The organism is Pseudoalteromonas sp. BSi20495 (assembly GCF_000241185.1).
Lineage (GTDB): Bacteria > Pseudomonadota > Gammaproteobacteria > Enterobacterales > Alteromonadaceae > Pseudoalteromonas > Pseudoalteromonas fuliginea.
In genome coordinates this window covers 1-57671 of sequence record NZ_BADY01000015.1, presented here as the reverse complement: position 1 = coordinate 57671, position 57671 = coordinate 1, and the positions used below count along the sequence as shown (strand labels likewise).

Here is a 57671-nt window from a genome sequence, read left to right as displayed (position 1 = left end):
ATTCAACGTGGTTTAGATATAAAGAGTGTTGAGAAGTTTAGGCTTCAGTTAGGTTGGGATATTCAATCCTTTGCTAAAGCAATTGGTACAAATATTAGAACTTTGGAACGTCATAAAAAAGAGTACACACGTTTAAATGCAACTTTGAGTGAAAATACCTTTGAGTTAGCTCATCTAGCATCAGCTTGTATTGATTACTTTGAAAATATTGAACGATGGAATAAATGGCTAAATACGTACTCCTTACAATTTAGCTCTAAAACACCTTTAACATTTGTAAATACAATTGCTGGTAGAAGGTTAATTAGGAACGTTATAAATAGCCTTAAATACGGTTATAACGCTTAAATAAACCCCAACATTTGCTGGGGTCTCTCTATTTAGCCTCTGCCTTTTCGGCAGTTAAAAGTCACAAGTTGTGGTTGTTTACTTCCTGGCCTAATTTCAGCTGCCTACTCGGCAGTTCACTCATGATCCATGCTGTTCTATAATTACCAACTATCTCCAGCTGCCTACTCGGCAGTTCACGAATTTTTCAAAGAATGCCACGTCATCTGTTAATCTCCAGCTGCCTACTCGGCAGTTCACTATAAAAAATAGTTTAAATTCCTATAAATACTAAACTGTTAAATGAATTTAAATGATTTCCCCTTATTTTTAATCAATCAGATAACTCATTGAAAATTTAAAGAGTGTTTTAAAACTATTAAAAAAGGGTATTTAAAGAAGGAACCGTACCTTGAAATGTTTGATTTGTAGCAAAGCCATAATTATTAAATTGATTTCTTACCGCATTAGTATTTTCAATTTTTTGTATGTGAAGTATAAAATTTTCCCCGTTTCCTTTGCTTGATACGGGTATTGAATGAAAGTGGCCTATGTCTTTTGCCTCAAATTTATATTCAGGATTATAAACCTCACCTCTGGCTTCAGCTCTTTTTTTAGCGCGTTTTAATCGCCTTTGCTTTTCGCCAACAAATGCTTTGGCTACTGATTGGTTGCGAACAAACATGACTTCGCTTTGATTTACTGGCACTTCGAGTATTTTTGATAAGCCAAATAACTTATCATGAGCCATCATCTCAAAATAACTTTGCTGAGATAGATTGATTAATTGCTTTTTATCTGTTGATACAAACGCTATTTGATTGCCTATCGTTTGCTCATTCCATTTAGGAAAGCACACACCAATATTACTTATTTCACGTGAGCTCATAAACCCATGCAAAATACCGATACAACGCCCAGCAAGAAGGCTTACATCACAATTTTTGGGTAAATAAGTAATGGTAAAATAATAGCGCTTCAAGCTTTACTCCTTTGGAACAAGCCACCTTTGATCAGCACTGCCGCAATAAAGTGAACTGCGTCTGATTCCTCACTCTGCTCTAAACCATGCTTTTCCATGTACTTAATATGCAAAGCAATACGCGGGAGTAATGAATAAAAGTCTGAATGGGTCTTAGGTGTTCTGTGTGCAACTAATATTTGCTTATCTGCGCCATATTCATGAGTGCGTAAAGGTTTGTAGCCTCCCTCATACCAATCATCGATAGTTTGAATAGCAGCGCCTACTTTTTGTGAATTCAAACTTGCTGCTTTTTTATCGCCTACTTGAGTATATGCAAGTTGTTTAGATGACATGCCTTGTTCAACATTATCTACAAACTTTTGACTTGGGTGAACTTCTTGGCTAAATGCATTTTTAATTTTGGCGGTTATATCTAAATAACAATAATTTTGAGGGTTACTAAGCCCTTCTTGAATAGCTTCTGACAACGTTAATAAAGCCGTTTGATTATTTTGCCAATTGCCCTGCCACTTTAATTTTTGTGCACTTTCAACAATAATTGGATCTGAATTTTCTGTGAGGATTTCAATATCAACATTCGGTGATTGACGATTGCGCCAAAGCCAGTTGCCCATCAGTATATTTTTAGCATAGCGCGTTGCAACTTCATTAAGGCCATTGTTCTTTTTATAGGTTTCGAAAAACCGTCTTAACCAATAAATAACTTTAGGGTCATCACATACATGTGGCTCATTACTATTAGCTTCAACCCTGAGTGAAAAACGACAAAATAGCTCATTTACAGTTGGAGGCACATAGCACACATCAATAGTTTGGGGGTTTCCAAACGCTAGATCTTGTGGCGCTAAATTTTTAGCCACATCTTGCTTTTGATACGCATCGCCAAACCCTGACTTTTGCCCAACTAATTTATTTTGCTCTATTTGTAGCGGTTCAAAATCAGACTCCGGTGTTTTATAAAAAAAAACCGCTTTACTGGGTGAGAGTGAGCGCGTGTAACTTAAGTGCCGAGGTAATTGCATTATTCATACTCAAACTTAGACTTTTTCATAAGCATAGACTCTTTTTGAACATCCATAACCCAAAATGCGTCATGAAAGAACTGCTTAGCCCCTGCGTACTTAACTGATGTATTACTAACACACTCTAACAACCCAATTACGGGCTCAGCATAACAATGGGATTCATGTAATGCTGCCTCTCGCTTAACGGGTTTTTCAAGCGCAGCAAAGCCAATTGCAGCGGGTCTTAAATCAAAGTTACCGTTAAGGGCATCAATCAATTGTTCAAAACTTTTGACTACTTTTTTTGAAGGGTACAACCAACTGCCATTTAACGATTTTACCTTTATATTTTTAAACAGCTCACTTGGTTTAGTATGTAAATGACACCAGTCTATATTTTGATATAACGAAGGAGGATGCATAGTCCCGCCCGCAAACACAGATGGTAGTGCAGGCTTAATAAGCTGACTATTTAACTTATTAAGCACCTCTTTATTTGGTACAAAAAGCCTAAATATTAAATCGAGTGTTATATCGCATTTAGGTTTATCGATAATACCTGAACTTATTACATGACTACGGCCAGCAACTTGTTTTAACTTACTTGGCTCAGGTAATGGTTTACCTGTATATAATTGATAGTTTTCAATGTAAATAGCACTGCCAATACACTTAATTGAAGGGTCTATAAAGTTTTTTAGCTTACGCTCAAAGTTATGAGCAAGCCCATTTAAAGCAGTAAGTGACGGCATCCCTTGAATATACGGGTTAGCCATTGCCTCAGCATCAAACACTCGCATATCTTGGCAATGTACATACACTATCTGCTCATCATTTAATGTTTCTTGTTCTGCCGTACAATGAGTAAATACATAGTTTAACTGCGTTTTAAACATCCCCATTAAATTAGGGTGATATGCAAAGCGTTTAAGTTTACTTAATGAACTAAGGCTTTCATTTAGTACGTTACTAAATTGGCTAATACAGTTAGTAACACTCTGATCTAAGTAATGCTTTGCCCACTCAGGATAAACTTGGTTTTGCGCGTTATTTTTAGCTTCCAGAATGTTATCCAGCCACAACTGCAAGCTAGCTCGTACTTGCCTAATAGCCGCTACTCGCGCTAATTGTTTTTGCCTTAACGTATTAAACTGTTTAATGCCTACCAACACCAAAAGCGCCTGTTGAAATTGACTGTTTAATAGCGCACGAATTTTAAATATTTTCTCAATATCATTATTGGCTACTTTGGAGCGGTTAGTAGCCTTAGAATATGTTTTAGGAAAGTAACGAAGCACTCTAATATTACCACCTACTGAGCTTGCTAAATCGCCAACATTGGCAGGCCTTGAGTGCTCAACTAAAGCAAAATTTAACTTACGATCTGTTGTTAATTGCTGAATTTTAGCTAGCATTGCGTGGCTTACTACAGGCGTAACCGCAAGGTAGCTTTGCTGAAATGGCATTTGTAATTGTGGTGAAAAAGAGCTTACTTCTAATGGGAGCTCTGCCACTGGCAAAAGCTGCTTTATTTTACCCGCGATGTCTAAAACCGCCTTTTTAGTAAACCCGTACCCTCTTATTAAATTGATCCAAACAAGCTCTTCAGTTATTAGTAACTTTGCTAAACAAGTCACTTCGCCCTGCCAATTAAACGAGGTTAAAAATAGCTTTGCATGATTAATTTCAGCACTATTGTGCGACCAGCCAAAACTTAAAGGTAATGACCGGCTACAAATACCCGCAATATCTTCACTTACAACTTCACTAATTAAACGTTGATGGCTTACTCGTATATCGGGGTATTTTAAATTATGAGTATGGAACCATTTAGCTTCGTTAATGCACTTAGTCAGTAACACTTCATCGCGTAATACACTTTTAGCGGTTCTTGTACTTGTTAGATCATCAATTTCACTGCGCTTATAAACTAGGTTAATGAGCACAACAAGTGCTTGTTCTTCAAAACCATCTACCGCAACATGAGGCATGTATGGAGCAAACAACTTTCTAAGTGTTGTGGTTTTTTCTTTTAATGATTCAATTGCAAATGCATTTTGTAAGTTCATAAGTTACCACGGCGCTATAAATTGGTTTTTTGTTTGAGGCTTTTCAGCTGCAAATGCTTGCTGTAGTTCAATTACTTGGCGCAAATAAAAAACATGGCTATCAGCTCTGAGCTGTTCGTGCTTTTTTTGTGGATAAGCACAGGTTAAAAAGCCTTCTTGATGAAGCCTATAAACTTGCTCTGTGGTGGTGTTTAACAATACTGCGGCATCAAAAGTGCATAGCACTAAGTCAGCAATATTTGGATGTTTAGCTTTAGGGTTACTATCAACTAATTCGACAAAGTAATTTATAATCTCATCAAGTACTTTGTTTTTACGGTTACTTGTTGCCGCTATTTGAGCATCACAGATCACATTTCCATACACAGAGTTGAATTTAGTTTTATTAAAAGGATTAAGTTGCTTGAGACGCGCATTGTTTGTGAGTAAATCTAATTCAGCGTTAAAGCCATCAGGCCAAGTACTAAAGTAATCAACAAAAGCGCAGTTAAAGTCTAAATCGCTTACATCAATTTGTTTAACCTTCGCAAACCACGATAACAGCCCCATTATTTTTGGGCTGTTACTACTTGCAAGCGCAAATGCAATTTTAAAGTCTGCATCGTTTAACTGTTCACTCCTGGTTAGTTTATAACCACAACTACACTCTAAAAACGCCTCAGAAGCTCTATAATCAATTGAGTCATGGCATTCCTTACAATGCATAGTTAATTGTGTTTTATGCTTATGGCACGCTTTATAGGGCTTTAAATGCCAATAAAAAGGAATATATGAAGACTCTGACAAGCATTCAATGCAAACAGGTATGTTATCAGTACGAAGTAGCTCGAGGGGAATTGTCAGCTCATTACGGCTTACTGCTGCTAGGTTGCCAAATTTAAAGTTACTGCGCCGCCATGCAAGCGCAAGAATATAACCTGCGTTTACATCTGCTAATTGGGCTACTAATTTAAGCGCTCTTATTCTAAAGCTGCTCGCTTGCCTAGCATGATAAACATCAACTTTACTCAGCTCTAACGGCAACGCACCTTCAAGCTCATGATCTTGCTCTGCAAGCCATTGCCATAAAATATCAGCAAGCTCACTATAGCCATCGTATGAGTTATCACTTGCAAGCCTGAGTAAATAGCTTTCAAGCGCTTCATCTGGATAAGGTTTTGTTTGAACTAAAAAATGCATCGCCAACCTAAACTAAGAAAATCTTAGTTTAGGTTTAGATTAAAAGTAATACTTAGGTCAAGCTTAAAGAGAAATTAATCTTTTGAAACATCTAAAACAAATATATCAATCAGCCCTACAAGATTTTTAGGTAAGTCATTTTCTAATTTTACTTTAAGTTCATCTGCGCTTTTCAAGCCATGCAGCTTTCTATTCGCTACTTTTTCTTCAGCCCCAAACCAAATAACAAGATAAATACCTTGTCCTTCAGCGTCAGGATGAATTGAGTACCTTTCAGCCAGTTGGTTTCCTGCTGCTGAAAACAGTTCTGTATGCCACTGCCCTTTAGCTTCAATTACAAGTAATCTTCTAATACCATCCATTACTTTGGAAGCAGTAATATCAATTCTATTTTTATCTTTTGTTTGATGCTCTGCATTGATAACTATACTGTCTGTTTCTAAGCGAGGCTTCAAATACTCTGCAATAATTTCTACTGAGCTAACTTCGTCAAGACGAACTCCTCCTTGTGAATAAAAACGATTTCCTGGGTTAAACTCCCCACCCTTAATATCTTTTTGATATTTATCTAGCTCATACAAAACTCTATCTCTAAGTCCTTCAACTGTAACAACATCACAATTATCCAAAAGGTCTATAACCTTTGAAATATTCGGAGGAATAAAGTTTCTCAAAGCTAAAGCACGAATTTGATTTGCTCTCATACTTTTAAGGTTTTGGCGCATAACCTGAAAGCGAGAGTCCTTAATTAACTGTTCAATAATATGAATTGTTCTCTCAGAAGCGTCCAATTCAATTTGCCTAGATATATCAACCAGAAATCGATATGCTCTTTCTCCGTCAGGGCTAGAGGTGCCATAAAAGGAAGGCAAGTTAACTTGTGGCCAATCTTCAATAAAGCGATCTAATAATAAATATATTTTATCGCTAGATAAACTTGGAAAAGTATCGCGGCTTCCGGAGTTTAAACTACTTGATATTCCCTCGAATAAAAATATTGAGCTTTTCTTCTGGGTAAGGAAATAAAAAAACTTTTGGGAATCGCATAAATCCAAAAAATAAAAAGCTCTTAAAAACCAGAATTGTATGATTTTCTCTTCAGGCTTATCTATATGGGGTGGTTCGATTCGACCCAGCCATTCATCGCAACGAATTAAGATCAAATGTTTAAGCTGTTCTTTATCACAATAATGAACGGTTAAATCAAATAAAATATCGAGCGCATAATAGCTCAGGCCAGAATACTTGTTTAACCACTCTAAGGGTAAATTGACTTTTAAATCACTAAATATTTCATCGTCTCTTAGTACTTCTACTTCAGGGTGTTCGCATTTAAACCTGTCTAATTGAGGCTCAACATACTCTTTTAAGTAATTCTCTTTGGAAGTTACATCAGGAAATAACAAACGATCAATTTCACACTTAAGAAGACCACGTTCATCTTCAGTTACTGCGTCATAATAAATATTACATCTAGTTTTCACAGCAGTAAGTATTTGCTTACTAATATTGCCCAGTTCCCCCTGCATACGTATTGTTTCTAAGCACAAAGCATATAAAACCGTTTCAATATGTAACCACTGCGATAGACTCCTCAACTCCGCAAGTTTCTTCAAGTTAGGTACATCAGGAGCAATCAGGCTAGTGCAGTTTTTTAATGAAGTTCTCATCAGTTTTTCATCACCAAACTCTTTTTGTATATTTTCAGGTTCAGATAACAAACACTCTGAAAAATTAACTAACCACCCGAAATGCCCTCCAGATTCGATTAAAGCGCGGTTTCTCTGAATAAAGCTAATATTGTCTGCACGATTTTGGCTCTCACATTTTTTGTTCTTTCTACCTAGTCTATTAAACTTCGAATTTCGTTTTCGTACCTGTAATCCAATTGAGTAATCTGTATTATTTGCTTTTGCCCACTCACGCATAAATTCTAGCTTTTGATTAGCTTGTTTACGCATAATGCTGCGTATATGACTATTCAACTGAAGCTTGTTGTGCTGGAAGTAAAAATGCCTCGTTATAAAGGTTGACCACAGTGCTAAATTATTTTCTTCAAATGCTAAATTAATTAGGTATTCAGTATCATCAGCGGAAAAACATAATCCAGAATGCGCACCGCAATCTGTTTCAAACCTACTTTGTTTAAGATTGTAGATTTTTTTACGTTCAGTTATACCAAAAAAAGCTGTTTTAAAAATTCCTTGTCTTAAGTCTTTATTTTCTCTAATTGCTTTTACAGACTTACAGAAGTTTTCACTTCCTTCCCTATGATAATTTAAGTTTTTTAGCCACCCCCATATCTGTTCAGGGTTATAAGGGAAGCTAGTGATATCAAAGTAATGATCGAGCAATTTACCTACAAGCTTGCTTATCCCGTCTCTACAAAAGCATTCATAGTACTCTTTACCACAACTGCAAGTTAACTCATCGGTTAAAAAATTTAATAATCGCTCAGTATTTTCAGCAGTTAAAGTCCATACCAATTTATTGATGAAATATCGATTGCCTTGTAACCGTCTATCATCTAGTGAGGTTTTTTCAGTAGGGTAGAGACTTGAACATGCTCGAAAGAAGCGTTTTAGTATGCCTAAATCAATAGAATTAGCACCTAAGAATTCAATTCCTTTAGCTGCAATGTTTAGAGATGTATTACTAGACTCGGATATTAATGTTTCGAGTATTTTAATATCATCAACATCAATGAGCGAAAACAAACATTCCATAGCAAGCCTTCGAGTATCTAATCTCTCATTAGGTTCGAATAATATGTTTATGAGATTGGGAGTTAAGTGCTCAATAACCTGAGATTCTTTGATTATAGTTAATACTAAGTCTCGTAAATGCCCATCACTTTTATTTTCTAAAATTGGCTTAATATCTTCAGCCATATTTTTATCAAAAAAACCAACTGTACTGTATCGCCGCCAAAAATCACCTCTTCTAAAATACGGGTCATTTTTTTCAATTTGTGTTAACTGTGATAAAAGTAACCTTTTAGATGAGCGATCAAGTTGTGAAGGGTCTCCATTAGCTAGCACAGTATAAGGATCAAGTCTTATAATTTCATGTTGTAGCGCTAACCCGCCGAGAGTAGCCATCCAACCAAGCATTCCTCTCAATTCATCACGAACAATATTATTTGAAGCTATTACTGTTTTACAAACTCTTAAAGTTAGTGGATCTTGATTACTCTGTACTCGCTTTACTAAATACTGAGCGGCACAATATTCAGCAATAATCTTGTGAACAGCTCGATGCTGATCAATATCATCTGCAAGTTTAAATAAGCGAGAATCTATAATACTGGATAGATCAAAGTCCTCTTCTATTAGTGCATTGATATTGGGATATAAGTATTCCTCTGATAAATCACTAACACTTACACCTTCAGCACCTGATAAAAGAGTTTTAGAAAATACTTCTGATGCGAGCTCTATTTTTTTCTTATACGGGAAATCTATTCCAGTTCTTCTTTTTGCCGAAGGGTTAAGCTCTTTAGCTAAATGCTCAACTGCTTTTTCAAAAATAGAAATTTTACTTTTAAATTTTCGATTACTTTCAATGTAGGCATCTGCAAACATTTTTAAAAACTGAGGGTTCGGAAGCAAAACGTCTAAATTAAAGCGTGATATTTCTGTATAGAAATTATCAAAATCTTCATCAGGCAAGTGATGATCAAAAATCTTTCTTTGCTCTAATTCATTAAACTCCCTCAGCCTTAAAACCAAAGGCTCACACTCTAAATACTCTATAACCGCTTGTGTTGAGTCACTGCTCCATTCACTTGAGCGACTTGATATTATTAAAGTTTCAGGTTTTGACTCTATGACTCTAGCTAATAATTTGTGTATACCACAGTTGTCAATCTTGGATAGTTCATCCAAAGCATCTATAACAAGAAAATCTCTAAATAATTTACTAGAATACAAGTACTTGCTAGCAGTGACTGAGTTAGTATTAGCTTTACTTGCTAAGCTTTTAAGAAACTCTGTCTTACCCGCTCCTGGCTCTGCTAAAATAACTATGCACTTAGAGACACTCAAAAGTTCATCTTCAGCATAAATTTGCTCATCATTTTCAAGAGTTCGCTGTAGATAAATATTTGAGGTCATAGATTCTCTATATATTCACAAATTAAAGTAGGTATTTACTCTTTAATTAAGCCTAAAGATATTTTGGAAGTTTTAATACTATCAAGTAGTTTCGCCTTATCATTCTGGTCTGCTTTACCCCATGCGCAAATTAGTTCAGCCAAATCATCTTCTTCACAATAAAAGTAAGCAACTGGTACATCAAGCTCTTTAGCAATGCGTTTCATGGTTAAAAAATCAGGGGCATGTTTGCCTTTTTCGTATTGGTTCATGCGAGCACTAGCCGTGTTTGGCTCCATGCCTAATGCCATACCTAGCTGTTGCTGAGTAAGGCCAGCTGCTTTTCTTGCAGATTTTAGGCGTGAAGGTGTTGGAGTTTCCATGTGAACCTTAGCTATAAAACATATCTTGCTAAGATTCTCTTAGTATCTAACCCATAAGTGTACTAAGGATATTTTAGTTTTTAAATATACACTTAATTAGTAATGTTTTAAACTATACATTTATGAGTTAAAAGGGATTTTATGCTTGTTTTTGCTAGCGATGCTTCTGGTAAGATTGTTTCAATAATAATGTCAAAAATGGTAAAGCATGTAATTGTTTTTGTATCGCATGTAATGACTCTTTAATTGCACGCAATCGCGGCACTAAGAATGCTCATTCATTTGCTCATACCTCAAAGCCTGAGAAAAGATCCTGCTTAATGACAGCTCTACACAGGTTCGTACAAGAATATCTAGCCGCTCAAGAACAAATATTACTTCCTTCCGTTAAATGTAAACACAATACATGGGTAAACCAAAGTACGATCTCCAAAACTCGTCAAAATACTACAAGGTTCGGTAGAGTCGCCGTTAGATAAATACAAAATGGATGTTGGACTGGAAACATCGCTGGGAAGAATATTCATTGAAGTTAAAGTCACTGCTGAATGTAGCGATGAGAAAGTAAGTTTTTTAAAAAACAATAAAGTACCAACATTAGAAGTCGACCTATCTCAATTCATTGAGCAGCCCATCGAAACTGTCATTGATGCACTTCGTAATATAGAGCCTTACTCAAATTGGATTTATAGCTGGTGTGATGATGCACTCAAAAATGAGATAGAAAAAGAGGTAGAAGCTAAACAGAACGCTGCCCAACAAGCATTAGAGCGAGAAGTTGAACGTAGGAAGAAAGTAACCAAGCAATCAATAACTTAACTAGAAATAACACTATTGATTTACCCGCAAAAGAGTTGCCATTTACCACATTTATCGGGGCCAGAGAGTACAAATTACAAGCGAAAGTGCTCAATGCTGAATCTTGGAGCTTCAACCACTTCAATGTAATGATAGATACTAATGAGTATATATTGGCGACGTGTCAAATGCTGAGCAAAAAAGGAAAAGAAGGTAATAAGCTATACATACTCTTCCCGTTTAATGACAGTGTATTACATAATTTTAAGCCAGAGCCTAACTCTGCAGTACTTTGCAGGTTGTTTAGAAAAGGAAGCTACCCTTATAAGTGGCTATCATTTCCTGAGCCTAGCTCTCATAAGCTACAACAAGCTCAATTAAAAGCAAAGCAAGTAAAAAGAGAATCACTCGAGTATTTTGAAAGCTATAAGTGAGTTGCGGAAAGAAATATTCGAAAACAGCTGGGTACTCAACAAGCTCATTCCAACACCCTTTTATGTTAAAAAGTTTGACTTACTCATTTATTGACGCATCATTTCTTTAAAAGCATTTAATTCTGAACATAAAAAACCTTGAATTTTTTCATTCCCATAAGATTATCATAGATAAAAATAAGGACACTTTCTTGAACTCAAATCATCTATTTATTATAGGTAACGGCTTTGACTTGTGGCATAACTTGCCTACAAATTACAAAGATTTTTACCAGCAATACCGTGAATATCTCAATCAAATTGAGCACTACTTCCCAAATAGCTTGCAAGAAGAAGAACTTTGGAGTGACTTTGAAAATGTGTTAGGTAAATTTGATGAATCTATTTTGATAGATGAAAACGACTTTATGGATTTCTCTGGCGATGACTTTCCAACACAGCAAATGTATGGACTTGAAGACGCTGTAGAGGATTTCAGTAATAATACTATCCAAAGTATAACCAGAAGTTTTACTACATGGATCAATAGCATAAATTTAGAAAGTTCAGTTCAGCAAATGACTTTCCCAGATACAGCTAAATTCATTAACTTCAACTATACCTCTACACTACAACAGTTATACAAAATCCCTGTGGAGCACGTTTATCATATCCACGGCAATGTAGGACAAGCGAAACCTTTAATTTTTGGTCACACAAAAGCGGTAACCCAAGCTATTGCTGAAGAAGATTCTTATTATACAGTAGCTATTAATAATGGACGGAGAGTATTAGAAGTTCTTCGAAAACCCGTAGCTGATATCATAAGAGATAAACTTAATCCTTTATTAGAAAGTAGTGTTAAGGATATATCAGTGATTACCGTAATTGGCCATTCACTCAATAAAATAGATCTTCCTTATTTTTCGCGTATGGTGGATCAGTTTCCTGATGCTCACTGGCAGTGTTACTCATACAGCCTAAGCGAAGCAACTGCTCACAGAACTGTACTTGAGCAAATTGGCATTCCAATAGGAAACTTAAGTATTGGAACCTATATGCAGCTCGTTCAACAATATCCGCTGAAGAGGGCTGTGGACTTTCCATAGACCCCTTGCAGCTTTTTATATGCTAAATGTAAGCTAACATATGAATTAAAAGCTATTAATTTTTAATGTTATCTTATTTAAGCAAGCTAAAGTCAAACATTCATACTTTTACATCTGACAACTCACTTTCTCAACAACTGACTAATAGGCATTCGGTCAGTAAACTTGGTCGCTATAAATGGATCTTCATCTTGGGCGCTTTCAGATTTGTATAGTGAATAGCGCTCAACTTCACTTGCTGTTATTTCTGCAACAGGCAACGTAAATAGGTTTGGTACATCAGGGAAGAGTACTTCAAACGCTTTGACTAGATGCTTGGTTGTTAGAGTTTTCGCGTTCTCTATTAATGCGTAAAGTACGGCATCATCTAAAAAGTATTTTAATGTTCTAAAGCAACCTTTTGATAAAGAGAACAAAGCAAACACTGTAGCTTGTTCACTTAGGTTTGGCTTTTCAGTAAATGGCATTCGGTTAGCTAGGCCAATTATTAGTTGTACAAAATGCTTTGGGTTTTCTGATAATTTAAAATAAGGCAGCTGCCGCCTTACTAATAAACGCGATGACCATTGAGGCTCGTCTGCTATTTTTTCTGTCCACGGCATACCAACTAATACTATCGATACGCCCGCTTCGTCGTTAATATATTTTAATCGGTTGGCAATCTCGCGGCGTTTTTTACCTTGGTTGTGCTCAATTAGCTCTTGAAACTCATCAATAATTATAAGCTCTGTGCCACACGTTTTTAGGCATTTTATTAATGATGTGGTTAAGCGAGTGCCGTTTATTCGTAGCTTACGCTCTGTGCTGCCTACTTGCCCTAAGTCTTTAAGAAGCTCGGCTAAAGTAGATTCTAGTGTCGGATTGCTAGGTATGCGGCTTACTAATACGGGGTGATTCATCACTCCATTAATAAATTGCGGTAAGTGACGTTCTTTATACTGTTTTATTAGTGCTGTTTTACCTGTGCCTGTATCGCCATTTAACAGCATGCAAGGCTTTTCACCTGTTAGCCCTTTACCAAGTCTTAATCTGTCAAAGTCGTTAAATACCGTGCTTATTATTGGGTATTCAATAAATACATCGCGAAATTCATTAAGCTTTTCTTTTTGTTTGTCGGTCAGCATAATTAAAATCCATCTAAGTCTGAAATAAAGTCATCCCAGCTATCTGTTGGTTGCTCTTTAGGTGTAACCTTTTTGTGTTCTACTGGCTCGCTCTGAGCTATTGATTTCTGCGAGTCGCTACTAACATTTTGATGCTTAGCTAACGCTTTACCGCCTTTTACTTTTGAGTGTTTTGGCGCATTTTTTAACTCTTCAAACTCGTTTTGAATTTTATTATGAATAAACATACGCGCTTTTGCTAAGCCTACATTATCGATAGAGCTCGAAATAAAATCGCGATGAATACGTATATTTATTTTATGCTGATTTAAACTTAAATTTTGGGTGTAACCGTTTGGATCTATGCATGGCACTTTTATGTAATGCTCTAGCTTATCGAGGTAAACGTATATATAAGAAATATCATCGGGGTTTAATTTAATTAAAACTTCTTGAGATACTTTATGGCTAAATTGCTTTCTATAATTGGCCAGTTCAGTACTGTCGTAGCTTAAGTTTTCTAGCCGTATTCCACCTTTACGAAGCACCCGATGATTTGAAATACTGAGCACAACATCTAGCTGTTGAAGATCATCATTACTCAGCACTGTTGGTGGTAACGTATTAAAGCCTTGATCCCATAATTGGCTTGGTATGTACTTAAATCGGCTGTCAGCATCTTGATGGTAAACGTCTACTACCCATTTATGAAATAACTGCATAAAGGTCGTAAAGCGCATGATTGCATCTTTTTTGGGGTTATATTCATGCTTTTGTAAAATGTTAGAAAAGGTTTTACCAGGAACAGGATCTAATAATTCAGTGTTAATTGTGCCAAACATGCGTTCTACAAACGGTTTTAACCACGGCTTTGCAACAGGGTTATATTGAGTATTAATGCCTATTTCTTCACAAGCAAGTTCAAGGCTGTTACTCCAAAATTCAGCGCCATTATCAACAACGAGAGTTTCAATTTTGCCAGCACACTTCCACTCATTAATCGTATCAGGGTATAGTTTTGCTACTTCACTTTTAGGTTTCATCGCATTTAGCATTGCTCGCCTTACTGCATCGTAGCTAGGCTCACTGAAGCTAAAGTAATAGCCAACAATACAATGGCTATACACATCGACTAACATGGTGAGTGCTGGCCGTCCAAGTGGAATATGCAGCTCATCATCCAATAAAATAAGATCAAGCGGTGTATGGTCAATTTCAACTTTTTCGAGTACTCGGGTAGGCCGTGTATGCCCTTCTACTTTATTAAAAGCAATATCAGCAAGGCGCTTACCATAACGAGCAATCAATACTTCGTATTGCGGTAAGTTATCTATTCTGTTTTTAAACGCTTTGTATGTTAAAGGCTTTAAATCACTGCCAACAACACTGTCGTTTTCAATAATAACTAAGTCTTTATAGAACTTGTAAGCCGAAGCCACTGATGGCTTTTCTTTTACTAAGTAACGCTCAAGTGCTTTTTCAAAAAACTTATCCGTTGCTGTATCGCGCGCTCTATTACCTTTTTTTGGTGGCTTGGTATTAGCGCAATGATATTTTTATCCGCATTTGTATAAGCGCTATACCATCGTGCTGCTGTTCTCCAGCTAGGCTTTTTTTCTCCCTCAACTTCAGGCATTACTTTTAATAAAGGCTCAAGGTTTTTTTGTGTCCAACCGCCTTGAATATTAGCCTCAAGCCATTGAATATATTTAAGCTTAGCAAATGTTGTTGTTTTTATTTTTTCAGGAAGGGCTTGTAAGTCTTTGGCGTAATTTTGAGGTAGTTTGGTCTCTACTTTTGGTAATGGCTGGTTAAATTCATCATCAAACAACCCGTCATTAAACATTATTAGACCAAATTGCTGTTTCTATTGATATTTCATTTGTAGTTAAGTCGGCAAATAACTGCCCTAATGATAATAAGCGTAGCACCGTAGCAAGTAGCTCACCGGCAGTTACTTTTAAATAGCTAACTAACTGGCCTACTTTAATAGACTCGTATTGCTGAACAAGTTCTAACACCGATGCTTGCAATTCTGTTAAAGACTGAAAACCAGAGTAGCGATGCAAAAGCTTTAAGTTATTGAGTGTTGGATATACACGGATTTGTTTGTCTGTAACCAGTATTAAATCGCGCCCACCTTGCTTAGCTATGGCTTGCTTTTCAATAAAACGTGCACGAAAGTCTTCGTCAGCAATTTTGCTTTGCGGTTTTACTTCGATAAATTTTTGCGTGCCGTCTGTGTGGGTAAGTAAAAAGTCAGGTGTGTAACGGCAAATACGGTTATCAAACTCATATTCGTAACCTAGTGGCTGTGCTTCAAATGCGGCTATTGATGGTGAAAATTCAAAATGGAAACAGGCATCAAACTCTAAAGACGATTCGACTAAACAGGTAGATTTATTTTTTTGACTAGCAAATTTATGGAGGTTTTTAACACGGGAGTGTTTGAGTTTTCTTCTGTACATGTGAGTCAACCATCTAACCATTTGGTTAAATACTAGACTATGCCACCTTATACTTCCAATTTATGCCATCTTTCAGTACAAATATGTCAACTTATACTTCAAACAACACCCAAATGAGGAATTTGGGTGGCAGTCTTACCAGCCACATCTCGGCACACACGTCACAAACTGTGGCTGCTCCCTTCCGGGCCTGACCAGGTTCGCCTGCTAGTGTTGCGAGAGGACCAATAAGACTACCATTGAGGGCCTTGGTTGGCGCGGGGGGATTATCTCTACTTTTGCTCTGTTATTCAAGGGGTAATCTAAAAAGAAAGTGCGATTGCATACTTCATATACAATCGCGATGCATTTAGCTGTTTTAATGCGTATTAATTGCTCTCTAACTGAGTTTTAATATTACGTAATGCTGCTTTTACTTTTTTCATGTTCTCAGGGCCCATGCGTAAAAGTTGTTTTTGTGCGGCTGGTAATTGCTCCCACTCTGAAAATGCGTATTGATATGTTACTGAATTACGAAGTAATGGTAAGTCGCCCTCAGGTTCTGGCGTATCAAGTAACAAATCAATTGCATCGGTTAGGGTTTGATTAAACTCATCATCGCCATAACCTATTTCAGTATATGCACTATTAATAAGCGGTTTATATTCTTCGTACATACGCACTGCTTGAGCTGCACTCATACTGGTGAATACTTTTACATACGGTGTATAACGCTCATAGCTATTAGGATCAATCGTTAAAATATCTCCTTCTGTTACGCTAAAACTCTCTTCTGGCTTAATAACAGGTGTATGCTTTTTGGCTATTTTGCCTTGGGCAATGTTATCTATAAATACAACACCACGGCGAATCACATCGTCGGTTACCATTAAGCTCATCACAGAATCACTTAAGTACTCATCCATTTTAGCAACAACCACCGCGTCACTTTCGTCAAGCGTCACTAATGGTTCTACTTTTGGGGCCGGCTCAACAGGGCGTTGTGTTGGCACTTCAAGTTCTTCAGGTTCCTCTGGTTTTACTGCAGAAGGAGTATCAATAATAGGAGCAATTTCTGGTTTAAGCTCCATTATTGGCTGCTCTTTAGCTGGCGGTTCTACCTCTGTGCGTGTTACTTTTTCATCACTTGGTTTAAGTAATACGAAAGCAGCCGCGCATGCTACGACTATTAAAATAATAACGGCAAAAAGAAGATTGTTATTAGGTGGACGTTTTTGAACATCTGACACTTCTGGTTTATCTGACATACGAACTCCATAAAAAATTAAAATGCGATATCACTTAGAATACGCTAAGTGGATTAAATTCATTCTGACACACATACTATGACATTTAATAACACGGCAATAATAGCTCAAAGGTTAAGCGCTAAATTGCAAAGTTAAATAAGGTAATGAGTATAAGGGCAGTTATCCTTTGATTCTTCTAGCTTAAAGACTTACAGTGAATAAATAAAGCAAAGACGTAGAACAGTTTAACCACCAATATGAAAATCAAGCAAGTTGATCCCAAAAAACCTAAAATAGCCTTGTTACTTACAGGTGGTGGCGCACGTGCTGCTTACCAAGTGGGCGTACTAAAAGCACTCGCTCATAGCATGCCGCGTACAGCTCCATTACCATTTAGGGTAATAAATGGCACCTCAGCTGGGGCAATTAATTCTGCAGCGTTAGCATGTTACGCCTCGTGTGCGCATTTGGCTGTACGAAAGCTCGAATCTGTTTGGAAAAACTTTTCAACCTCTATGGTGTATAAAAGCGACTTTTTAAGTGTGTTTGGTCATATTGCGCGTAATATTTTAACGAGCTTTCAGTCAGAGCATATTAATCACCCGCCTGCGAGCTTGCTAAATAATCGCCCTCTTCGTAGTTTATTAAACGAAATTTTAGATTTACACCGCATTGAACGCAATTTACATCGTAATTATTTAGATGCGCTGTCTATTACGGCCTCAAGTTATACAACGGGTGACTCGGTTGCATTTTTTCAATCTAATACGCAAACATCTTGGCAGCGTGCTAAACGCGAGGGTCGTGCTACGCGCATTAATGTTGAGCATTTAATGGCGTCGAGTGCCATTCCGATGGTATTTCCTAGCGTAAATATTTATAACCATTACTTTGGTGATGGCTCTATACATCAGCTTTCTCCGCTTAGTCCGTCGATTCATTTAGGCGCTGAAAAAATATTTATTATTGGGGTCGACCAACCCAAAGAATTACACCCACCGGGTTATTCTGCGCATTACCCAGGGCTTTCTGCTGTTGCAGGGCATTTACTCGACAGTGTATTTACCGACACTATGCAATCGGATTTAGAACGTTTGGACCGTATTAACCGAACCTTAGGGCTATTACCTGCACGCGATAAACATCAAGAGCTTAAACAAATTGATACGTTTGTAATTAACCCTTCGCAAAATTTTAATGCCATTGCAGCGCAGTATTACAACGATATGCCATGGGCTATTAAAGTATTGCTACGTACCATAGGTGTAAAAAAGCATTCGCAATCGAGCTTAACCAGTTATCTATTGTTTGAAAAACGCTACACCCAGCATTTAATGCAAATTGGCTATGAAGACGGTATGAAAAAATTACCGGAGATACGCAAGTTTTTAGAACTAGATTAAGCCCAAACAGAAACGTTATTCTATTCCGTCGAGCAGGTAGTGCTCTACCCGCTCAACGCGCCTTGGTTTTCCTTGCAGTACTAATATATCGTTAGCCAGTAATAAGGTTTGATCCGATGGAGCGTCTATTTCGCGATCTTGCCTGCGTAACGCTTTTATAAACACTCTTCGTTTTGTTAAATTAAGCTCACTAATACTTTTATTTACAGCAAACGCTTTATCGGGCAAAGCTATAACATGCAGGTATTCTAATCTATCGCTATTATTTTCATCGCTATCAATGTGCTCACCGGAAAAAAAGCTTTGCAAAAATTTATAGCGATTACGGCGCTCTTTACTTACACGCCTAACAATTCGGCTCATGGGTACACCCGACATAGATAAAACATGCGACACTAACATTAAACTTGCTTCTAAAGTTTCGGGCACAACTTCGGTTACCCCCAATTCTTTTAACTTTTCGAGCTGACTGTCATCTCGCGTGCGTATAAGTATTTTAACTTCGGGCGCTATTTGCTTTATAGCGTCTATTACTATTTGTGTTTGCTCAAATTCAGTAAAGGTAATAATGACTAAGCGTGCACGCTCTACCCCTGCACATTTTAAAATGTCTTTTTGTTTAACGTGTCCAAATATTACGGGTTCTCCAGCGGCTTTACCTTCTTGAACGAGTATTGGGTTACTCTCAATAGCGACATATTCTATTGCCTCAGGCTTTAAAAACCGCGCAATGGTTTGCCCAACTCTTGAAAAGCCACAAATAACAACATGATTACTATAAAGCGCGCTACTTTTAGGTTCATTTTCCCACCCCATACTTGCGCGTTTTAATACGCCTAAACGTTTTAAAATAAGCGGTGTTTTATCAATTAAAAATGGTGTAAAGGCCATTGAAAGTACACCCAATGCAATTAAAAATGAGGTTTGATCACTCGTTAATAATTGCTGTTGTCCACTTAAGGCAATAAGTACAAAACCAAACTCTCCCATTTGCCAAAGCATAATTGCACAAGCCAATGCATCTTGTCTTCGCTCCCCCATAAGCTGCGCGCTTATTGCAACAACGGTTATTTTTAAAATTAATAAGCCAAGTAACGCACCAATTATAAATAAGCCATTACTAAACACATATAATAAATCAAGCTGCATGCCGACAGTTACAAAAAATAGGCCCATTAAAATATCGCGAAAGGGCCTTATATCAGCCTCTAGTTGGTGTCTGTAATGACTCTCGCCCAACATCATACCGGCTAAAAAAGCGCCAAGAGCCATTGATAGACCAAACATATATGTTAGCAACGCGGCAAATAACGCAACCAGTAATGTTGTAAGCACAAATAACTCATCGGTGCGTACTAGCGCTATTTCGTTAAATACTTTAGGCAGTATCCATTTGCCTATAGCCCATAACAATAAGCAAACAAATGCGCCTTTAGTTAATGCAAAAGCAAGCGCCCAACTAATGCTTTGTGAATCGCTAGATGCTAATAAAGGAAGGATAATAAGCAAGGGAACAACCGCTATATCTTGAAATAACAATACACCAACGGCTAGTTGTCCACGACGCTGGTTTAGCTCACCGGTTTCTTTTAATAACTTAACCACCACGGCAGTGGATGAAAGCGCCATAATGATACTAATAGCAAAGCTAGTTAATAAGCTGAAATTTAAGCAATATAAAACAACAATAAGTATCAGGCTGGTCACAACTACTTGTAGTGACCCAAGGCCAAACACAATATTGCGCATTGCCATTAAACGTGAAATAGAGAACTCTAACCCTAAGCTAAATAACAAAAATACAATACCAAGCTCTGCCACAAAGTCGATTTCGTGCGTGTGTGCCATCCAACCAATACCATGGCTGCCAGCTAAAACCCCTGTTGCTAGATACGCCAAAATAGGCGGCAATCCAATGCGCTTAAAAAACCATACAAAAAGTACTGCAACAACTAATAAGCCAAAAAATTGAACATTAATACTCTGCAAACTGAACCTCACGCTTAAATTAAACCAAGGGACTTACATTAAATATAGCAACCATCTGTTTTTCGGCCAGTTTTAAAATATGGCATAGAAATAGCTTAGTAATTGTAAAGCAACACCCTCGGGGGAGAATTTAATGGAAAACGTCCATATTTTGACACAACGTGTATCAGGTCGCGGTGATTTTTTGCCGTTCTCGGCAGAACACACACGTGTAGATGAACCAACTGAAACACACGAACTTGTTACTGAACTACAAACTAGTTTAGTTATTGAAGATGTTTTAGCTATGTATGCTAAGTTCGCAAAACAATTGCTAAACTTTTCGGGTATACAGTTTCAATCGACGCTTGGCACAGCGCAAACATCAGATAGTGATACAAACAATACACCCTATATTTTTGACTTAACAATAGCAGCAGAACACTTAGGACAACTAATTTACTTTAGTAAATACCCTCTTAGTGCTGTAATTGAAAAAAAGTTACGCGTTTTACATACCGCGTTAATTTACCCACTTCGAAATGCGATGATGTATAGCCGAGTATTAAAACTTGCGACAAAAGATACCTTAACGGGATTAAACAACCGCAGTCAATTTAATGATATTTTGTCGCAAAAACTCGAAAATTGTCGCCGCTACCAACGTCCTTTTAGCTTAATGCTGCTCGACTTAGATAACTTTAAACAAGTTAACGATAACTTTGGTCACAAAGTGGGCGACGATACATTGAAAGAATTCGCTAAAGTTTTATGTAGCAGTATTCGTGGTACAGACTCAGTATTTAGGTTTGGCGGCGATGAGTTCTCAATTTTAATCGAAGACCCTGAGTTTACAACTAACAAAGTAGTTGCTGAACGGATCATGCGCCTTGTTAGAGAATCAAGTTTAATGTCGCAATATGGCGTAACAACCAGCATAGGTTTTACCTTAGCAAGCAGTCAAGATTGTGATAATGAGATATTTGCTCGCGCAGATAAAGGGCTGTATAAAGCAAAGGCCTCGGGCAGAAACTGTGCTAAAGCATATTAAAATTTAAAAATACATTTAAAATAAAAGAGTCTAACTTCCCCCGTTAGGCTTTTTTATTTTGCTGTATTGTCCTGTTTAAAACTCAGGACAACACACTAAAAAGCATGACTTAACGCTCTGACTTTATTGGTAAAAATCTATATATAACAAGCACTAAGCAAAAACCAAAAAAGAAACCACTCACTAAGTTAAGTAATGCAGCACTTTTTGCAATTGGCGTGAATAAAACTAAAATTAACGGCGTACTGACTCCTAAAACAAAAAACAGCCCACCTTTACCTAACCAATAAGCCAGTAATAATGCACCACATAATATTCCACCAGCAATAGCGTGACCCAAAGTAATTAGGTTAAGTGAAAACAAGGCATTAGCTAATACCGCGACGATAGCTGTAACTAACATCCCCAGTGGCGCTTTGTTTACTAGCGATAAGCCAACATGTGGTTGTTCTGTCATTATTTACACTCCCAAAAAATACCTGTTTCGTCAAGATGATTGGCACTCATAAAGTAGCCAACCACTTGAACCAATTCGTCATTATAAAAAATTAATGGCACATTAGCACGTAACCAAGGGGCTACTTTTGCATCTTTAAACCAATGTTTTAATGTATTACCACCTGGTTTTTTTTCCGGTTTGATCCGCGCATTGTTACAGTTAAAACGCACAGTAACTTGTTCATGCTTAAACGGCGGTCGAATACCCTTGCCATTTTTTTTATTAGCAAACGGTCATCATTAAATTTAAGCTCATCACTTACAAGCATTTGATCTTGTAAGATTTGATATGGATTCACAAAATACAAATAGCCTTGATGGCGACGTACTTGCCCACCAGCCAAATCAATAAGCATTTGCGAATCGCTCTTAGCGCATATAGCTTGATTAATAATTTGCTCAAGTTGTTTTTGCGATGGCATAATTTGTGTAAATAATGCAAGCCACGCACGCACTATATTTGCAATGCGCGCAGTGCTGTATTCGCTTATTTTATTAATACACAATGCTTGATGCTGGTTAATACACTTATTTAAATCAAGCTGAGTATATTCATCAAGTAATGTTTGTTGTTGCTGCAGTAGCTCAATACTTCGCGCTGTACATTGCTCAAACCCATTAAAGCGTTCGGCTAATAATGGAATAACTTTGGAACGTAAAAAGTTTCGATCAAAGCGCTCATCTGTATTAGAGTCATCAGTGATATGCTTAATATTAAACTGCGCCGCAAAGGCTTCTATATCACTTCGCTTTACATTCAATAACGGCCTGAAACACACACGCCCACTTTGTAGAAAACGCGCTTGGTGCATAGCGCCAAGCCCTTTTAAACCCGAACCACGCTTTAAGCGCAGTAAAAACGTTTCTACTTGGTCGTTTAAATGTTGGCCCAGTAAAATAATGCTGCCTTGTGGGCTTAGTTCATCAAGTGCTTTATAACGGGCGTCGCGCGCTTGGGCTTCAAGGCTCGTGCGCGACTGCTGCTCAATTACCACTTTCGCAGCTTCAAAAGGCACATTGAGCTCAACACATACGTTTTTGCAAAAGCGTTGCCAGTCATCAGCATACTGGCTTAAACCATGGTGAACATAAATAGCCGATACATCAATTACAGGGTTATCTTCTTTTAACGCACGCATTAAATGCAGTAACACCACAGAATCAACGCCACCAGATAACGCAACTGTAAAAACAGTCTTACCTTGCTCAATATAGCTACTTAGTGATTTTTTTAATTGTTGATAAATTGCTGATGTATACATGTGTCCGCACTTTAATATAAAAACTCTGAGTATTTTAAAGTAAAAAAGCCGCATAAGCGGCTTTTTTTAACATTTAATGTGCTTAGCAATAGCCAAACGACATTAAACGCTTGTAACGCTGATCAAGCATTTCTTCAAGCGTAAGAGCTTGTAGGTCAGCTAAATCTCGTTTTAGGCGCACTTTTAAGTTACGTGCCATAGCATCGTAATTACGGTGCGCACCACCTAGTGGCTCATCAACTAAGTTGCTGATTAAATCTAGTTCTTTAACGCGCTCTGCGGTTACACCCATTGCTTCTGCTGCAAGGGGTGCTTTGTCGGCGCTTTTCCAAAGAATAGACGCACAACCTTCAGGCGAAATTACAGAATAAGTACTGTACTGCAACATATTAACTCTGTCGCCAACACCAATCGCTAATGCACCGCCTGAACCACCTTCACCAATAACTGTACATATTGTCGGCACTTTAAGTGTCGCCATTACTTTTAAGTTACGTGCGATTGCTTCAGATTGGCCACGCTCTTCAGCGCCTACACCTGGGTATGCACCCGGCGTGTCGATAAAAGTCATGATTGGCATTTTAAAACGCTCAGCCATTTCCATTAAGCGTAATGCTTTACGGTAACCTTCTGGCTTTGGCATACCAAAGTTGCGTTTAATTTTTTCAGCAGTGTCGCGGCCTTTTTGTTGGCCAATAACCATTACTGGTTCGCCATCTAAACGCGCTATACCACCTAAAATAGCCGGATCGTTAGCAAAAGTTCGATCGCCAGCAAACTCGTCAAATTCCGTGAAAATACGCTCGATATAATCTCGAGTATAAGGACGCAACGGGTGACGTGCCAACTGTGATACTTGCCAAGCGCCAAGTTCAGAGAATATCTTCCCTTTTAACTGGTCGCTTTTCTCTTTTAATTTGCTGACTTCCTCTTCTAATCCAAGGTCTAATTCGCCAGCGCGGCTTACATTTTGTAATTCTTCAATTTTCGCTTCTAATTCTGCAATCGGAAGCTCAAAATCAAGATAATTGAGGCTCATGCTCTAAACTACCTAATTAGTTAAATTCCAGTTCTACATCTTGCGCCGCCATTAGCGATAACTTATGAATTAAGTCATCACTTGGCGTAACACACCATTCGATCCCAAGAGTTAATTGTACCAACGCATCTGGACGTTGGTAATAAACCTTGATCGGACACGTTCCCATTTTGTAGGGTTCGAGTACTTTTTGTAATTTATCGAAGAAACCAGCCTCGATTTGCACCATGTTCAGCGTCATTTTAATCGCTTTAATACGCTTTTCACGCGCCTGAGCAATGGTGTTTATTTCTCTGGCGGTCATTGTAATACCACCAGAGAAGTTATCAAAGCTGACCTGTCCAGATATTACCAAGATATTATTAACTTGGAGCATATCTTGGTACTTTTCAAACTCGTCTGAATACAAGCGTACATCAATGCGTGCACTCTTGTCATCTAAAGTTACTAAGGCCCAACGATTTCCTTTTTTATTAATTAACACCCTAGAAGCAATCACCAAACCAGCCGCTGTGGCAAACACATCGCGATTAGTAGGCTGTAAATCAACTATTTTCCCACTGGTGTAATGCTTAAGTTCACGGCGGTATTGATTTATCGGATGCCCTGTTAAATAAAGGCCTAGGGTCTCTTTTTCGCCCTCTAACCATTCGTTATCAGTGAGGCCTATGGCTTTAATAAAAGCTTGTTCAACTTCATCAGGCTCAGTGGCTAATAAACCAAACAAGTCACTTTGCCCTAATAGCTCAGCTTTGTTGTGTTGGTCGGCCGCACGCATTGCACTTTTTAAACTAGCCAATAACGTAGCACGTCCAGGTTGCGTTTTTTCAGGCCCAAGCTTATCAAGTGCGCCTGAGTAAATTAATTTTTCGGTCACACGCTTATTTAAGCGTTTTAAGTCAACGCGGGCACAAAAATCAAATAAATCTTTAAATGGGCCGCCTTTTGCACGCGCTTCTAGGATTGCATCAACCGGTGCTTCACCCACGCCTTTTATCGCGCCAATGCCGTAAACAATTTCACCTTCAAGGTTTACTGTAAACTTAAACTCACCTGCATTTACGTCTGGCGGTAATAAGGTGAGTTTCATGTTTTCACATTCATCCACCAAAATAACTATTTTGTCGGTGTTATCCATATCGGCCGACATTACAGCAGCCATAAACTCTGCCGGATGATGGGTTTTCATCCACAATGTTTGATACGAAACCAGTGCGTAAGCTGCCGAGTGAGATTTATTAAATCCGTAACCTGCGAACTTTTCTACCAAGTCGAAGATTTTTATCGCGAGCTCGCCGTCGATACCGTTATTTCTTGCGCCATCTTCAAATGTTGAACGCTGCTTTGCCATTTCTTCGGGTTTTTTCTTACCCATTGCACGGCGAAGCATATCGGCGCCGCCTAGCGTATAACCTGCTAGTACTTGCGCAATTTGCATTACTTGTTCTTGATACAAAATAATGCCGTACGTTGGATCAAGTATTGGTTTTAAGCTTTCGTGCTGATATTGCGCATCAGGGTATGAGATTTCTTCTCGGCCCAGCTTTCGGTCGATAAAGTTATCTACCATGCCTGATTGCAGCGGACCTGGGCGGAACAAGGCCACAAGTGCAATCATATCTTCAAAGCAATCGGGCTTAAGTCGGCGTACTAAGTCTTTCATACCGCGCGACTCTAGCTGGAATACAGCAGTCGTTTCGGCGCGAAGTAGTAGCTCAATACTTTTTTTATCATCCAGTGGAATAGTGTTTATATCGACAGGGTCTTTACCTTGGCGCTCCATGCGCACGTTGGTCATATCGACCGCCCACTGCAAAATAGTCAGTGTACGTAAACCCAAGAAATCGAACTTAACTAAGCCTGCAGTTTCTACATCATTTTTATCAAACTGTGTGACCGGAAACTTACCTTCGTCATCGCAATAAAGCGCGGCGAAATCGGTAATCGTGGTTGGCGATATTACTACGCCACCAGCGTGCTTACCGGCGTTACGTGTACACCCTTCTAGGATGCGACACATGTCGATTAAATCTTTTACTTCGTTATCGCCATCGTAGGCTTCTTGCAAGCGCGGCTCTATATCAAACGCTTTAGCAAGTGTCATCCCAGGGTCCCCTGGAATCATTTTTGAGATACGATCAACGAATCCATAAGGATGCCCAAGCACTCGCCCTACATCGCGTATTACCGCCTTTGCAGCCATAGTACCAAAGGTAATAATTTGCGATACCGCATCTCGACCATACAAAGCCGACACGTGATCAATTACTTCGTCTCGTCTATCCATACAAAAGTCGACGTCGAAATCGGGCATTGATACACGTTCAGGATTCAAAAATCGCTCAAAAAGCAAGTCGAATTCAAGTGGATCCAAATCGGTAATTTTAAGCGCGTACGCAACTAACGAACCCGCACCTGAACCACGACCAGGTCCAACCGGAATATTGTTATCTTTACTCCACTGGATAAACTCCATTACGATTAAGAAGTAACCTGGGAATCCCATTTGGTTAATTACGCCAAGCTCTATATCAAGTCGTTCATCGTATTCAACGCGTTTTACTTTTCGCTCTTCTTCATCGGGGAATAAAAACTGTAGACGCTCTTCAAGGCCGTCTTCTGACACTTTAACTAAAAACTCATCAATCTTAAGTGAGCCAGTTGGGTAATCAGGTAAAAAGTAAGTCCCTAATTGCACAGTTACATTACAACGTTTAGCGATTTCTACGGTGTTTTGTAGCGCTTCTGGAATGTCGCTAAACAGCTCAGCCATTTGCTCTGGTGTTTTTAGGTATTGTTCTTCAGAGAACCGTTTAGGCCTGCGTTTATCATCAAGTGTGTAACCGTCAAAAATAGCAACGCGAATTTCGTGCGCTTCAAAGTTTTCAGGCTTTAAAAACACTACTTCGTTGGTCGCTACAACAGGTAACTGCTCTTTGGTAGCAAGCTCTACCGCCATGTGTAAGTAATCTTCTTCAAGCGGTCGGTTAGTGCGAACAAGCTCAAGGTAGTAGTTATCGCTAAAATGCTGCTTATAAAAACTAACAACTGATTCAATTACAGTCGGATTATTTTTTAATAACGCTTTACCTAAATCACCGTCTTTAGCACCCGAGAGAATAATTAAGCCTGCTTTTAGCTCAACTAACCACTCACGGTCAATCACAGGGCGATGAAATACATGCCCACGTTGATACGCTTTAGATATTAATAAGGTAATGTTTTTATAGCCGTCGTTGTCTTTGGCTAATATGGTTAAACGGCTTGGCTCGTCAGGAAATTCTGGGCTACGAACCCAAAAATCAGCACCCACTATAGGTTTAATACCGGCATTATGTGTTGCGCCATAAAAGCGCACTAAACCACAAAAGTTCATTTGGTCGGTAATCGCAATCGCGGGCATTTGCAGCTCTTGCGCTTTTGCGACTATTGGCTTTGTTTTAGCAAGGCCGTCAACCATCGAAAAATCTGAATGAACTCTTAAATGAACAAAATCAGGAGCAGCCATGCTTAGCCCTCACCATTGGCTTGCGCCAATACACGCTGCACAGGTTTAAAGCTTTTACGATGTTCGTCAATCGCGCCGTACTGCTCAAGCGCTGCAAAATGCGCTTTAGTTGGATACCCCTTATGCCCTGCAAAACCATATTCAGGGTGGCGTTTATCAAGCTCAAGCATTTCGTCATCGCGCGCTACTTTAGCTAAAATAGACGCGGCTGAAATTTCTGCCACTAGGCTATCGCCTTTAACAACAGCTTGCGCTGGCATAGTGAGTTTTGGCAAACGATTACCATCTATAAATACAAATTCAGGTTGCGTACTTAATGCCTCCACTGCGCGAGTCATGGCAAGCATAGTCGCGTGTAAAATATTTAACTCATCAATTTCTGTTGGATTGCAGCGACCATACGCGTAACACAATGCTTTTTCTTTAATTTCAATTGCAAGTGCTTGGCGTTTTTTATCCGTTAATTTTTTAGAATCTGCTAAGCCAGCAATAGGTTTAGTGGGATCTAAAATAACGGCGGCAGTAACTACATCACCAACAAGCGGGCCGCGCCCTACTTCATCTACACCAGCAATTAGGGTTACATTTGGTCTATCAATTTGCATTTATTAACTCCGCCACAGCGTTGGCTGCTTGTTCACTGGCATTTAATCTAATTTTTTCGTGAATGGCTAAAAAGCGTGCTTTTAGCGCTTTGTTATCTGTGTTGAGCATAGGGGTAAGTGCGTTTGTTAAGTTAGTCACATTACACTCACTTTGTAAAAACTCAGGCACTAGCTCTTCGTCGGCTAATAAATTAGGCAGCGAAAAGTACTTAATATTAAACGTAAATAGAGTTTTAAAAATCCAATAGCTCAAAGGCTTTATTTTATAACCCACTACCATTGGCTTTTTATAAAGCATGCCTTCAAGTGTTGCAGTGCCCGACGCTAATAAAATAGCATCGGCAGCTTGCATCGCTAATTTTGATTGCCCATCAAGCAGATTAACATTAAGGTCAGGCGCGGTGGCGTTTAATATTTCAGTAAACTGCGCTTTGCGCTTTTCGTTTACCAGTGGCACCACAATTTTAAGATTTGGGTTTTGCGCTTGCAGCTTTTCAGCTGTTTTAATGTAAGTTTCACTTAGTAAACCAACCTCAGAGCCTCGACTACCAGGTAGCAATGCCAGTACTTTGTCATCAAGGCTTAAGCCGAGTTCTTCACGCGCTTTGCTGTCGTCGTGTTCAAGTGCTATATCGTCTGCCAAGGTATGACCCACAAACGTACACGGTACTTGATGCTTATCATAAAATTCTTTCTCAAAAGGCAACAATGCAAGAACTAAGTTAGTCGCTGCACTTATTGTATGAATTCGCTTTTCGCGCCACGCCCAAACAGATGGACTTACGTATTGCACCGTTTTAATACCCGCATCTTTGAGCGGCTTTTCTACTCGCAAGTTAAAGTCGGGTGCATCAATACCTATAAATACATCAGGTGGGTTATCTACAAAATGCTGCACGAGTTGTTTACGTATTTTAAGCAAACGCGGTAAACGCCCTAACACTTCAACAAGCCCCATTACCGAAAGCTCATCCATGTCGTAAAGTGTTTTACAACCCTGCGCTTGCATTTTAGGCCCCGCTATCCCTTCAAAAATAGCGTCCGGAAAGTGCTTTTGAAGGGCTTTAATTAAGCCTTCACCTAAAATATCGCCCGACAGTTCACCTGCCACAATACCAATTCGTAGTTGTTTTTTATCTTTATTCATTTGATTTTATTTCACAAGTAAACCAGGCGTTCATGCTTATTAGTTTACCGTGTTTTACTGTTTGATTAAACGCTTTAAATAACTGGTTTTTTATCACCTAAGTTAAGCCTTTATGTTGTTTGTTTTTAATACTGATGTAGCATAGGAAATATATTAAGTTTTACTAATATACATATTGACAAAAATTGCACAAACGTAAATAATATTACAAACTTTCAGTAGTTACTGAAAGTTCATTAAGCATTAACTTTGCCAATTAAGCATTGCCCTGTTAATCCGTCACTCTCAAGGAGCCAATAATGATAGATGAAACCTTTGTGGATCTATCGCGATTACAGTTTGCTGTTACCGCTCTCTTTCATTTCTTATTCGTACCGTTAACGATAGGTATGACCTGGATTTTAGTTATTATGGAATCGGTTTATGTTATGACCGGTCGCGAAATTTATCGCGATATGACTAAGTTTTGGGGAAAATTGTTTGGTATTAACTTTGCAATTGGTGTGGCGACAGGCCTTACCATGGAATTTGAGTTTGGTACTAACTGGTCTTATTACTCGCATTACGTAGGTGATGTTTTTGGAGCTCCCCTAGCTATTGAAGGTTTAATGGCATTCTTTTTAGAATCGACCTTTGTAGGTATGTTCTTTTTAGGCTGGGACAGACTCTCTAAACGCCAACATTTAGGTGCAACCTTTTTAATGGCCATTGGTACTAACATGTCGGCGCTGTGGATTTTAATTGCCAACGGTTGGATGCAAAACCCAGTAGGCGCTGAATTTAACTATCAAACCATGCGCATGGAAATGACCAGTTTTGCAGAGCTTGTGTTTAACCCTGTAGCCCAAGTTAAGTTTATTCATACTGTATCGGCAGGTTATGTAGCAGCGTCTATGTTTGTGCTAGGTATAAGCAGTTGGTATATATTAAAAGGCCGTGATTTAGCATTCGCTAAACGTTCTTTTTCAGTCGCATCAGGCTTTGGTTTAGCGTCAATTTTATGTGTAATTTTACTCGGTGACGAATCAGGCTACGAAGTAGGCGAAGTCCAAAAAGTGAAACTTGCCACAATTGAAGCCGAATGGCACACAGAAGAAGCTCCAGCTGCGTTTACCGCATTTGGTTTTCCTGATTCAGAAGAGCAAGTAACACATGCGGCGGTTAAAATACCTTACGCACTTGGGTTAATTGCTACGCGCTCACTTGATGAGCAAGTAACGGGTATTAACGACCTAGAAAAACAACATGAAGTACGTATTCGTAACGGTATGATTGCTTATAAATACCTTACGATGCTCAGAAACGGTGAAGATACGCCAGATAATATTGCCAAATTTAATACTCTAAAAGATGATTTAGGTTATGGCTTGCTACTTAAGCGCTACACACCTGATGTTGTAGATGCTACCGAGGAGCAAATTCAAAAAGCAGTTAAAGACTCTTTTCCTAAAGTAGGCCCTATGTTTTGGTCATTTAGGATTATGGTTGCCTGTGGTGTGGCCATGCTTGGTGTATTTATATTGGCATTTTACTACAACGCACATCGCGTTATTGAGCAAAAACGCTGGTTGTTATGGGCTGCCGTATTGAGCATTCCACTACCTTGGATAGCGATTGAATTTGGCTGGATAGTTGCTGAGTATGGCCGTCAACCTTGGGCTATATCTGAAATACTGCCGACCTTTTTAGCCACGTCGTCACTAACAGTAAACGATATTTTAATTAGCTTAACTGGGTTTGTTATTTTCTATACTGGTTTAGCCATTGTTGAAGGTTGGTTGATGATCCGCTTTGTTAAGCAAGGACCAAGCTCGCTACATACTGGTAAGTATCATTTTGAATTACCAAACAAAACTGATCAAACTGAAGGAGAGCAATCATGATTTTTGATTATGAAACATTAAAAATGCTTTGGTGGTTGATCATTGGTGTGCTGCTTATTGGTTTTGCTATTACCGATGGCATGGATATGGGCGTTGCTATGTTACTTCGCCTCGTTGGTAAAACAGATTCAGAGCGCCGCGCAGTAATAAACACAATTGGCCCGCATTGGGATGGTAACCAAGTATGGTTTATAACTGCAGGCGGCGCGTTATTTGCAGCGTGGCCTATGGTTTATGCTGCCGCGTTTTCGGGCTTTTACTTTGCCATGATGCTAGTACTCTTTGCTTTGTTTTTTAGACCACTTGGGTTTGATTACCGCAGTAAAGTAGGCTCAAAACGCTGGCGCAATAACTGGGATTGGGGCTTGCTTGCAGGCAGCGCGATCCCAGCATTAGTATTTGGTGTGGCGTTTGGTAATTTATTTTTAGGCGTACCGTTTAATATTGATAACCTTATGCGTGTTAGCTACCAAGGTTCATTTTTTGGCTTACTTAACCCATTTGGATTACTTGCAGGTTTAGTAAGTATTACCATGTTAGTTGCTCATGCTGGTATGTGGTTGCAACTTCGAACAGCAAGTGTGGTCGCAGAGCGTTCGGGTCAATATGGTCGCTATTCGCTTATTGTATTTATTGTGTTATTTGCTGCAGCTGGTTTTTGGGTGGCTAATTTAACAGGTTACCAAGTTGTATCTATGGCTGATACACAAAGTCATGCAGACCCTCTAGCTAAAGTAGTCACTACAGCGCAAGGCGCTTGGTTAAGTAATTACAGCACACGTCCGTGGACAATGACCTTCCCTATTTTGGCCTTTGCAATGGCATTAAGTGCACTTGTGTTTTCTAAATTAAATAAACCAGCACTTGGACTTATTTCAACAAGCTTAATGTTAATTGGCGTGATTATGACGGCCGGTGTTTCACTGTTCCCATTTATTATGCCATCTAGCAACAACCCGAATATTAGCTTAACAATTTGGGATGCGGTATCGAGCCATAAAACGCTCAATATAATGTTTGTTGCAGTGTGTATTTTTGTACCACTAATTTTGTCCTACACTACTTGGTGTTACGTAAAAATGTGGCGCAGAGTAACGGTAGAAGAAATTGAAAACAACACTCATGGTAGCTACTAAGGAGACTAAACAATGTGGTATTTCGCTTGGATTTTAGGTGTACTTTTAGCCTGTACCTTAGGTGTAATAAATGTAATGTGGTACGAGTTTCATCAAAATAAAAACAGTATTGCTGATGATGAACAACCCATGCACGATTTATTAAACGAAGCTAACTCGACCAAAGATGACGACTAACCCCCGACCAGATCGCGCGCAGCAGCAATCACTGCGCGCTTTTTTAAAGCGTCAAAGTAAACCCGCTGCAGTGTGGTTAAAGTTAAGCATTGCATTGGGTACTTTTAACGCATTACTAATGATTGCAGGTGCTTATTTACTGGCTCAAGCTATTCATAATGTAATGTTTGAAGGTAATAACTTAGCCCAAGTTACTTATTTACTATGGCCCTTAGCAGGCATTATTTTATTACGCGCAGTGTTTTTGGCGCTAAGTGAACGTTTGAGTGCATTTGCTGCACTTAAAATAAAATCGGCTATGCGCCAAACACTTTTAAATAAGCTCAGTTTACTTGGGCCAAGCTATATAGAACAACACGGCCAAGGCGCTACATTAAATACCCTACATAATGGCGTAGAAGCACTCCACGACTATTATGCTAAATACCTACCCGGAGCTGCTTACAGCGCACTTATTCCGCTGGCAATATTGGTTGTTATTTTTCCGACAGATTATAAAGCTGGGCTGATATTTTTATTAACCGCCCCGCTCATTCCCTTTTTCATGATTTTGGTAGGCTCAAAAGCAGAGGCTTTAAACCAAAAACGCTGGAAGCAACTTGCTGTACTGGGCAATTACTTTTTTGACCGCGTACAAGGTTTAACTCAACTCAAGCTATTTAATGCAACACGTACCGAGCTTAAACAAATAGCTAAAATTTCAGACGACTTTAGACACGCGACACTCGATGTTTTAAAAATCGCATTTTTGTCATCATTTGCACTTGAGTTTTTAGCTACCATTAGCGTAGCACTCGTTGCCGTAATTATTGGTTTTAGATTGTTTTTTGGTACTCTTGATTTTGCTACTGGCTTTGTGGTGCTACTTTTAGCGCCTGAATTTTATTTACCACTGCGCCAGCTAGGTAGCCATTACCATGCACGTTTACAAGGTATTAGTGCGGCGACCGATATGGTTGCCATTTTAAATGCCCCACTGCCAAGTGACGAAAGTGAGCCCGTAACTACAAGCGCACCTGAAAACAATTTAACTTTAAATACAATTAATTCAATAAGTATTACCGACCTTAATTTTATATACCCAGATAGTAACGAAGGGATTATAAATATAAATTTAACACTGCCAAATAAAGGCTTAATTGCCGTTGTGGGCAGTAGTGGCTCAGGTAAAAGTACCTTGTTTGATTGCCTACTAGGGTTTCACCCTGAGGTAATTAAGCACCTATCTATTAATGATCAGAGTTTAAGTACAACCGATATTACTTACTTGCAAAATAATATTGCATGGATACCACAAAAAGCGACGCTATTTTACGACACCATTGCTGCCAACATAAAATTGGCCAAACCCACTGCCACACAGCAAGAGCTTGAACATGCAGCAGAGCAAGCTGGTGTGCTTGAATTTATAAATACCCTACCCGATGGTTTTAACACACTGATAGGTGAGCAAGGCGAAGGACTTTCTGGCGGTCAAAAACAACGTATTGCACTGGCTCGCGCATTTATAAAACAAGCACCAGTCTTAGTGCTTGATGAACCCACAGCGCACCTTGATAGCCAAACAGAGCTGCTTATTCAAGATGCTATTAATGAATATGCTAAAAACAACTTAGTGTTAGTTATTGCCCATAGATTAAATACCGTTAAACATGCCAGCAATATCATTGTGATGCACGATGGAAAAATAGCTGAGCAAGGTCACTTTGAAACACTTGCAGCGCAAAATGGTGCATTTGCTAACTTACTAAAAACGGCTGAACAAGGAGTGGCGCATGCGTAATTTTATCCGCTTATTAAAGCTTTGTGCTCCTCATTACAAAGCTATGCTATTGGGTACATTTTTAGCAACGATTACGGTATTAGCTAATGTGGGCCTGTTGGCTATATCTGGCTGGTTTTTAGCATCAATGGCCGCTGCTGGTATTGCGGGTGTACAAATGAATTATTTTACTCCTGCCGGCACGATTCGTTTTTTAGCTATTGTGCGAACTGCATCGCGCTATGGCGAACGCCTAGTTACTCATAACGCCACGTTTTTATTACTAAGTGAAATACGTACCAATGTATTTGCAACGTTAAGTAAGCTTAACAATGTTGATTTAGCAATGAGCCGCAGCGCTGATTTAGTTAACCGATTACAAAACGATGTAGACGCACTCGACAAATTTTATTTAAACGTTTTACTGCCTATGTTGGTTGCTCTTTTAAGTGTGCCAATCATCATGCTGTTTATGTCGGCCTATAATGGTAACGTCGCCCTTATTTGCTTTACTGGCATTGTGCTTATTGGTGTGGTTATACCTGCCCTACTCAGCGCAAAGCTCACTAAAAACAGCCACAAAGAAACACAACTTAGTGCACAACTTCGCTCTGAGCTTTCAGATACACTCACAGGACTTAGAGAGCTTAGTATTTATCAAGCCCGTTCGCAGCAGCTTAATAAGTGCGACGAATTAAGCGAGCAGTACAATCAGCAATTATTTATTCGCCACAAAGCACTGGCAAACTCTGATGGGTTAAGCTTGTTGGTTGTTCAATTAGCCATGCTTGCTAGCATAGTAACCATTGTCCCACTGGTTTACGCAAACAGTATGGTAAATGTAGAGCTTGCTATGTTGAGTTTATTTGTACTGGCAAGCTTTGAAAGCGTATTGCAACTACCTAACGCATTTATAGCGCTTCCAAGTGTTTTAAAAGCAGCAGAGCGATTGTTTACACTTGAAGATAAGGCTGCTAGTTCGCAAATTGAAAGCACACATATAGACGTTGATGAAAACTTTAGTGCGCAAAACCACACATTGCTACTTAACAATATTAGCTACCAGTATGGTGAGCAGACGGCACTAACGAATGTTAATTTTGAACTAAAGCCCCAGCAAAAAGTAGCGATTGTAGGTAGAAGCGGCAGCGGTAAAACGACGCTTGTAAATTTACTAACTGGTTTATGGCCTTTGCAGCAAGGCAGCATAACGTTAAACAATCAAAATAACGTTGTTGACTTACATTCGTTAAATAATGATATACGCGCAAGTGTGATAAATATACTCGCCCAGCAGCACCATATTTTTGATGGCACACTGAGTGAAAATTTACGTTATGCCGCGCCAAATGCAACTAAAGAGCAAATGATTGAAGCGCTCTCATTAGCGCAATTAAGCCCGTGGTTTAATGAGCTAAAAGAAGGTTTAAAAACACGATTAGGCACTGGCGGGCGTAACGTGTCGCAAGGTCAATCTAGGCGTATAGCTATTGCACAAGCATTACTTAAAAACCCTGCTATTTTGGTTCTTGATGAACCAACAGAAGGTCTTGATAATCAATCTAAGCAAGGGGTAATGCAAGCAATAATGCATGTTATGGATAATGCCAGCGTGCTGACAATTACGCACGATCCCGCTCTACTTGCTCAAATGGATAATGTTGTGTGGTTAGAAGACGGCAAAGTAGTTGCGCAAGGCTCTCATAAAGAGCTCAGTGGCACTTATCCCAACTATGTGGCGCTCACTACTCGGTTTTAGTTAAAGTCACCTGAACTTTGGATAATAAATCCTTTAACCAGGGTTCAGGTTAAGTAACAATTCCATTTTTAGTTTTTCAGTTGAACAGTACCGCTTAAACCAACCTGCATAAATTTTTGAGCAATTTAACAAATTAAATTGTCCCTGAGCAAAACCGTACGGGCAGCGCATGTTTGGCATTTATTCTACGTTATCGCCTATTTATGGAGAATAACCACACTACATAGGCCCTGCCTTGTCTAAACACCAAGCTTACTGCTTCAAGTTCAGCCTCGAAAGATAAACAGGCCCAAAATGAAGTATTTCTTAATCGATTACAAAAAAATACTGTGATTACAAATATACACACTTTCTTAAATGCATGATATTTATATGTTATTTTATTGTAAATCAATTATTGCAAAAAAGATCGCTCCATCTAATCCTTTTTACTTATTGTTATTATTATTATTTAAAGTGAATATGCCACCGGTGGCATTTGTAGTTCAAGAATAAAACTTGTTAATGATCACTGCAGTCTTAAATACAAAAGTTTTTACACTGAAAACCATTTTAATTGGAGTTAAAATGAAAAAAACTAATATTTTAAAATACTCTTTACACACAACTGCAATATTAGCCGCGATTTATGGCGGCAGTGCCCTAGCTGCAAATGCATCTGGATATGCTTCAACAAACGGTAATACAACAGGTGGTGCCGGTGGTGATGTAGTATATGCAACAACAGGAACCCAAATACACCAAGCTTTATGTAATCGTGCATCGAGTGATACACCAATTATCATTCAAGTTGAAGGCACAATTAATCATGGTAATACAAGCAAAGTATCTGGTGATAGCTGTAACACTGGTCCTGACTTAATTGAACTAAAAGAAATTAGTAACGTTTCTATTATTGGTGTTGGCAGTGGTGCTTTATTTGACCAACTCGGTATCCATATTCGTTCTTCGTCAAACATTATTATTCAAAATGTTCATGTCCGAAATGTAAAAAAATCAGGCTCACCAACCTCAAACGGAGGTGATGCAATTGGTATGGAATCTAATGTTCGAAATGTATGGGTTGACCATGTAACACTTGAAGCAAGTGGTGGTGAAAGCAGTGGCTATGATGCACTTTTTGATATGAAAAATAATACAAAATACGTAACTTTATCTTATAGTATTTTGCGTAATTCAGGTCGAGGTGGTTTGGTTGGCTCAAGCGACAGCGATGATGCTAATGGCCCAGTAACATTTCATCATAACTACTATCAAAATATAAATTCACGAACACCTTTACTCAGACACGCAACAGCCCATGCTTATAATAACTACTATAGTGGCATACAGACATCTGGGATGAATCCACGCATAGGTGGTAAGATGCGTGCTGAAAATAACTACTTTCAAGACTCTAAAGACCCACTAGGTACTTTTTACACTAACGATATGGGATATTGGCAAGTAAGCGGTAATATCTGGGACAATATTGATTGGTCTGAAGATGAAAGTAAGCTTCACCCAGCAGGCCCAAATCCTTCATCAACTACTTCTATTAGCATACCTTATAACTATCAACTGGATAATACTCAGTGTGTTCCTGCAATTATTGCAGCAACCGCAGGTGCAAATAAGGGCTTAAAAGAGTCCAATGGTGAATGTGGTACGACTGAGCCCACAGATCCAACTGAGCCTACGGATCCAACAAATCCACCTGAGCCGACTCCTTCAGGGGAAAATCTTGCTTTGGCTGCAGGTGTAGATGGCAGCTCTAAAGCCAGCGGTACAAGTTATGGTAATGTTAAAGATGGAGATACATCCACTTACTGGTCGCCAAATTCCTCTACTGGCACAATAAATATTAAAAACTTAAATACGACAATTAATGCAGTAAAGATTATTGAAGCGTCAGGTGCTCAAGGAAATATTACTTCATGGTCGCTGGTTAATTACGATACAGGCACAACGCTCGCTAATGGCGGGGCTGTACCTAATGTAATCACCTTTTCGAGTGTAAATTTGTCAAAAGTCAGTTTCGTTATTAACTCTTCAAACTCAACACCGAGAGTTGCTGAATTTGAGGTTTACAATGGCTATAACGACTCAGGTAGTTCAGTCACTAATACCCTAGTTAATGGCGTATACAGGGTTACACCTAAGCACAGTGCTAAATCACTTGATGTAGCTAATTGTGCAAATAGCAATGGTGCTAACATATCGCAATGGTCATGGTTAAATAACGATTGTCAAAAATTCAATATATCAACGGTCGATGGTATTTGGCATAGAATTTCACCAGTTAATGATCCATCGAAGGGCCTTGATGTAGCCGCTAACTCAACGGTTAATGGTGCAAACATTGCTCTGTACACATATACCGGTAGTTATAATCAACAATTTAGATTCCAAGCCGCTGGTACAGGAAAATGGCGGATAATAAATCGTAATAGTGAACTTTGTTTTGATGTTGAGGGAAATAAAGCAAATGACGGGGCAAATCTATTGCAATGGGCTTGCAGCGCTGGATCTGAAAATCAAATGTTTGAACTAACGCGACAGTAAACTTTAAATAATAAAAAACCACCTTCGATTTCTCTAAGGTGGTTTTTTTAATTAAGAAGCCGTTATCTTACAATACCGCGCTCAGAACCTTTAACAAAGTCGATCATCAATTGCACTGCAGGATACTTTGCAGCATCTTCACTAAGCGACTCAATAGCTTCTTCAGCACCTAGGCTCTTACGATAAAATGCTTTATATGCACGGCGTACAGCCATAATTTCGTCACTTTCAAAACCACGGCGTTTCATGCCTTCTTTATTGATAGCTGCAGGGCCTGCTGGCATACCAATGGTAGTAACAAATGGTGGTACATCTTTGTTAACACCAGAATACATGCCAATAAAGGCATGTGCGCCGATTTTACAAAACTGATGAACTCCCGAATTACCACCTAAGATAACCCAATCGCCTACATGTACATGACCAGCCACACTTGCGTTGTTAGCAAAAATTACGTTATCGCCAATTACCGCGTCATGTGCAACGTGTGTATAAGCCATAAACAAATTATTACTACCAATTTTAGTAACGCCTTGGTCTTGAATCGTACCACGGTGAATAGTGGCACATTCACGGATAACGTTGTTATCACCCATGATTAATGTGGTTGGCTCGTTGTTGTATTTTTTGTCTTGGCAGGCTTCGCCTACAGACGCAAATTGAAAAATATGATTGCCAGCGCCAATAGTTGATGGCCCTTTAACAACAACGTGAGACTCAATAATACAGTTATCACCGATAACAACATCATTGCCAATATAACTATACGGACCAACTGAGACATTGTTGCCTAGTTTAGCGCCAGGTTCGATTATTGCTGTAGAATGGATCACTATTAAAACTCTCTTCTAGCACACATAATTTCGGCACTACATACTATTTTGCCGTCGACTCTTGCTTCTGCCGAAAATTTCCAAATGTTGCGACGTTCCTTTAAGAACTCAACATGAAGATGCATTGTATCACCAGGAATTACCGGTTGCTTAAAACGCGCATTATCGACTGCTGCAAACAAGTAAAGCTCGTTTTCGCTACGATTTTCAACCGTTTTAAAACCAAGTAAGCCCGTTGCCTGAGCCATTGCTTCTAAAATTAACACACCTGGAAAAATAGGCTGATTTGGAAAGTGCCCAGTAAAAATAGGTTCGTTTATAGAAACATTTTTAATAGCATGTAAAGATTTACCAGGAGTAAAGTCAATAACACGATCTATTAATAGCATCGGATAACGGTGCGGTAATAAAGCTAAAATTTCTTGAATATCAAGGCTATTTAATTCGTTTGCCAAAATAGCATCCTTATTAGTGTTCAACGTTTATGACTTAGCCAATGCTTCAAGCGCTTTAAGACGAGATTTCATATCTGAAAGGTTACGCAAGTGAGCTATTGATTTACGCCATTCTTTGTTTGTTGTATGGGGCATACCAGATGAGTAAATACCTGGTTCGGTGATTGATTTTGTCACCATACTCATGCCAGTAATTATAACACCATCACATACAGACATGTGACCATTAATTGCAACCATGCCACCAATTTGACAGTTTTTGCCAATGGTAACGCTTCCAGCAAGTACAGTGCAGCCCGCAATTGCGGTGCCTGAATTAACTTCAACGTTGTGCGCTATTTGACATTGATTATCGATAATAACATTGCTATGGATGATGGTGTTGTCCAGTGCGCCACGATCAATTGTTGTGCTAGCACCCACTTCAACTTTGTCACCTATGATCACAGAACCTAGCTGGGGTATTTTAACCCACTGCCCGCGTTCGTTCGCATAACCAAACCCATCGCTACCTATAACACTATTTGCTTGAAACAAACAATCTGTACCAATTTCGACATCGTGATAAATAGTCACACTAGGCCAAAGCTTAGTGCCAGAACCAATTTTAACACGTTCCCCGATAAAACTGTTCGGACCAATTTGCGCGTTGTCACCTATCACTGCACCAGCTTCAATGACTGCGTTAGCACCAATAGCGGCGCTGTCACTAACAATCGCTGTTGAATGGACAGTGGCACTTGGATGAATACCCGTCGAGGCTGAGCGTGGCGTGGTATCCATAAATTGCGCCAATTTAGCGTAACTTACATACGGATTAGCAACAATAATTTTACTGCCATTAAAGTACTGTGCATCGGCTTGGCTTACTATTACAGCACTAGCTTGAGTAGTCTCAAGTTGCGATCGATATTTTGAGTTCGCTAAAAATGCAATATGCCCAGAATGGGCATTTGCAAGTGTCGCTATTTTTTTTATTTCTAAAGCGCCATCACCCTGAAGTTCGGCGCCTAGAAGTTCCGCAATTTGCGAAAGCGTATAATTTTGCATGGAGTGATTATTTCTTACTAACAGCGGCTACAACTTTAGATGAAAGATCGGTAACTTCTTTAGGGTTAAAGTAAATTGTCGTGTCTTTTACTTTAACTTCATCAAAGTCGCCATCTTTAGCAATTTCTTCAATTGTTTTAATAATAACACCCTGAACTTTAGCAAGTTCTTGGTTTTGGCGTGCTTTAATTTCTTGCTCTAAAGGACGACCTTGTTCAGCAAGGTTTTTTTGCATACCTTGAATTTTGTCACGTAGTGCATCTTTTTGAACTTGGCTCATCGTTGTGCTTTCACGCTTAAACTTTTCAGCCTCAAAGCGAATATCACCTTGTAACTTTTCAAGCTCTTGACGACGTTCAGCAAACTCTGTTTGTAAAGACTGTTCGATTTTTGCCATTTGAGGAATTTGTTTATAAATTTCCTGCATATCTACGATACCTACTTTATGTGCAAGTGCACTCGCAGAAGTTCCCATAATAAGTGTTGCTAAAACAGCTACTGCTGTTGATTTAAATAATTTTTTCATAAAAAGCTCCTTTAAAAAGTGTTACTAATATTAAAACTGATGGTTTTCGTATCGTCATCTTCTTCTTTTTGCAATGGATACGCAAAACTTATCAGCATAGGACCCATTGGAGAGATCCACTGTAATGATAAACCGGTTGAAATCCTAAAACGCAGCGGATCTGAATAATCATCTAATTTGGCACGCTCATCAACACCTAAGTTTTGAAAGCGATCTACATTAAATTCAGTATCCCAAACGTTTGCCGCATCAACAAAGAAACTCGTACGGACAGAACTGGTATTTTCTTCATCTAAGAATGGCGTAGGAACAATTAGTTCCATTCCAGCTACCGCTTTAGCATTACCACCAATTCGACCTTGAGGTATTAATACATCAAACTCAGACGCACCGCCTATAGTGCCTGTTGTAGCACCGTCTGTGCCCGGTGTACCCGGAATAGACTGCGGTATACGCGATATAGCACGTGGTAATATTGTATTACGGTCAAAGCCACGAAGTTCCATTTCAGTTATACGAAAGTATTCTTGAAATGGTAATGTTTGATCATAACCATTTGTTGAACCGTAACCGTTACCATAACCAAGCGCTGCACGCGTTGAAAATACCCAACGGTGGTCATTTGATATAGGCCAATAAAAACGTGAATCGTAATTCAGTTTAAAGTACTGAAGATCAGAATTTGGCGTTGTCGCAGTTAGGTTAAGTGTTTGACGTGAGCCCGCTGTTGGAAATAAACCTCGGTTAACAGTAACGCGCGACCAACCTACACTTAGCTCATATTTATTAAAATCGAAACCAGCATCTGGGTTTTCCGGATCTAAGAATGTTTCACGCAATACTCGTGTTTGCTCATACTCAGCAATATCCGATAGCTCTTCTTTGATCCAGCGCACACCAAAGTTAATACGATTAATCGCATCAATTGGGAAACCTATATTTGTACCGATACCGTAACTTTTCGATTTGTAGTCAACAAGACTAAAGGCACTCGCATCATAGTTACTGTAAAAAATACTACTACCTTGTGATACACCATCAGGCGTAAAGTAAGGGTCAGTGTACGATAAACTTACACGTTCAGAACCCTTAGAGGTATTAATATTGAATCCAATTTGGTTACCAGTACCTAAAAAGTTAGATTCTGTCACACCAATATTAAATTGTAAGCCTTGGTAAGAACCATATGCCAGACCGGCATTAAAGCTACCGGCTGATTGCTCTTTTACTGTAAAATCAACATCTACTTGATCATCCACACCAGGGACTGGCACTACATTAAAATCAACTTTTTCCATGTAGGCCAAACGTTGAATTTGTAGTTTTGAACGCTCTAGGTTCTGATTAGATAACCAAGCACCTTCAAGTTGTGTCATTTCGCGGCGCAATACTTCATCAGCCGTATTTTGGTTACCACCAACAATAATACGACGCACATAAACACGTTTACCCGGATTAACCGACAACGTTAGCTGCACTTCTTGCTTTTCGTCGTCAATCTCTGGAATAGTACGTACTTCAGCATTTGCGTAGCCAAAACGTGCTAAGTAACTTTTAATAAACTCTTCAGAAGACGTTACTACTGAACCGTTATATAACTCGCCTGCACGAAGTGGAATAACACTTTTAATTAAGTCTTCGCGGCCAAGTAAGTCACCAATAAAATCAAAACCCTTAACTTTGTATTTTACGCCTTCAGTTAAGTTGGCTGTAACATATACTGACTCACGTTCTGGACTTACTGACACTTGTGTTGAATCGATATTAAATCGTAAGTAACCACGGTCCAAATAAAAGCTGCGAATTTTTTCTAAATCGCCTTCAACCGTTTGCTTTTGGTAACGGTCGCTGCCCATAAATTGCCACCACGGTAAATCTTGTTGTGACTCGGCAAGCTTTAATAAATCTTCATTAGAAAAAAGTTCGTTACCAACCAAGTTTATTTGGCGGATGGAGGCGGCATCACCTTCATCAAACTCTAATTTAAGCTTAACGCGGTTACGTGGTAATTTGGTTACACTAATATCAACTTTAGCGTTGTATTTACCAATACTGTGGAAGAACTCAACTAACCCTTTTTCGATATTATCGATAACAGTTTTATCAAGCGGTTCACCTTGGCGAATATCTTGTTGTTCAAGCGACTCATTAAGTTGCTCGTCTTTTATATCTTTATTGCCTTCAAACTCAATAAAGCTGATCGTAGGACGTTCTGTTACTTTAAAAATAACATTATTGCCATCACGAAGTGCTTTTATGTTGTCAAAGTGACCAGAGCGGTAAAGTGACTTTATTGTTTTTGAAATCGTATAGTCGTCAACATTATCGCCCACATTGATAGGAATATGCGTTAATGCAGCACCCAGTGCTACGCGCTGTAAGCCTTCAACTTTAAGATCTTCAACAATAAAGGAAGTTTGGCCCAGTGCTGCAAAGCTTGCACCCAATAAACTTGAAACTGCCAAATGTTTTTTTATAGCCATTTTATTATCTTTATCCTATACAACTGTATTACCGCTTAGCACCTAAAATGAATGATGCTTTACAATCGTGTTCTAATTAGTAATTGTCACGCTGTAGCTACAAACGTGATACATCATTGAACAAAGCGAAACATGTTAGAAAAATGAGTAGCAAGGCTCCCACTTTAAAACCAAACTCTTGTGTCTTTTCAGAGACTGGCTTTTTACGAAAAAGTTCAATTATGTAATACATTAAGTGTCCACCATCAAGCACTGGCAAGGGTAATAAATTAAATACACCCAAGTTAACGCTAATCAAGGCTAAGAAGCTTAAAAATGCAACTAAGCCATAGCTTACGCTAGTTCCAGCACCGACTGCAATGCCCACGGGACCACTTAAATTTTTAACAGAAACTTGGCCTGTAATTAAATTACCTATCATGTCAAAGCTAAGAGTAATCAAGCGCCATGTTTCTTTTGTTCCTCGGACAATGCTGTCAAGAGGGCCGTATTGTCTAGTCTCTACATACCCTTCTGGCCATTGTTGAACAACCGGTGCTACGCCCAAAAAGCCCTGTTCAATACCGCTATTATCAAGGCGGCTTTGCGGGGTTACTGTAATGCTTTTTATACTATCTTGTCTTTTTACACTAAATTGTAAAGATTTGTTAGCCGATTGCGTAATAAGATTAACTAATTGCTGCCAACTGCTTATTGTTTCGCCATTTACAGCCAAAATAGTGTCATTAACCTTCAAATCTGCTTGTTTTGCTGCTGAATTTTCAGTCACAGCGGCAATAGTCAGTGTTGCCTGAGGTCTAAATGGAACAATACCTAACGAACTCAGTGGCGGAACATCTTGCTGATCAAGTTTCCAACCATCTAAATTAAGCGTTTTAATACGTGCTTGTAGATTTTTATCACGAACCGTAACCTCAACGCTTTCCTCACCTAAGCTCGACATTAGTGCAAATGTAGCATCTTGCCACGTTGTTATATCGTCATCGCCAATTTTAATAATATGCTGGCTTGGCATTATGCCCGCCTGCTCCGCTCGACTCCCTTCAGTAACGCTGCCAACAACTGGCTTAACCGATTGCACACCCACCATATACATGGCAGCAAGTGCAAAAATAGCAAACAAAAAGTTTGCCATAGGACCCGCTGCAACAATAGCAATACGCGCTTGAACCGATTTAGCATTAAACGATAAGTGACGTTGGTTTTGTGGTACTTCATCAACACGCTCATCAAGCATTTTTACATAACCGCCTAGTGGTATTGCTGCAATTACGTATTCAGTATTATATTTATCGTGCCATCTTATAAGTGGTTTACCAAAACCAATTGAAAAACGCAGTACTTTAACGCCCATTTTGCGCGCAACCCAAAAATGGCCGTACTCATGTATGGCCACTAAAATACCAAGCGCTAAAATAAATGAGCCTAGGTTCCAAAAAAAATCAAACATATTAATGCGCCACTTTTGTTATAAATTGCAAAGCGCTAATCCGCGCTAATTTATCGCACTCTAAAATTTCATCTAAGCTTTGCACATTGGTGTACGTTGCAGCTTCAAGTGTTTGTGCATTTATTTTGTATATATCGGTAAAACCAATTTTACCATTTAAGAACGCGTTTACTGTTATTTCATTCGCTGCATTTACTGTCGTTGTAGCACCTTGCCCTGCACTACATGCATCAACCGCAAGTTGTAAATTAGGATAACGGGCGTAATCAGGCTTGGTAAATGAAAAGTCTGTAATATCAGAGAAATTGAGAGGCTTTACACCCGCATTAATTCGCTCAGGATATGCAAGTGCATGGGCAATAGGAGTGCGCATATCAGGGTTACCCATTTGCGCTAAAATAGAACCGTCGTGGTACTGCACCATTGAATGAATAATGCTTTGCGGATGAATAACTACATCAATATCACTGGTGTCACAATTGAATAACCACTTGGCTTCAATAAACTCCAAGCCTTTGTTCATCATAGTGGCCGAATCTACTGATATTTTTTGACCCATAGACCAATTAGGGTGAGCGACTGCTTCGCTAACAGTGACATCTTTTAACGTATTTATATCACGGGTTAAAAATGGGCCACCAGAACCGGTAAGCAAAATTTTACTTACGCCATGTTGCTGTAAATTTTGATCGCCTTTGGCATTTTGTAACGAAGAAGGTAGACATTGAAAAATAGCATTATGTTCGCTATCAATTGGTAGTAAAGTTGCTTTATGTTGTTTAACTTTGTCAATAAACAACTGGCCAGACATCACAAGTGATTCTTTATTGGCAAGCAGTACTTTTTTACCTGCTTCTACTGCACTTAATGTTGGCAATAAACCAGCTGCACCTACAATTGCCGACATAACAACATCAACATTAGGATAAGCACACACGTCACTCATAGCTTGCTCGCCATGCCTTACTTTAGTTTTACACTGAGTATTAGTTAAATACGATGACAACTGCTCAGCAGCCGTTTGCGAAGCCATAACTGCATATACAGGTTCATGCTCTATGCATAACGCAGCCATTTTTTTTGCATTTTGTCCGGCGGTTAAAGCAAAAACATCAAATAGTTCTTTATTTAGCGATACAACATCTAATGTGCTTAAGCCAATAGACCCTGTTGCACCTAAAATAACCAGTTGTTGCTTTGGGCTCATAAACTCAGCGTCCATGCATAACACATAACAAACATTGGAGCCGCAGCGGTTAAGCTATCAATTCTATCTAAAATCCCACCGTGACCAGGTAAACAATTACCACTGTCTTTTAAGCCAGCTTCGCGTTTAAACATGCTTTCGAGTAAGTCACCTACAGCAGAAAACAACGCAATCAAAGCGGTCATAATGGCGTATACAGGCCAAACAACTAAATCAACATCGGTGAAATGACAAAATATTAAGACAAAAATAACAGCAGCAACGACACCACCGGCGAGCCCTTCAATTGTTTTATTTGGGCTCACTTTAGGCATCAATTTATGCTTACCAAAACTTTTCCCGGTAAAGTAGGCACCCACATCAGCGCTCCACACAATACCTAAAACGACTAAAATCAGCATAGAACCAAAATGAGCAGATTCAGCATACTGCGCACTGCGTAAGGTATTAAGTGCAAGCCACAATGGCACAAGCGTTAGTAAACCAGCGATGCCTCGCATCACAAGGCCTTCATTCCAAGCTTTCGCCATAGCGGGATAACGCCATACTAAATAACTGGCAACAATCCACCAAGCAAATGCAAGTGTAAATAAATAATTTGCATCACCCACTAATTTACCATTTTGCCATAAAGCTTCAATTGGCCAATGTAAGTTGAGCACTGCGAGTAAAGCCGCAACTAAAAGCACAAAAGCACTTCTTTTGAGTTTGTCACACAGGCCCATAAATGCAGACCATTCCCATGCACCTAATAATACTATTGCACCTGCAAAATAACTAAATAAAGTAAGCGGTGTATAAAAAACCAATGCTAATGCTAAAGGCGCTAGCACGAGCGAGGTTAAAATGCGTTGTTTTAACAAAATTGTGACCCTTATTCTATTTAGGTTTGAGCGAGTAATTGTTTTATTTGTTCGCCCGTACAACCAAAACGTCGCTCTCTGGCAACGTAACACGCAATGGCCTCAGCAAATGCTGCTTCATTAAAATCAGGCCAAAGTGTGTCGGTAAAGTAAAGTTCTGCGTAAGCGGCTTGCCATAATAAAAAGTTACTAATACGAACATCGCCACCAGTGCGAATAAGTAAATCAGGTTCTGCCTGATCTGCCATGCTCATATGCTGCGCTAAACGCTCTTCGGTAATATCTTCGGCGTTAAGTGTGCCTTTTTCTACTTGCAACGCAAGTTGCTTAGCTGCATTAGCCATATCCCAACGACCACCATAATTAGCTGCAACATTTAAGTGCAGCCCGGTGTTATTCTCAGTCAACGCTTGTGCGGAATATACTTTACTACGCAAGCTCTCCGAGAATCGTGATAAGTCTCCAATAATGGTCAGTTTTACATTGTTTTTGTGAAGCTTTTTAACTTCTTTTGTTAAAACAAACAAAAAAAGCTCCATTAACGTATTCACTTCATCCTCAGGTCGGCGCCAGTTTTCACTGCTAAAAGCAAATAAAGTTAACGATTGTATCCCTAACTTAGTGCAAAACTGAACAGACTGACGAACGGCATCCACGCCTTTTTTATGCCCGTATACACGAGGTCTATTTCTAGCTTGCGCCCAACGTCCATTACCATCCATTATGATGGCAACATGTTTAGGTAAACATTGCTGTGAAATTGTGTCAGCGTCTAGAACCATAAATATTGAATATTCCATAAAAAAACGCCGCCTAGTATACCCCAGACGGCGTTTCAAAACTAATAATTTTAGTTGCCTAGATTTCCATCAATTCAGTTTCTTTGGCAGCTAATAGCGTATCCATTTCTTTAATAAACTTATCAGTAAGTTTTTGAATCGCATCATCTGATTGACGCGCTTCATCTTCTGATATGTCTTTATCTTTTAATAACGCTTTCACATCGCCATTAGCATCGCGACGAATATTACGAATAGCAACACGACCGCCTTCAACTTCAGCGCGTACAATTTTGATTAAGTCTTTACGACGCTCTTCTGTAAGTGGAGGAAGTGGTACACGAATAACAGTACCTGCTGACATAGGGTTTAAGCCTAAGTCAGACGCCATAATCGCTTTTTCAACAGCTTGCGCCAAAGACTTATCAAATACACCAATAGCAAGTGTACGAGAATCTTCAATTGTCACGTTAGCAACTTGGTTTAAAGGCGTTGGTGCGCCATAGTACGACACCATAATGCCATCTAAGATAGCTGGATGTGCACGGCCAGTACGAATTTTAGATAATTGGCTACCTAGTGCAGTTACACTTTTTTGCATGCGCGCTTGCGCGTCTTTTTGAATATCGTTAATCACGGTTTAATCCTAATTATTTGATTATTTCATCTGAGGCTTGTGAAGAAATAAGTGTTCCTTCTTCTTCACCCATAATTACGCGTTTTAGCGCGCCTGATTTATTCATGTTAAATACGCTCAACGGCATATTGTGATCGCGGGCTAGAGTAAATGCCGCTAAATCCATAACTTTTAATTCTTTATCGATGATTTCATTGTAGCTTAAGTGGCGATAAAGCGTCGCTTCTGGGTTTTTTACAGGGTCATCACTGTACACGCCATCCACTTTAGTCGCTTTAATTACAGTATCCGCTTCAATTTCAATACCGCGTAAACACGCAGCAGAATCAGTCGTGAAGAATGGATTACCGGTGCCCGCTGCAAAAATAACAACGCGGCCCGTTTTTAATAAGCTAATTGCTTCAGCCCAGTTATATGCATCACACACACCATTTAATGGGATAGCCGACATTAAACGACAATTTACAAATGCACGATGCAGCGCGTCACGCATTGCAAGGCCATTCATAACTGTTGCAAGCATACCCATATGATCACCAACAACGCGATTCATACCTGCTTCTGCAAGCGATCCACCGCGTAAAAAGTTACCTCCACCAATAACTAAACCCACTTCTACGTCGAGCTCTACTAGCTCTTTAATTTCTTGTGCCATACGGTCTAAAACTTTAGGATCGATGCCGAAGCCTTCGTCTCCCATTAAAGCTTCACCACTTAATTTGAGAAGAACACGTCTAAAAATAGGTTTACGATTGATAGTCATAGTATTGGGGCCAACTTTTATTGAATTATGGATAAAAAATAACCGCGCTTATGTTAAACATAAAAGCGCGGTTATTTTAAAGAATTTCTAGCTGTGAAGCAAAACCAAATAGTACTTTAATTGCATCTAATTTCCTTTTGCATCACAAATAGTTAATCTTACTGACCTTTAGCTGCAGCAATTTGAGCAGCAACTTCAGCAGCAAAATCTTCTTCTTTCTTCTCGATACCTTCACCAACTTCTACACGTACGAAGCTAGTAACTGTTGCGTTTTTCTCTTTAAGAATATCACCAACAGATTTTTTAGGTTCCATGATGAAAGCTTGACCAGTAAGAGAAACCTCACCAGTAAATTTCTTCATACGACCAACAACCATCTTCTCAGCGATTTCAGCAGGCTTGCCTTCATTCATCGCGATTTCGATTTGTACTTGCTTTTCTTTTTCAACAACATCAGCAGGCACATCAGAAGGTGTTAAGTATTCAGGGCTAGATGCAGCAACGTGCATTGCAACGTGCTTAAGTGTTTCTTCATCAGCAACACCAGCAACAACAACGCCGATACGATCGCCATGACGGTACTCAACTAGGTTTTCACCAGTTACGTACTGTATACGACGTACGTTGATGTTTTCGCCAATTTTAGTAACTAGCTCAACACGGTCTTCTTCAAACTTAGCTTGTAAGTCTTCGATAGAGATTGTGTCAGCAATTGCAGCGTCAGCAACTTTGTTAGCAAATGCTAAGAAGCTTACGTCTTTTGCAACGAAGTCAGTTTGACAGTTAACTTCTACTAGTACTGCAACACCCGCATTTTGCTTGATGATGATAGTACCTTCAGCAGCAATGTTACCTGCTTTTTTAGCAGCTTTAGCAGCGCCACTTTTACGCATATTTTCAATCGCTAACTCGATGTCGCCATCAGTCTCAGTTAACGCTTTTTTACAATCCATCATGCCAGCGCCTGTGCGCTCGCGTAATTCTTTAACTAGGGCAGTAGTTACAGCCATTAGTAAATCCTCAAATCTGAAATCTGGTTTAGATAAGCGGGTTACCCGCTCTACAAGAATAGCAAGTCTTCACCTTAAAAAGATGAAGACTTGATGACAGCTAATTACTCAGCTTCAACGAAATCGTCTTTCTCAGCTTGAGCAACGATGTTATTCTCGCGACCTTCAGTGATAGCAGCTGCAACAGCGCTAGTGTAAAGGCTTACAGCACGGATAGCATCATCGTTACCAGGAACGATGAAATCAACGCCGTCTGGATTAGAGTTAGTATCAACGATTGCAACAACTGGAATACCTAGGTTGTTAGCTTCACGGATAGCAATGTGCTCGTGGTCAGCATCGATAACGAAAAGCGCGTCTGGAAGACCGCCCATGTTTTTGATACCACCAAGGCTTTTTTCAAGCTTGTCCATTTCGCGGTTAAGCATTAACGTTTCTTTCTTAGTTAATTTCTCGAAAGTACCGTCTTGGCTTTGTACTTCAAGGTCTTTAAGACGCTTGATTGATTGACGAACTGTTTTCCAGTTAGTCAACATACCACCTAACCAACGGTGATTAACGTAATACTGGTCGCTTGCAATAGCTGCTTCTTTAACTGCTTCGCTTGCTGCGCGCTTAGTACCAACGAAAAGAACTTTACCTTTGTTTGAAGCAGCACCAGTTAAAAACTTAAGTGCGTTATTGAACATTGGTACTGTTTGCTCAAGGTTGATGATATGAACACGGTTACGTGTACCGAAGATGAAAGGCTTCATCTTAGGGTTCCAGTAACGTGCTTGGTGACCAAAGTGAACACCAGCTTGAAGCATATCGCGCATTGAAACATTTGCCATTTTATAGATCCTCTATAGTTGTTTAGGGTTAGGCCTCCACATATCCCATAGCACCAACACCGAAGTAATTAAACTTCAAATGCACCCAAGTGTATGTGACGATACGTGTGTGTGTTAAAATCAAATTGTGTTTGCCTTAAATACAAAAAATCATTTAAGAATTTATTTGTAAAAAGACGGCGCGCTTTATACCATATTAAAATTAAATACTCAACGTCGCGTGCAAAATTTGTTCGACGATAAATGTTAAAAACTCAACTTTGGAGCCTCAATGAGCGCTATTATCAAGACCCCTGAAGAAATAGAGAAAATGCGCGTAGCTGGGCGCTTAGCGGCCGATGTACTTGAAATGATCGGCCCTCATGTAGTGCCAGGTGTTACCACCGATGAGCTAAATACACTTTGTCATGATTATATTGTTAATGTGCAACAAGCAATCCCTGCTCCATTAAATTATCATGGCTTTCCAAAATCAGTTTGTACGTCAGTTAATCACGTTATTTGTCACGGAATTCCAAATGACAAAGCATTAAAAGAAGGCGACAGCGTAAATATTGACGTAACTGTCATTAAAGACGGTTACCACGGCGACACATCTAAAATGTTCCACGTTGGTACACCAAACATTCAAGCTAAGCGTCTTGCAGAAGTAACACAAGAAAGCTTATACCTTGCTATTAAAATGGTAAAACCAGGTGTGCGCTTAGGCGATATTGGCTCAGCGATTCAAAAATATGCAGAAAGCTTTAACTACTCAATCGTACGTGAATATTGCGGTCACGGTATTGGCGCAGGGTTTCATGAAGAACCACAAATAATGCATTATGGTAAAGCCGGCACTGGCGAAGCCTTAAAAGCAGGTATGTGTTTAACTATTGAACCTATGGTTAATGCGGGTAAACGCCAATGTAAGCTTCTTAAAGATGATTGGACAGTAGTAACACGCGACCGTAGTTTGTCTGCACAGTGGGAACATACTTTATTAGTGACCGAAAATGGTGTTGAAATTTTAACGCTACGATCGGATGATACTATCGACAGGATAATAGAACACTAATAAAACCGAAACACTTGATAAGACAAACCTTATCCGTGTGAAAGGTTCAACAAGGAGCCAGCCCACGTGGCATTACCCAACAAAGTAAAAAAGTTGCTTAGCGATGCTGAGCAACTTAGTGATTATCGCGATTGTTCTAGCTATTTTTATAAATGGCTACATAACGAATTTTCTAAGCAACCGGTTGGGAATTTAATTAATGCCCGGGCTGAGTTTATTGACCGCCTATTAATTAAGCTCTTTCATGTTTATGAGTTATCGCACGAACCTGATTTAGCGCTAATTGCTGTGGGCGGATATGGACGCGGCGAACTTCATCCTTATTCCGATATTGATTTTCTACTTTTAGTCACTGAACAACCCAGTGAAGAAATATGCGAAAAAATAGGCCAGTTTGTCACTATGCTGTGGGATCTCAACTTAGAGATTGGCCATAGCGTGCGTACCATTGAGCAAGCTATTGAGCAAAAACGTGAAGACGTCACCTTTGCCACCAGCTTGCTCGAAAGTCGGCTTATTTTTGGCAACCATATCGAGTTCGAAAAACTTAAAACCTTTGTACTAGAAACCCCTGTTTGGGGTTCTAGCGACTTTTTTGTTGCCAAAGTACAAGAGCAAAACTTACGTCACAGAAAGTGCCACGGCACTGCGTATAACCTTGAACCAAACATTAAAGAAAACCCCGGTGGCCTTCGCGACTTACAAACCATCATTTGGGTTGCTAAAAAACACTTTAGAGCCGAAACACTGCAAGAGCTAATTAGCCACGGTTATCTGACTCACGAAGAGTTTCAAGAGCTATCAGAGTGCCTAGAAAACCTATGGAACATTCGTTTTGCCCTTCATTTGGCTGCAGGGCGTTCAGAAAACCGTTTATTGTTTGATCATCAACCCCAAGCCGCCGAAATTTTAGGTTTTGGCAGCGATGGTAAAGCCTCGGTTGAGCGTATGATGAAACGCTTATTTAGAATAATGAGCCGCGTACGCGAGCTTAACCAAATGCTGCTTTCGTATTTTGAGCAAAGCATTTCACCACAAAATAGTGAAAATGTTGTAGAAGTACTCGACAGAAATTTTGAACGTGTTGGCCATCAAATACGCGTAAAAGATCCATCCGTATTTTTTAGACGTGACCAGCTCTTTGTATTGTTTGAGCACATCGCCGACAACCCCGAAATCACCCATATTTACCCAAGTACTATTCGTACTATTCGACAAGTACGCCGTCGTTTATTGGGTGATTTACAAGATTATGCAGCCTGTCGTGAAGCATTTTTACGCTTAGTCAAACACCCTAACGGTATGGGACGCGCATTTACGTTAATGCACAAACACGGCATGCTTGCCGCCTACTTACCGCAGTGGCGTAATATATTTGGGCAAATGCAGTTCGATTTGTTTCATGCTTATACCGTAGATGAGCACACTCACAAATTAATCAAAAACATTTACGAATATTTTGATAAAACAGGCATTAGCGAGTTTCCTATTTGCAGTGAAATAGTCACTCGCATGGATAAACCGGAGCTACTGTATTTAGCCGGTATATTTCACGACATCGCTAAAGGCCGAGGGGGCGATCACTCAGAGCTTGGCGCTGTTGATGCTATAGCCTTTGCTAAATTACATGGTTTTTCATCGGCTGATGCAAAATTAGTAGCATGGCTTGTAAGTAATCATTTACTTATGTCGGTTACCGCGCAGCGTAAAGACATTAACGACCCTGCTGTAATAAAAGACTTTGCAACACGTATTAAAACAGAGCGCCAACTCGACTATTTATATTGTTTAACCGTTGCCGACATACGTGCAACCAACGACAACTTATGGAACGATTGGAAAAACACCCTACTGCGTGAATTGTACTTACACACGCAACGCGCGTTGCGCTTAGGGCTCGAAAACCCAATGGATCAACGCGACCAAATTCGCGATAAAAAGCACCAAGCTAAACAACGTCTACTTAACTTGGGCTATCAAGAGGAAAAAATTGATTTAATTTGGAGTCGCTTTAAAGCCAATTACTTTACCGCCTTTAGCGAACAGCAAATATCGTGGCAAAGTGAGCATTTATTAAGTAGCACCGATTTAAGCCAACCCAGTGTAATTGTATCTAACAAAGCCATGCATGGTGGTACACAAGTATTTGTATACAGCCCTTACTCTGGTGCACTATTTGCGAGATTAGTGAGTGTCATTGGCTCTAAAAAAGCACAAATACAGCACGCACAAGTACTGACCACCAAAGACGGTTACGTCCTGTTTAGCTTTGTCATACTTGAAGTAAGTGGCGACCCAATAGCAAGTGGTCGAGCGCAATCAATTAAACGCGGACTTGAGCAAGCATTGAGCGATCCACGTAAAAAAATTCGCTTTAAGAAGAGCCGTTCTCAACGCTTTAAAGATTTTAATATTAAACCTAAAATTGTGTTGCGCCCACATGCACGAAAAGACCGTAGCTTAATAGAAATTCAAGCCGTCGATATACAAGGTTTACTAACCAAAATAGCCGAAGTTTTCCAAGCGCATTTACTACACATTCACGCTGCCCGTATTACCACGGTGGGTGAACGTGCAGAGGATTTCTTTGTTGTATCTAATAACGAATACCAAGCGCTGACTGATGAAGAGCAAGCAAAAATTCATCAGGCATTACGTAAAAAATTCAACGCCGAAACAGAATAGAGGACACACATGTCAGATTTAAAAACGATGATCGAAAACGCATGGGACAACCGCGATAGCATTAGCCCAAGCACAGTATCAAGCGACGTAAAACAAGCTATTATCGACGCACTTGATTTACTTGATAGCGGCGCAGCACGCGTTGCCGAAAAAATATCAGGTGAATGGGTTGTACACCAGTGGCTTAAAAAAGCGGTTTTACTGTCGTTTCGTATTCGCGACAACCAACCAATGAACGACGGCGTAAACCAGTTTTACGACAAAGTACCACTTAAATTTAGCGACTACACGCCAGAGCAATTTCAGCAAGGCGGTATGCGCGTAGTACCAAACGCTGTAGCACGTAAAGGCAGCTTTGTAGGTAAAAACGTCGTACTTATGCCATCGTACGTAAACATTGGCGCATACGTTGACGACGGCACTATGGTTGATACATGGGCGACTGTAGGCTCATGTGCACAAATTGGTAAGAACGTACATTTATCAGGTGGCGTTGGCATAGGCGGCGTTTTAGAGCCTCTACAAGCTAACCCAACCATCATTGAAGACAACTGTTTTATTGGCGCACGTTCTGAAATTGTTGAAGGCGTAATTGTTGAAGAAGGCGCGGTAATTTCAATGGGCGTTTACATCAGCCAAAGCACTCGTATTTATGACCGCGAAACTGGCGAAATTCACTATGGCCGCGTACCAGCAGGCGCCGTAGTTGTTCCAGGCGCACTACCGTCAAAAGATGGCACCCACAGCCTGTACGCTGCAATTATCGTGAAAAAAGTAGATAAACAAACACGTGAAAAAGTAGGCATAAACGCCCTACTACGCTCAATTGATGAATAACACATAGGTTGGGTTGAGTGAAACGAAACCCAACGATACGTTGAAGTTAAGTGTTTTAGCTGAACTTTAATTGTATATAGAAAGCTCTAAGCCCTTTGGGTTTAGGGCTTTTTTAAATTCTTCTAAATGAAGTTTTAGTGCTAGATACTTCTACATCAAAATTTAATGAACTCAAAAGGGACTTTAAGCCTTTAACAGCCAACTCATTATTTTCTGATGGTCCTATTATAATTTCTTCAATTGAATTTTTAGGAAAAGGTATCGCTCTATATGGGGCTATAATGCCAGATTTAAGAGTGCGATAGCATAAAGGAAAGTGCTTTCCACCTTTATCTCCTTGCTCTAAAAAGTCGATATCAGAAGAATCTATGAAATCAAAGTAATCAATTTGGTCATCGTCATTTAGCATTACCGAACCAGGATGAAATAGGGTAAAACGATACTCTTCCTCATACTTAAATGCTCTATCTTTAATACTGGCAATCTTAAAAATAACTTCATTAAAAATTTCAATTGCAGCTATAGCACATTTTTTATCAAGTTCTTTCTTATCTAAATCTAAATCTAAATCTAAATCTAAATTTGAATTTAAGATGTAACCTAAAACCTCTGGAAGGTAATGTTCCTCGAGCAAAGAGTGAAAAATATTCGTAGCCGGTTCATAGTCAACATTATCATAGCCACTCAAAAATTTTCGTTGCCTGAAATACATATCATCAAATAGCTTTTCTTTGTTAAACTTTATACAGTATGAGGTTTGCTCTGACCCGTAGGTAAGCCAATGATTTAAACTATCATGCTTAGTTGTAAATGAAGTCGTGTAAATTTCATCAATGCTATTATTATCAATTATATCCCACAGAAACTTTAAAAAATGATTTGCGAGATGCACTTTTTTATTTTGCATTGCTTCTTGGATAATCTCTAAAGGCATATTTTTATGCTTGGCATAGATTTTTTCGAGTTTTCTTTGTGAAAATTCATACAAGTTCTGTCTAAGCGATTTTATCGTATCAATACCTTCCTTAATTTCTCTAAAATCATTTAAATACTCTGTATTAGTAGCCCATAAACTTTTACTCTCTAAAATTCCCTTTAAACCATCTGCAGAAGTGTAGTGATAAACATATTCCATATTTAAAGCCTTAAATGATTAACCTTCTTCATTCTGAGTCTAACTCTTTAGAGAAAATAATAAAATTGAATATTATGAGGTGTAAAACGTTGGGTTTCGTTTCACTCAACCCAACCTACGAAAAAATCTCCCAAAACCAAAAAAGCACTTATAAAATAAGTGCTT

At 39.2% G+C, this 57671-nt stretch carries 46 protein-coding genes, 1 other RNA gene and 1 pseudogene (1 of these 48 running past the window's edge); 15 read left to right on the top strand and 33 right to left on the bottom strand.

Annotation, left to right across the window (positions count from 1 at the left end):
• Positions 1-348 carry the 3' portion of an antitoxin Xre/MbcA/ParS toxin-binding domain-containing protein gene (locus P20495_RS17880; protein ID WP_008133923.1) on the top strand. 102 nt of this gene lie to the left of the window's left edge, so only the last 348 of its 450 coding nucleotides appear in the window; its start codon lies off the left edge, out of view; the stop codon is at positions 346-348.
• A 358-nt stretch (positions 349-706) separates the two neighbouring features.
• Here the strand turns inward: P20495_RS17880 and cas6f are convergent, their stop codons facing one another.
• From cas6f to P20495_RS17910, 6 genes are all read right to left on the bottom strand, one after another.
• Entirely contained in the window at positions 707-1309 is a 603-nt protein-coding gene (gene cas6f, locus P20495_RS17885; RefSeq protein WP_008133922.1) for a type I-F CRISPR-associated endoribonuclease Cas6/Csy4, read from the bottom strand.
• Entirely contained in the window at positions 1306-2334 is a 1029-nt protein-coding gene (gene csy3, locus P20495_RS17890; protein ID WP_008133921.1) for a type I-F CRISPR-associated protein Csy3, read from the bottom strand. Before csy3 ends, cas6f begins: the two co-directional genes overlap by 4 nt.
• Positions 2334-4385: a type I-F CRISPR-associated protein Csy2 gene (locus P20495_RS17895; RefSeq protein ID WP_008133919.1), complete on the bottom strand. Its 2052-nt coding sequence runs from the start codon at positions 4383-4385 to the stop codon at positions 2334-2336. Before P20495_RS17895 ends, csy3 begins: the two co-directional genes overlap by 1 nt.
• Before the next feature lie 3 nt (positions 4386-4388).
• Positions 4389-5564, bottom strand: a complete 1176-nt coding sequence (locus tag P20495_RS17900; RefSeq protein WP_008133917.1) for a TniQ family protein — start codon at positions 5562-5564, stop codon at positions 4389-4391.
• Positions 5565-5638: 74 nt separating this feature from the next.
• Positions 5639-9679, bottom strand: a complete 4041-nt coding sequence (locus P20495_RS17905) for a hypothetical protein (RefSeq protein WP_008133915.1) — start codon at positions 9677-9679, stop codon at positions 5639-5641.
• Between the two features lie 35 nt (positions 9680-9714).
• Positions 9715-10041 carry a helix-turn-helix domain-containing protein gene (locus tag P20495_RS17910; protein WP_008133914.1) on the bottom strand — a complete coding sequence of 109 codons (327 nt, stop codon included), beginning with the start codon at positions 10039-10041 and terminating at the stop codon, positions 9715-9717.
• Between the two features lie 486 nt (positions 10042-10527).
• Here P20495_RS17910 and P20495_RS17915 point away from each other — a divergent pair, with 486 nt between their 5' ends.
• The 3 genes from P20495_RS17915 (at position 10528) to P20495_RS17925 (ending at position 12361) form a co-directional block, all read left to right on the top strand.
• Complete coding sequence (locus P20495_RS17915; RefSeq protein WP_008133913.1) at positions 10528-10860, top strand: hypothetical protein; 333 nt, start codon at positions 10528-10530, stop codon at positions 10858-10860.
• Between the two features lie 167 nt (positions 10861-11027).
• Complete coding sequence (locus P20495_RS17920) at positions 11028-11273, top strand: hypothetical protein (RefSeq protein ID WP_008133912.1); 246 nt, start codon at positions 11028-11030, stop codon at positions 11271-11273.
• A 191-nt stretch (positions 11274-11464) separates the two neighbouring features.
• Positions 11465-12361 carry a bacteriophage abortive infection AbiH family protein gene (locus tag P20495_RS17925; RefSeq protein WP_008133911.1) on the top strand — a complete coding sequence of 299 codons (897 nt, stop codon included), beginning with the start codon at positions 11465-11467 and terminating at the stop codon, positions 12359-12361.
• 122 nt (positions 12362-12483) lie between these two features.
• Here P20495_RS17925 and P20495_RS17930 read toward each other — a convergent pair whose 3' ends face one another.
• The 6 genes from P20495_RS17930 to P20495_RS17940 form a co-directional block, all read right to left on the bottom strand.
• On the bottom strand, positions 12484-13485 hold the full coding sequence (locus P20495_RS17930; RefSeq protein ID WP_008133910.1) for a TniB family NTP-binding protein: 1002 nt from the start codon (positions 13483-13485) through the stop codon (positions 12484-12486).
• A 2-nt stretch (positions 13486-13487) separates the two neighbouring features.
• A complete protein-coding gene (locus P20495_RS20040) occupies positions 13488-14903 on the bottom strand; it encodes a Mu transposase C-terminal domain-containing protein (RefSeq protein WP_008133909.1) in 1416 nt (471 codons plus the stop codon).
• A gap of 17 nt (positions 14904-14920) precedes the next feature.
• Positions 14921-15310 carry a hypothetical protein gene (locus P20495_RS22360; RefSeq protein WP_008133908.1) on the bottom strand — a complete coding sequence of 130 codons (390 nt, stop codon included), beginning with the start codon at positions 15308-15310 and terminating at the stop codon, positions 14921-14923.
• Complete coding sequence (locus tag P20495_RS17935; RefSeq protein WP_008133907.1) at positions 15303-15932, bottom strand: TnsA endonuclease N-terminal domain-containing protein; 630 nt, start codon at positions 15930-15932, stop codon at positions 15303-15305. The genes P20495_RS22360 and P20495_RS17935 overlap by 8 nt, the downstream gene beginning before the upstream one ends.
• Positions 15933-16065: 133 nt before the next feature.
• Positions 16066-16162, bottom strand: an RNA gene (gene ffs / locus P20495_RS21420) — signal recognition particle sRNA small type.
• A 138-nt stretch (positions 16163-16300) separates the two neighbouring features.
• The gene (locus P20495_RS17940; protein ID WP_008133906.1) at positions 16301-17179 is read right to left on the bottom strand and encodes a DUF3014 domain-containing protein; all 879 of its coding nucleotides are present in this window, start codon (positions 17177-17179) and stop codon (positions 16301-16303) included.
• 239 nt (positions 17180-17418) lie between these two features.
• Between P20495_RS17940 and P20495_RS17945 the strand changes: the two genes are divergently transcribed.
• On the top strand, positions 17419-18564 hold the full coding sequence (locus P20495_RS17945) for a patatin-like phospholipase family protein (protein ID WP_007376790.1): 1146 nt from the start codon (positions 17419-17421) through the stop codon (positions 18562-18564).
• Between the two features lie 15 nt (positions 18565-18579).
• Here the strand turns inward: P20495_RS17945 and P20495_RS17950 are convergent, their stop codons facing one another.
• Entirely contained in the window at positions 18580-20553 is a 1974-nt protein-coding gene (locus P20495_RS17950) for a monovalent cation:proton antiporter-2 (CPA2) family protein (protein WP_008133904.1), read from the bottom strand.
• A gap of 133 nt (positions 20554-20686) precedes the next feature.
• Between P20495_RS17950 and P20495_RS17955 the strand changes: the two genes are divergently transcribed.
• Complete coding sequence (locus P20495_RS17955) at positions 20687-21583, top strand: GGDEF domain-containing protein (protein ID WP_008133903.1); 897 nt, start codon at positions 20687-20689, stop codon at positions 21581-21583.
• A gap of 109 nt (positions 21584-21692) precedes the next feature.
• Here P20495_RS17955 and P20495_RS17960 read toward each other — a convergent pair whose 3' ends face one another.
• The 6 genes and pseudogenes from P20495_RS17960 to lpxB form a co-directional block, all read right to left on the bottom strand.
• Positions 21693-22040 (bottom strand): hypothetical protein, encoded by a 348-nt coding sequence (locus P20495_RS17960; RefSeq protein WP_008133901.1) that lies wholly within the window; start codon positions 22038-22040, stop codon positions 21693-21695.
• A pseudogene (tilS, locus tag P20495_RS17965) lies at positions 22040-23343 on the bottom strand (tRNA lysidine(34) synthetase TilS). Before tilS ends, P20495_RS17960 begins: the two are co-directional and overlap by 1 nt.
• Positions 23344-23425: 82 nt before the next feature.
• On the bottom strand, positions 23426-24382 hold the full coding sequence (gene accA / locus P20495_RS17970; protein WP_008133897.1) for an acetyl-CoA carboxylase carboxyl transferase subunit alpha: 957 nt from the start codon (positions 24380-24382) through the stop codon (positions 23426-23428).
• 16 nt (positions 24383-24398) lie between these two features.
• Positions 24399-27890: a DNA polymerase III subunit alpha gene (gene dnaE / locus P20495_RS17975; RefSeq protein ID WP_008133896.1), complete on the bottom strand. Its 3492-nt coding sequence runs from the start codon at positions 27888-27890 to the stop codon at positions 24399-24401.
• 2 nt (positions 27891-27892) lie between these two features.
• A complete protein-coding gene (gene rnhB / locus P20495_RS17980; protein ID WP_008133895.1) occupies positions 27893-28495 on the bottom strand; it encodes a ribonuclease HII in 603 nt (200 codons plus the stop codon).
• Positions 28485-29642, bottom strand: a complete 1158-nt coding sequence (gene lpxB, locus P20495_RS17985) for a lipid-A-disaccharide synthase (protein WP_007376798.1) — start codon at positions 29640-29642, stop codon at positions 28485-28487. Before lpxB ends, rnhB begins: the two co-directional genes overlap by 11 nt.
• A 299-nt stretch (positions 29643-29941) precedes the next feature.
• Between lpxB and P20495_RS17990 the strand changes: the two genes are divergently transcribed.
• The 6 genes from P20495_RS17990 to P20495_RS18015 all read left to right on the top strand — a co-directional run bounded on the left by P20495_RS17990 (position 29942) and on the right by P20495_RS18015 (position 38903).
• A complete protein-coding gene (locus P20495_RS17990; RefSeq protein ID WP_008133891.1) occupies positions 29942-31525 on the top strand; it encodes a cytochrome ubiquinol oxidase subunit I in 1584 nt (527 codons plus the stop codon).
• Positions 31522-32661: a cytochrome d ubiquinol oxidase subunit II gene (gene cydB, locus P20495_RS17995; protein WP_008133890.1), complete on the top strand. Its 1140-nt coding sequence runs from the start codon at positions 31522-31524 to the stop codon at positions 32659-32661. Before P20495_RS17990 ends, cydB begins: the two co-directional genes overlap by 4 nt.
• 12 nt (positions 32662-32673) lie before the next feature.
• The gene (cydX, locus tag P20495_RS18000) at positions 32674-32838 is read left to right on the top strand and encodes a cytochrome bd-I oxidase subunit CydX (RefSeq protein WP_008133888.1); all 165 of its coding nucleotides are present in this window, start codon (positions 32674-32676) and stop codon (positions 32836-32838) included.
• The gene (gene cydD / locus P20495_RS18005; RefSeq protein ID WP_008133886.1) at positions 32828-34621 is read left to right on the top strand and encodes a thiol reductant ABC exporter subunit CydD; all 1794 of its coding nucleotides are present in this window, start codon (positions 32828-32830) and stop codon (positions 34619-34621) included. The genes cydX and cydD overlap by 11 nt, the downstream gene beginning before the upstream one ends.
• Positions 34614-36359, top strand: a complete 1746-nt coding sequence (gene cydC / locus P20495_RS18010; protein WP_008133884.1) for a thiol reductant ABC exporter subunit CydC — start codon at positions 34614-34616, stop codon at positions 36357-36359. The genes cydD and cydC overlap by 8 nt, the downstream gene beginning before the upstream one ends.
• Positions 36360-36926: 567 nt before the next feature.
• Positions 36927-38903 (top strand): RICIN domain-containing protein, encoded by a 1977-nt coding sequence (locus P20495_RS18015; protein WP_008133882.1) that lies wholly within the window; start codon positions 36927-36929, stop codon positions 38901-38903.
• Positions 38904-38965: 62 nt separating this feature from the next.
• Here the strand turns inward: P20495_RS18015 and lpxA are convergent, their stop codons facing one another.
• The 13 genes from lpxA to rpsB all read right to left on the bottom strand — a co-directional run bounded on the left by lpxA (position 38966) and on the right by rpsB (position 51792).
• A complete protein-coding gene (gene lpxA / locus P20495_RS18020) occupies positions 38966-39736 on the bottom strand; it encodes an acyl-ACP--UDP-N-acetylglucosamine O-acyltransferase (RefSeq protein ID WP_008133881.1) in 771 nt (256 codons plus the stop codon).
• Between the two features lie 2 nt (positions 39737-39738).
• Positions 39739-40191 carry a 3-hydroxyacyl-ACP dehydratase FabZ gene (gene fabZ, locus P20495_RS18025; protein WP_007376807.1) on the bottom strand — a complete coding sequence of 151 codons (453 nt, stop codon included), beginning with the start codon at positions 40189-40191 and terminating at the stop codon, positions 39739-39741.
• Positions 40192-40218: 27 nt separating this feature from the next.
• The gene (gene lpxD / locus P20495_RS18030; RefSeq protein WP_008133880.1) at positions 40219-41241 is read right to left on the bottom strand and encodes a UDP-3-O-(3-hydroxymyristoyl)glucosamine N-acyltransferase; all 1023 of its coding nucleotides are present in this window, start codon (positions 41239-41241) and stop codon (positions 40219-40221) included.
• A gap of 7 nt (positions 41242-41248) precedes the next feature.
• Positions 41249-41767: an OmpH family outer membrane protein gene (locus P20495_RS18035; protein WP_007376809.1), complete on the bottom strand. Its 519-nt coding sequence runs from the start codon at positions 41765-41767 to the stop codon at positions 41249-41251.
• 11 nt (positions 41768-41778) lie between these two features.
• Positions 41779-44250 carry an outer membrane protein assembly factor BamA gene (bamA, locus tag P20495_RS18040; protein ID WP_008133879.1) on the bottom strand — a complete coding sequence of 824 codons (2472 nt, stop codon included), beginning with the start codon at positions 44248-44250 and terminating at the stop codon, positions 41779-41781.
• A gap of 97 nt (positions 44251-44347) precedes the next feature.
• The gene (rseP, locus tag P20495_RS18045) at positions 44348-45700 is read right to left on the bottom strand and encodes a sigma E protease regulator RseP (RefSeq protein WP_008133878.1); all 1353 of its coding nucleotides are present in this window, start codon (positions 45698-45700) and stop codon (positions 44348-44350) included.
• 1 nt (position 45701) lies between these two features.
• Positions 45702-46907, bottom strand: coding sequence for a 1-deoxy-D-xylulose-5-phosphate reductoisomerase (gene ispC / locus P20495_RS18050; protein WP_007376812.1), 1206 nt, complete (start codon positions 46905-46907; stop codon positions 45702-45704).
• The gene (locus tag P20495_RS18055) at positions 46904-47770 is read right to left on the bottom strand and encodes a phosphatidate cytidylyltransferase (protein WP_007376813.1); all 867 of its coding nucleotides are present in this window, start codon (positions 47768-47770) and stop codon (positions 46904-46906) included. The genes ispC and P20495_RS18055 overlap by 4 nt, the downstream gene beginning before the upstream one ends.
• A gap of 20 nt (positions 47771-47790) precedes the next feature.
• On the bottom strand, positions 47791-48570 hold the full coding sequence (locus P20495_RS18060; RefSeq protein WP_007376814.1) for an isoprenyl transferase: 780 nt from the start codon (positions 48568-48570) through the stop codon (positions 47791-47793).
• A gap of 58 nt (positions 48571-48628) precedes the next feature.
• A complete protein-coding gene (gene frr, locus P20495_RS18065; protein ID WP_370587472.1) occupies positions 48629-49150 on the bottom strand; it encodes a ribosome recycling factor in 522 nt (173 codons plus the stop codon).
• A gap of 49 nt (positions 49151-49199) precedes the next feature.
• Positions 49200-49949, bottom strand: a complete 750-nt coding sequence (gene pyrH, locus P20495_RS18070; RefSeq protein WP_008133874.1) for a UMP kinase — start codon at positions 49947-49949, stop codon at positions 49200-49202.
• 158 nt (positions 49950-50107) lie between these two features.
• Positions 50108-50959: a translation elongation factor Ts gene (tsf, locus tag P20495_RS18075; protein WP_008133872.1), complete on the bottom strand. Its 852-nt coding sequence runs from the start codon at positions 50957-50959 to the stop codon at positions 50108-50110.
• 104 nt (positions 50960-51063) lie between these two features.
• On the bottom strand, positions 51064-51792 hold the full coding sequence (gene rpsB / locus P20495_RS18080; protein ID WP_007376819.1) for a 30S ribosomal protein S2: 729 nt from the start codon (positions 51790-51792) through the stop codon (positions 51064-51066).
• A gap of 271 nt (positions 51793-52063) precedes the next feature.
• On the opposite strand from rpsB, the gene map reads away from it, so the two are divergent.
• From map to dapD, 3 genes are all read left to right on the top strand, one after another.
• Positions 52064-52849 carry a type I methionyl aminopeptidase gene (gene map / locus P20495_RS18085; protein ID WP_007376820.1) on the top strand — a complete coding sequence of 262 codons (786 nt, stop codon included), beginning with the start codon at positions 52064-52066 and terminating at the stop codon, positions 52847-52849.
• Between the two features lie 66 nt (positions 52850-52915).
• A complete protein-coding gene (gene glnD, locus P20495_RS18090; protein ID WP_007376821.1) occupies positions 52916-55534 on the top strand; it encodes a [protein-PII] uridylyltransferase in 2619 nt (872 codons plus the stop codon).
• Between the two features lie 9 nt (positions 55535-55543).
• Entirely contained in the window at positions 55544-56371 is an 828-nt protein-coding gene (gene dapD / locus P20495_RS18095; RefSeq protein WP_002958324.1) for a 2,3,4,5-tetrahydropyridine-2,6-dicarboxylate N-succinyltransferase, read from the top strand.
• A 112-nt stretch (positions 56372-56483) separates the two neighbouring features.
• Here dapD and P20495_RS18100 read toward each other — a convergent pair whose 3' ends face one another.
• Entirely contained in the window at positions 56484-57506 is a 1023-nt protein-coding gene (locus P20495_RS18100) for a DUF2971 domain-containing protein (protein ID WP_008133866.1), read from the bottom strand.
• Between the last annotated feature and the right edge of the window lie 165 nt (positions 57507-57671).

Bases quoted from the DNA above. Each gene is read 5' to 3' on its own strand.
- csy3 (WP_008133921.1), bottom strand. From the start codon at position 2,334: ATGCAATTACCTCGGCACTTAAGTTACACGCGCTCACTCTCACCCAGT.
- P20495_RS17895 (WP_008133919.1), bottom strand. From the start codon at position 4,385: ATGAACTTACAAAATGCATTTGCAATTGAATCATTAAAAGAAAAAACC.
- P20495_RS17900 (WP_008133917.1), bottom strand. From the start codon at position 5,564: ATGCATTTTTTAGTTCAAACAAAACCTTATCCAGATGAAGCGCTTGAA.
- P20495_RS17905 (WP_008133915.1), bottom strand. From the start codon at position 9,679: ATGACCTCAAATATTTATCTACAGCGAACTCTTGAAAATGATGAGCAA.
- P20495_RS17910 (WP_008133914.1), bottom strand. From the start codon at position 10,041: ATGGAAACTCCAACACCTTCACGCCTAAAATCTGCAAGAAAAGCAGCT.
- P20495_RS17915 (WP_008133913.1), top strand. From the start codon at position 10,528: ATGGATGTTGGACTGGAAACATCGCTGGGAAGAATATTCATTGAAGTT.
- P20495_RS17920 (WP_008133912.1), top strand. From the start codon at position 11,028: ATGCTGAGCAAAAAAGGAAAAGAAGGTAATAAGCTATACATACTCTTC.
- P20495_RS17930 (WP_008133910.1), bottom strand. From the start codon at position 13,485: ATGCTGACCGACAAACAAAAAGAAAAGCTTAATGAATTTCGCGATGTA.
- P20495_RS22360 (WP_008133908.1), bottom strand. From the start codon at position 15,310: ATGTTTAATGACGGGTTGTTTGATGATGAATTTAACCAGCCATTACCA.
- P20495_RS17935 (WP_008133907.1), bottom strand. From the start codon at position 15,932: ATGTACAGAAGAAAACTCAAACACTCCCGTGTTAAAAACCTCCATAAA.
- P20495_RS17940 (WP_008133906.1), bottom strand. From the start codon at position 17,179: ATGTCAGATAAACCAGAAGTGTCAGATGTTCAAAAACGTCCACCTAAT.
- P20495_RS17945 (WP_007376790.1), top strand. From the start codon at position 17,419: ATGAAAATCAAGCAAGTTGATCCCAAAAAACCTAAAATAGCCTTGTTA.
- P20495_RS17955 (WP_008133903.1), top strand. From the start codon at position 20,687: ATGGAAAACGTCCATATTTTGACACAACGTGTATCAGGTCGCGGTGAT.
- P20495_RS17960 (WP_008133901.1), bottom strand. From the start codon at position 22,040: ATGACAGAACAACCACATGTTGGCTTATCGCTAGTAAACAAAGCGCCA.
- accA (WP_008133897.1), bottom strand. From the start codon at position 24,382: ATGAGCCTCAATTATCTTGATTTTGAGCTTCCGATTGCAGAATTAGAA.
- dnaE (WP_008133896.1), bottom strand. From the start codon at position 27,890: ATGGCTGCTCCTGATTTTGTTCATTTAAGAGTTCATTCAGATTTTTCG.
- rnhB (WP_008133895.1), bottom strand. From the start codon at position 28,495: ATGCAAATTGATAGACCAAATGTAACCCTAATTGCTGGTGTAGATGAA.
- lpxB (WP_007376798.1), bottom strand. From the start codon at position 29,642: ATGAATAAAGATAAAAAACAACTACGAATTGGTATTGTGGCAGGTGAA.
- P20495_RS17990 (WP_008133891.1), top strand. From the start codon at position 29,942: ATGATAGATGAAACCTTTGTGGATCTATCGCGATTACAGTTTGCTGTT.
- cydB (WP_008133890.1), top strand. From the start codon at position 31,522: ATGATTTTTGATTATGAAACATTAAAAATGCTTTGGTGGTTGATCATT.
- cydX (WP_008133888.1), top strand. From the start codon at position 32,674: ATGTGGTATTTCGCTTGGATTTTAGGTGTACTTTTAGCCTGTACCTTA.
- cydD (WP_008133886.1), top strand. From the start codon at position 32,828: ATGACGACTAACCCCCGACCAGATCGCGCGCAGCAGCAATCACTGCGC.
- cydC (WP_008133884.1), top strand. From the start codon at position 34,614: ATGCGTAATTTTATCCGCTTATTAAAGCTTTGTGCTCCTCATTACAAA.
- P20495_RS18015 (WP_008133882.1), top strand. From the start codon at position 36,927: ATGAAAAAAACTAATATTTTAAAATACTCTTTACACACAACTGCAATA.
- lpxD (WP_008133880.1), bottom strand. From the start codon at position 41,241: ATGCAAAATTATACGCTTTCGCAAATTGCGGAACTTCTAGGCGCCGAA.
- P20495_RS18035 (WP_007376809.1), bottom strand. From the start codon at position 41,767: ATGAAAAAATTATTTAAATCAACAGCAGTAGCTGTTTTAGCAACACTT.
- bamA (WP_008133879.1), bottom strand. From the start codon at position 44,250: ATGGCTATAAAAAAACATTTGGCAGTTTCAAGTTTATTGGGTGCAAGC.
- rseP (WP_008133878.1), bottom strand. From the start codon at position 45,700: ATGTTTGATTTTTTTTGGAACCTAGGCTCATTTATTTTAGCGCTTGGT.
- ispC (WP_007376812.1), bottom strand. From the start codon at position 46,907: ATGAGCCCAAAGCAACAACTGGTTATTTTAGGTGCAACAGGGTCTATT.
- P20495_RS18060 (WP_007376814.1), bottom strand. From the start codon at position 48,570: ATGGAATATTCAATATTTATGGTTCTAGACGCTGACACAATTTCACAG.
- frr (WP_370587472.1), bottom strand. From the start codon at position 49,150: ATGCAAAAAAGTGTAACTGCACTAGGTAGCCAATTATCTAAAATTCGT.
- pyrH (WP_008133874.1), bottom strand. From the start codon at position 49,949: ATGACTATCAATCGTAAACCTATTTTTAGACGTGTTCTTCTCAAATTA.
- tsf (WP_008133872.1), bottom strand. From the start codon at position 50,959: ATGGCTGTAACTACTGCCCTAGTTAAAGAATTACGCGAGCGCACAGGC.
- rpsB (WP_007376819.1), bottom strand. From the start codon at position 51,792: ATGGCAAATGTTTCAATGCGCGATATGCTTCAAGCTGGTGTTCACTTT.
- map (WP_007376820.1), top strand. From the start codon at position 52,064: ATGAGCGCTATTATCAAGACCCCTGAAGAAATAGAGAAAATGCGCGTA.
- dapD (WP_002958324.1), top strand. From the start codon at position 55,544: ATGTCAGATTTAAAAACGATGATCGAAAACGCATGGGACAACCGCGAT.
- P20495_RS18100 (WP_008133866.1), bottom strand. From the start codon at position 57,506: ATGGAATATGTTTATCACTACACTTCTGCAGATGGTTTAAAGGGAATT.